The 56,492-nt window shown below is 70.7% G+C and carries 51 protein-coding genes and 1 riboswitch (2 of these 52 only partly in view); of the genes, 37 read left to right on the forward strand and 14 right to left on the reverse strand.

Annotated elements, in window-relative coordinates:
- The 7 genes from ABD287_RS07770 to ABD287_RS07800 all read left to right on the forward strand — a co-directional run.
- On the forward strand, positions 1-270 hold the 3' end of the coding sequence (locus ABD287_RS07770; RefSeq protein ID WP_344170444.1) for an acyl-CoA dehydrogenase family protein. It extends 888 nt beyond the left edge of the window; 270 of the gene's 1,158 nt are visible here — the last part of the coding sequence; its start codon lies beyond the left edge, outside the window; it ends in the stop codon at positions 268-270.
- Positions 264-1,307 (forward strand): type III polyketide synthase, encoded by a 1,044-nt coding sequence (locus ABD287_RS07775; RefSeq protein WP_425565522.1) that lies wholly within the window; start codon positions 264-266, stop codon positions 1,305-1,307. The genes ABD287_RS07770 and ABD287_RS07775 overlap by 7 nt, the downstream gene beginning before the upstream one ends.
- 280 nt (positions 1,308-1,587) lie before the next feature.
- Entirely contained in the window at positions 1,588-2,073 is a 486-nt protein-coding gene (locus ABD287_RS07780; RefSeq protein ID WP_344170450.1) for a CarD family transcriptional regulator, read from the forward strand.
- A 34-nt stretch (positions 2,074-2,107) separates the two neighbouring features.
- Entirely contained in the window at positions 2,108-2,848 is a 741-nt protein-coding gene (gene ispD, locus ABD287_RS07785; RefSeq protein ID WP_344170453.1) for a 2-C-methyl-D-erythritol 4-phosphate cytidylyltransferase, read from the forward strand.
- Between the two features lie 93 nt (positions 2,849-2,941).
- Positions 2,942-3,751 (forward strand): hypothetical protein, encoded by an 810-nt coding sequence (locus tag ABD287_RS07790; protein WP_344170456.1) that lies wholly within the window; start codon positions 2,942-2,944, stop codon positions 3,749-3,751.
- Entirely contained in the window at positions 3,748-4,221 is a 474-nt protein-coding gene (gene ispF / locus ABD287_RS07795; RefSeq protein WP_344170460.1) for a 2-C-methyl-D-erythritol 2,4-cyclodiphosphate synthase, read from the forward strand. The genes ABD287_RS07790 and ispF overlap by 4 nt, the downstream gene beginning before the upstream one ends.
- 69 nt (positions 4,222-4,290) lie before the next feature.
- Positions 4,291-5,343: a tetratricopeptide repeat protein gene (locus ABD287_RS07800; protein WP_344170463.1), complete on the forward strand. Its 1,053-nt coding sequence runs from the start codon at positions 4,291-4,293 to the stop codon at positions 5,341-5,343.
- A 5-nt stretch (positions 5,344-5,348) separates the two neighbouring features.
- On the opposite strand, the gene ABD287_RS07805 is transcribed toward ABD287_RS07800, so the two are convergent.
- Both ABD287_RS07805 and ABD287_RS07810 read right to left on the reverse strand, forming a co-directional pair.
- Complete coding sequence (locus tag ABD287_RS07805) at positions 5,349-5,936, reverse strand: hypothetical protein (RefSeq protein ID WP_344170466.1); 588 nt, start codon at positions 5,934-5,936, stop codon at positions 5,349-5,351.
- A gap of 73 nt (positions 5,937-6,009) precedes the next feature.
- The gene (locus ABD287_RS07810; protein ID WP_344170469.1) at positions 6,010-7,179 is read right to left on the reverse strand and encodes a homogentisate 1,2-dioxygenase; all 1,170 of its coding nucleotides are present in this window, start codon (positions 7,177-7,179) and stop codon (positions 6,010-6,012) included.
- Between the two features lie 194 nt (positions 7,180-7,373).
- Between ABD287_RS07810 and ABD287_RS07815 the strand changes: the two genes are divergently transcribed.
- The 4 genes from ABD287_RS07815 to ABD287_RS07830 all read left to right on the forward strand — a co-directional run bounded on the left by ABD287_RS07815 (position 7,374) and on the right by ABD287_RS07830 (position 12,294).
- Positions 7,374-8,204: a hypothetical protein gene (locus ABD287_RS07815; protein WP_344170998.1), complete on the forward strand. Its 831-nt coding sequence runs from the start codon at positions 7,374-7,376 to the stop codon at positions 8,202-8,204.
- A gap of 20 nt (positions 8,205-8,224) precedes the next feature.
- Entirely contained in the window at positions 8,225-9,421 is a 1,197-nt protein-coding gene (fahA, locus tag ABD287_RS07820) for a fumarylacetoacetase (protein WP_344170472.1), read from the forward strand.
- A gap of 55 nt (positions 9,422-9,476) precedes the next feature.
- Positions 9,477-9,959 (forward strand): SRPBCC family protein, encoded by a 483-nt coding sequence (locus ABD287_RS07825; protein WP_344170475.1) that lies wholly within the window; start codon positions 9,477-9,479, stop codon positions 9,957-9,959.
- A 352-nt stretch (positions 9,960-10,311) separates the two neighbouring features.
- Entirely contained in the window at positions 10,312-12,294 is a 1,983-nt protein-coding gene (locus ABD287_RS07830) for an RICIN domain-containing protein (protein WP_344170478.1), read from the forward strand.
- A 96-nt stretch (positions 12,295-12,390) separates the two neighbouring features.
- On the opposite strand, the gene ABD287_RS07835 is transcribed toward ABD287_RS07830, so the two are convergent.
- The gene (locus ABD287_RS07835; RefSeq protein ID WP_344170481.1) at positions 12,391-14,055 is read right to left on the reverse strand and encodes a fumarate hydratase; all 1,665 of its coding nucleotides are present in this window, start codon (positions 14,053-14,055) and stop codon (positions 12,391-12,393) included.
- An 11-nt stretch (positions 14,056-14,066) separates the two neighbouring features.
- On the reverse strand, positions 14,067-15,386 hold the full coding sequence (locus tag ABD287_RS07840; protein WP_344170484.1) for an outer membrane protein assembly factor BamB family protein: 1,320 nt from the start codon (positions 15,384-15,386) through the stop codon (positions 14,067-14,069).
- Between the two features lie 374 nt (positions 15,387-15,760).
- On the opposite strand from ABD287_RS07840, the gene ABD287_RS07845 reads away from it, so the two are divergent.
- Complete coding sequence (locus tag ABD287_RS07845; RefSeq protein WP_344170487.1) at positions 15,761-16,222, forward strand: hypothetical protein; 462 nt, start codon at positions 15,761-15,763, stop codon at positions 16,220-16,222.
- Positions 16,223-16,338: 116 nt separating this feature from the next.
- Complete coding sequence (locus ABD287_RS07850; RefSeq protein WP_344170490.1) at positions 16,339-16,806, forward strand: hypothetical protein; 468 nt, start codon at positions 16,339-16,341, stop codon at positions 16,804-16,806.
- A 526-nt stretch (positions 16,807-17,332) separates the two neighbouring features.
- Here ABD287_RS07850 and ABD287_RS07855 read toward each other — a convergent pair.
- On the reverse strand, positions 17,333-17,809 hold the full coding sequence (locus ABD287_RS07855; RefSeq protein ID WP_344170493.1) for an Lrp/AsnC family transcriptional regulator: 477 nt from the start codon (positions 17,807-17,809) through the stop codon (positions 17,333-17,335).
- Positions 17,810-17,969: 160 nt separating this feature from the next.
- Here ABD287_RS07855 and hppD point away from each other — a divergent pair, with 160 nt between their 5' ends.
- From hppD to ABD287_RS07895, 8 genes are all read left to right on the forward strand, one after another.
- The gene (gene hppD, locus ABD287_RS07860; RefSeq protein ID WP_344170496.1) at positions 17,970-19,160 is read left to right on the forward strand and encodes a 4-hydroxyphenylpyruvate dioxygenase; all 1,191 of its coding nucleotides are present in this window, start codon (positions 17,970-17,972) and stop codon (positions 19,158-19,160) included.
- An 11-nt stretch (positions 19,161-19,171) separates the two neighbouring features.
- On the forward strand, positions 19,172-19,891 hold the full coding sequence (locus tag ABD287_RS07865) for an RDD family protein (protein WP_344170499.1): 720 nt from the start codon (positions 19,172-19,174) through the stop codon (positions 19,889-19,891).
- Complete coding sequence (locus ABD287_RS07870; protein WP_344170502.1) at positions 19,892-20,803, forward strand: RDD family protein; 912 nt, start codon at positions 19,892-19,894, stop codon at positions 20,801-20,803.
- On the forward strand, positions 20,800-21,873 hold the full coding sequence (gene hisC, locus ABD287_RS07875) for a histidinol-phosphate transaminase (RefSeq protein ID WP_344170504.1): 1,074 nt from the start codon (positions 20,800-20,802) through the stop codon (positions 21,871-21,873). Before ABD287_RS07870 ends, hisC begins: the two co-directional genes overlap by 4 nt.
- A 97-nt stretch (positions 21,874-21,970) precedes the next feature.
- Positions 21,971-22,087: riboswitch (SAM riboswitch) on the forward strand.
- A 97-nt stretch (positions 22,088-22,184) separates the two neighbouring features.
- Positions 22,185-23,195, forward strand: a complete 1,011-nt coding sequence (metX, locus tag ABD287_RS07880; RefSeq protein ID WP_344170507.1) for a homoserine O-succinyltransferase MetX — start codon at positions 22,185-22,187, stop codon at positions 23,193-23,195.
- Positions 23,192-24,445 carry a cystathionine gamma-synthase gene (metB, locus tag ABD287_RS07885; RefSeq protein ID WP_344170509.1) on the forward strand — a complete coding sequence of 418 codons (1,254 nt, stop codon included), beginning with the start codon at positions 23,192-23,194 and terminating at the stop codon, positions 24,443-24,445. Before metX ends, metB begins: the two co-directional genes overlap by 4 nt.
- Positions 24,442-25,506 (forward strand): hypothetical protein, encoded by a 1,065-nt coding sequence (locus tag ABD287_RS07890; RefSeq protein WP_344170511.1) that lies wholly within the window; start codon positions 24,442-24,444, stop codon positions 25,504-25,506. The genes metB and ABD287_RS07890 overlap by 4 nt, the downstream gene beginning before the upstream one ends.
- 138 nt (positions 25,507-25,644) lie before the next feature.
- Positions 25,645-27,480, forward strand: a complete 1,836-nt coding sequence (locus ABD287_RS07895; RefSeq protein WP_344171001.1) for an endonuclease/exonuclease/phosphatase family protein — start codon at positions 25,645-25,647, stop codon at positions 27,478-27,480.
- Between the two features lie 22 nt (positions 27,481-27,502).
- Here the strand turns inward: ABD287_RS07895 and ABD287_RS07900 are convergent, their stop codons facing one another.
- Entirely contained in the window at positions 27,503-28,027 is a 525-nt protein-coding gene (locus ABD287_RS07900; protein WP_344170514.1) for an acyl-CoA thioesterase, read from the reverse strand.
- Between the two features lie 289 nt (positions 28,028-28,316).
- On the opposite strand from ABD287_RS07900, the gene ABD287_RS07905 reads away from it, so the two are divergent.
- The 6 genes from ABD287_RS07905 (at position 28,317) to ABD287_RS07930 (ending at position 37,304) form a co-directional block, all read left to right on the forward strand.
- Entirely contained in the window at positions 28,317-30,302 is a 1,986-nt protein-coding gene (locus tag ABD287_RS07905; protein ID WP_425565544.1) for an MMPL family transporter, read from the forward strand.
- Positions 30,295-31,620, forward strand: a complete 1,326-nt coding sequence (locus ABD287_RS07910; RefSeq protein WP_344170520.1) for a cryptochrome/photolyase family protein — start codon at positions 30,295-30,297, stop codon at positions 31,618-31,620. Before ABD287_RS07905 ends, ABD287_RS07910 begins: the two co-directional genes overlap by 8 nt.
- A 599-nt stretch (positions 31,621-32,219) precedes the next feature.
- Complete coding sequence (locus tag ABD287_RS07915; RefSeq protein WP_344170522.1) at positions 32,220-32,723, forward strand: pyruvoyl-dependent arginine decarboxylase; 504 nt, start codon at positions 32,220-32,222, stop codon at positions 32,721-32,723.
- Positions 32,720-34,042, forward strand: a complete 1,323-nt coding sequence (locus ABD287_RS07920; protein WP_344170524.1) for a hypothetical protein — start codon at positions 32,720-32,722, stop codon at positions 34,040-34,042. The genes ABD287_RS07915 and ABD287_RS07920 overlap by 4 nt, the downstream gene beginning before the upstream one ends.
- 94 nt (positions 34,043-34,136) lie before the next feature.
- A complete protein-coding gene (locus ABD287_RS07925; RefSeq protein WP_344170527.1) occupies positions 34,137-36,518 on the forward strand; it encodes a putative bifunctional diguanylate cyclase/phosphodiesterase in 2,382 nt (793 codons plus the stop codon).
- Positions 36,519-36,614: 96 nt separating this feature from the next.
- Positions 36,615-37,304 (forward strand): RibD family protein, encoded by a 690-nt coding sequence (locus tag ABD287_RS07930; protein WP_344170530.1) that lies wholly within the window; start codon positions 36,615-36,617, stop codon positions 37,302-37,304.
- Between the two features lie 250 nt (positions 37,305-37,554).
- Here the strand turns inward: ABD287_RS07930 and ABD287_RS07935 are convergent, their stop codons facing one another.
- Positions 37,555-38,685: an AI-2E family transporter gene (locus tag ABD287_RS07935; RefSeq protein WP_344170533.1), complete on the reverse strand. Its 1,131-nt coding sequence runs from the start codon at positions 38,683-38,685 to the stop codon at positions 37,555-37,557.
- Between the two features lie 9 nt (positions 38,686-38,694).
- Positions 38,695-40,092, reverse strand: coding sequence for an alkaline phosphatase PhoX (locus ABD287_RS07940; protein ID WP_344170536.1), 1,398 nt, complete (start codon positions 40,090-40,092; stop codon positions 38,695-38,697).
- A gap of 298 nt (positions 40,093-40,390) precedes the next feature.
- Between ABD287_RS07940 and ABD287_RS07945 the strand changes: the two genes are divergently transcribed.
- From ABD287_RS07945 to ABD287_RS07955, 3 genes are all read left to right on the forward strand, one after another.
- Positions 40,391-40,867, forward strand: coding sequence for a DUF2975 domain-containing protein (locus ABD287_RS07945; RefSeq protein ID WP_344170539.1), 477 nt, complete (start codon positions 40,391-40,393; stop codon positions 40,865-40,867).
- Positions 40,867-41,073 (forward strand): helix-turn-helix domain-containing protein, encoded by a 207-nt coding sequence (locus ABD287_RS07950; RefSeq protein ID WP_344170541.1) that lies wholly within the window; start codon positions 40,867-40,869, stop codon positions 41,071-41,073. Before ABD287_RS07945 ends, ABD287_RS07950 begins: the two co-directional genes overlap by 1 nt.
- Before the next feature lie 76 nt (positions 41,074-41,149).
- Positions 41,150-41,302, forward strand: coding sequence for a hypothetical protein (locus ABD287_RS07955; RefSeq protein WP_344170543.1), 153 nt, complete (start codon positions 41,150-41,152; stop codon positions 41,300-41,302).
- 5 nt (positions 41,303-41,307) lie between these two features.
- Here the strand turns inward: ABD287_RS07955 and ABD287_RS07960 are convergent, their stop codons facing one another.
- The 5 genes from ABD287_RS07960 to ABD287_RS07980 all read right to left on the reverse strand — a co-directional run bounded on the left by ABD287_RS07960 (position 41,308) and on the right by ABD287_RS07980 (position 47,243).
- Positions 41,308-42,267, reverse strand: coding sequence for an ABC transporter ATP-binding protein (locus tag ABD287_RS07960; RefSeq protein WP_344171004.1), 960 nt, complete (start codon positions 42,265-42,267; stop codon positions 41,308-41,310).
- A 103-nt stretch (positions 42,268-42,370) separates the two neighbouring features.
- Positions 42,371-43,396, reverse strand: a complete 1,026-nt coding sequence (locus tag ABD287_RS07965) for an ABC transporter ATP-binding protein (protein WP_344170545.1) — start codon at positions 43,394-43,396, stop codon at positions 42,371-42,373.
- Between the two features lie 14 nt (positions 43,397-43,410).
- Positions 43,411-44,394, reverse strand: coding sequence for an ABC transporter permease (locus ABD287_RS07970; protein ID WP_344170548.1), 984 nt, complete (start codon positions 44,392-44,394; stop codon positions 43,411-43,413).
- An 85-nt stretch (positions 44,395-44,479) separates the two neighbouring features.
- Positions 44,480-46,222 carry an ABC transporter substrate-binding protein gene (locus tag ABD287_RS07975; protein ID WP_344170551.1) on the reverse strand — a complete coding sequence of 581 codons (1,743 nt, stop codon included), beginning with the start codon at positions 46,220-46,222 and terminating at the stop codon, positions 44,480-44,482.
- 43 nt (positions 46,223-46,265) lie between these two features.
- Positions 46,266-47,243: an ABC transporter permease gene (locus ABD287_RS07980; protein WP_344170554.1), complete on the reverse strand. Its 978-nt coding sequence runs from the start codon at positions 47,241-47,243 to the stop codon at positions 46,266-46,268.
- A 476-nt stretch (positions 47,244-47,719) separates the two neighbouring features.
- Between ABD287_RS07980 and ABD287_RS07985 the strand changes: the two genes are divergently transcribed.
- On the forward strand, positions 47,720-48,340 hold the full coding sequence (locus ABD287_RS07985; protein ID WP_344170557.1) for a hypothetical protein: 621 nt from the start codon (positions 47,720-47,722) through the stop codon (positions 48,338-48,340).
- Positions 48,341-48,396: 56 nt separating this feature from the next.
- On the opposite strand, the gene ABD287_RS07990 is transcribed toward ABD287_RS07985, so the two are convergent.
- The gene (locus ABD287_RS07990; protein ID WP_344170561.1) at positions 48,397-50,148 is read right to left on the reverse strand and encodes a Xaa-Pro dipeptidyl-peptidase; all 1,752 of its coding nucleotides are present in this window, start codon (positions 50,146-50,148) and stop codon (positions 48,397-48,399) included.
- Between the two features lie 1,442 nt (positions 50,149-51,590).
- Here ABD287_RS07990 and ABD287_RS07995 point away from each other — a divergent pair.
- The 6 genes from ABD287_RS07995 to ABD287_RS08020 all read left to right on the forward strand — a co-directional run.
- Positions 51,591-52,256 carry a sensor histidine kinase gene (locus ABD287_RS07995; RefSeq protein WP_344170564.1) on the forward strand — a complete coding sequence of 222 codons (666 nt, stop codon included), beginning with the start codon at positions 51,591-51,593 and terminating at the stop codon, positions 52,254-52,256.
- Positions 52,249-52,878 carry a response regulator transcription factor gene (locus ABD287_RS08000; protein ID WP_344170567.1) on the forward strand — a complete coding sequence of 210 codons (630 nt, stop codon included), beginning with the start codon at positions 52,249-52,251 and terminating at the stop codon, positions 52,876-52,878. Before ABD287_RS07995 ends, ABD287_RS08000 begins: the two co-directional genes overlap by 8 nt.
- Positions 52,879-52,930: 52 nt before the next feature.
- Positions 52,931-53,185 (forward strand): Smr/MutS family protein, encoded by a 255-nt coding sequence (locus tag ABD287_RS08005; protein WP_344170570.1) that lies wholly within the window; start codon positions 52,931-52,933, stop codon positions 53,183-53,185.
- Between the two features lie 38 nt (positions 53,186-53,223).
- Positions 53,224-53,649: a PPOX class F420-dependent oxidoreductase gene (locus ABD287_RS08010; RefSeq protein WP_344170573.1), complete on the forward strand. Its 426-nt coding sequence runs from the start codon at positions 53,224-53,226 to the stop codon at positions 53,647-53,649.
- Between the two features lie 105 nt (positions 53,650-53,754).
- The gene (locus tag ABD287_RS08015) at positions 53,755-54,939 is read left to right on the forward strand and encodes a PP2C family protein-serine/threonine phosphatase (RefSeq protein WP_344171007.1); all 1,185 of its coding nucleotides are present in this window, start codon (positions 53,755-53,757) and stop codon (positions 54,937-54,939) included.
- Positions 54,936-56,492, forward strand: the 5' portion of a protein-coding gene (locus ABD287_RS08020) for a sensor histidine kinase (RefSeq protein WP_344170576.1). It continues 72 nt past the right edge of the window; only the first 1,557 of its 1,629 coding nucleotides appear in the window; its start codon is at positions 54,936-54,938; its stop codon lies off the right edge, out of view. Before ABD287_RS08015 ends, ABD287_RS08020 begins: the two co-directional genes overlap by 4 nt.

Genomic DNA, 56,492 nt, shown 5'->3' on the forward strand with positions numbered 1-56,492 from the left:
GCCCGCCGGGTCGACGCCGCCCCCGATGATCCGGAGACCCGCCGTTGGGTGTGGCGGGCCAAGCTGCTGGCCGGCGATACCGCGGCCGACGTCGCAGGGTCGATGCTGGCGGCCGCCGGCACGTCCGCGACGCGTCGGGGGAACCCGCTGGAGCGGCTGTTCCGGGACGCCCGGTGCGGGGCGTTGCAGCCAGCCACCTCGGATGTCTGCGCGGACTGGCTCGGGGTGGCGGCCATGGGCGGCGATCCGGACGCGGCGCAGCGATGGTGAGCCGGATCGCCGGCATCGGCGTCGCGCTGCCTCCGGCGGCTAGTCAGGACGATCTGTGGGAGGGCCATTTCAGTCGGCATTTCGGCGGGGCGTCCGGTCCGCTCGCCAAGCGGATCTTCGCCAACGCGGGGGTCCGGCGGCGTCAGGCGGCGGTGAGTCCGCTGTTGGAGGACGTCTCCGGCTGGTCCACCGAGCGACGGATGCGCCGCTACGCCGTGGAGGTCCTGCCGTTGGGGGCGCAGGCGGCGACCCGGGCGATGGCGGCCGCCGCTGTCGCGCCCGCTGACATCGGCTTGTTCGTGGTCTGTTCCTGCACCGGGTACGCCACTCCTGGGCTGGACACCCTGCTCGCCCGCGACCTCGGTATGTCGCCGGCGGCGCAGCGCCTGTTCGTCGGGCACATGGGCTGCTACGCGGCAGTGCCCGGCCTGGGCGCTGCGACCGACTTCGTCACCGCGCGCGGACGACCGGCCCTGCTGCTGTGCGCCGAGCTGACCAGCCTGCACGCCCAACCGGCGACGACCGACACGCAGCAGATCGTGGCCCACGCCCTCTTCTCGGACGCCGCCGCGGCCGCGGTGGTGGCGCCGGGCCCGGGGCCGGGCTACGCGGTGCTGGATGTCGCGGCCGTCACCGACACGGCGACATCTGAGTTGATGACCTGGACGGTGACCGACCTGGGCTTCCGGATGGGCCTTTCGCCACGGGTGCCCGATGTCCTCGCCGCGAACGTCGCTGATCTGGTCACTGACCTGTTGGGCCGTAACGGCCTTGAGGTGGTTGATGTCGACGGCTGGGCGGCGCATCCGGGGGGTCCGCGGATCCTCACCGTGGTCCAGGAGCGACTGGGGTTGTCGGCGGAGCTCCTGGCGGCCTCGCGTGGCGTCCTGAGTGATCACGGCAACTGTTCGTCACCCACCGTGTTGATGATTCTGGAAGCGTTGTGGCGGGGAGAGCGGCCGCCGCGGATCGTGGTGATGTTGGCTTTTGGGCCTGGCCTGACGCTCTATGCGGCGTTGTTGTCCTGGTCAGACTGAGCGGCGCGGGCTGAGCTGGGCGGTTAAGGATGTCGGTTATGTCATGCCCGGCTTTTCCGTCTTGGCAACTTTTATATGTGTCTAGGTGGCATATCCCTCTGGTGCGACGGTCTCGTGTTCGGTTCGTTACATATGGTGACGAGAATGGTCGATGGCCTTCTTGTCAAGGTGGAGCAACGCGGCTCACATGTGCTCTGAGCTGCATATACGGCCTGCGTCTCGGCGGGACACGCGTCTCGGAGCGTGTTACCCTAGACACAGCGAAAGGGGTTTCGAACCTATGGTTTTCAGTGTCGGCGAGACCGTTGTTTACCCCCACCACGGGGCCGCACTCATCGAGGCAATCGAGACCCGGGTCGTCAAGGGCGAGGAAAAGCTGTACCTCGTCCTCAGGGTCGCCCAAGGCGACCTGACGGTGCGGGTGCCCGCCGAGAACGCCGAGATCGTCGGCGTTCGTGAGGTCGTGGGCGAGGAAGGCCTGACCGCGGTCTTCGACGTGTTGCGCGCACCCCACACCGAGGAGCCGACCAACTGGTCGCGTCGGTACAAGGCGAATCTCGAAAAGCTCGCGTCGGGCAATCCGCTCAAGGTCGCCGAGGTCGTTCGCGACCTGTGGCGTCGTGAGCGTGAGCGCGGGCTGTCGGCCGGTGAGAAGCGAATGCTCGCGAAGGCCCGCGACATTCTCGTCGGCGAGGTCGCGCTCGCCGAGAAGAGCACCAAGGACGAGGCCGAGATTCTGCTCGACAAGGTTCTCACCGAGGCCTGAGCGGTCGTTCATCGTCATATCGCGAGACGTTCACATGACCCGCGACGTCACCACGCCGGATAGCGGCGGCGGTGACGTCGCGGTCGTCATTCCGGCGGCGGGCCTCGGTCTGCGGCTGGGCGGCGGCACGCCCAAAGCGCTGCGCGAGATCAACGGGGAGTCGATCCTCCGACGGGCTGTGCGTACGGCAGCCGCCGCGCCGTCAGTCGCCCTCGTCGCCGTCGCGGCGCCGGCGGACCGGGTTGAGGAGGTCGTCGCGCTGGTGGCCGGCGTTTCCGGGGCGCGCATACGGGTCGTGGCGGGCGGCGCCTCGCGCCAGTCGTCGGTGGCGGCGGCGCTCGCCGCGGTCGTCGAGGCCTTGCCGATTGTTCTCGTGCATGACGCCGCCCGCGCGCTGGCGCCGGCATCACTGTTCGAGCGGGTCGCTGCCGCGGTCCGCGACGGCGCGGAGGCGGTCGTTCCGGTCCTCCCGGTCGCCGACACGATCAAGCGGGTGTCGACGCCGGATCGCGTGGCCGGCACCGTCGATCGGGCCGAACTGCGCCGGGTACAGACCCCGCAGGGTTTCGCCGCCTCGCTGTTGCGGACCCTGCACGCCGGTGCGGGCGCCGAACTCACCGACGACGCGGGACTTGTCGAGGCGGCCGGCGGCGCGGTGCGGTGCGTTCCCGGTGATGAGTTGGCCTTCAAAGTCACGACCCCGTTCGACCTGCGGATAGCCCAGGCGCTGGCCGGCGGGACGACACATCCGACGACGGGGCCGCCAGCCGAGTGAAGCTGCCAGCCGGCCAAGGCGCGTTGAACGAAAACCTACTTCTGATCCCTTAACGTTCGATCACTTACGCGATCAACCGTTAAGGGAGTCCTTGTGTCAGGGACGGGTTCACTATTGTCGCCGCGTTGGTCACTCGCGGCGCTGACGACAGCCGTGGTCGGCCTGGCGGCCTGCCCCGCCAGCGCCGCGCAGGTCGCAGCGCCGATCCCGCCTGTGGCCACCGGGCGGCCGGCCGCGACGCCGGTGTCGCCAGCGGCTGCCGGGTCGGTCGACGTGTCGGCGAACACCGTCCAGATCAACGGACGGGTCTGGCACGACGAGGACGGTGACGGGCGCCAGGGCGACGGCGAGCCGGGCGTCGGGCGTGCGCCTGTCGTCGCGGTGAGCATCGTCGGGGTCTTCGAGCTGAGCCGTGGCGATGCCCGGTTGCGCCGCGCCCAGGATCGCGCGCGCGAGGCGTTACTCGGCGGCAGTGTCTCCCCCAGCGGGGACGCCGGCGCCGACGACTTCGGCATGGACCTGGCCTTCGACGTCACCGGCGATGCTGGACGCTACGAGCTTGCGGTGGACCCCGGGCTGACATTTGTCGCCGTTGGCCTGTTCGCCTTCGGCGGCCCGGAGGAGCCGCAGTGGACGTTGACCCGCCCCGGCGCCGGCAGCAACCTGCGCAGCGACTCGGACTTCTACCCGGTCGAGGAAGACGGCCCGCCGCTGCTGGGATTCGCCGCGCCCAGGTTCACCGAGGCTGGGCAGCGCCTTCAGCTCGATGCCGGCTTCCAGCCGCTCCTGGCGGTCACCGGCGGCCGGATCGGTCCGATCCTGCGTTGGGGGTTGGTGTCAGTGTTGGCTGGCGTCGCCTTGCTGCTGATCGGGCGCCAGTGGCGTCGTAGGCTTCCTGGGTGATCGTTCCGAGGGTGGGCCTGGGCACTGATGTGCATGCGTTCGACCCGGGCAGCCCGTGTTGGGTGGCTGGGCTGCTCTGGCCCGGCCAACCGGGTCTGGCCGGGCACTCCGATGGCGACGTCGCCGCCCACGCGGCCTGCGACGCTCTTCTGTCGGCCGCTGGGCTGGGTGACCTGGGCAGCAACTACGGCACCGACCGTCCAGAGTGGGCCGGGGCGGCCGGGGTGGCCCTCCTCGGCGAGACGGCCCGTCGGGTTCGCTCCGCCGGCTACGAGATCGGCAACGTGTCGATCCAGGTCGTCGGTGTGCGACCCAGGATCGGACAGCGGCGCGACGAGGCCCAGCGGGCCCTGAGCGCGGCGGTGGGCGCCCCGGTGGCCGTGTCCGGGACAACGACGGACGGCCTCGGGCTGACGGGTCGGGCCGAGGGGCTGGCGGCGATCGCCGTCGCCATGATCGTGGCTCGGTGAGTGGGCGCCGGGCGTCGCTGTCGGAGTGGGGCGAGCGCCGGCTCCGGTCGGCGCTCTAGGCTGGCGGTGATGTCCAACAGTTCCGCACACGAGCACGACGCCACCCCCGAGCAGCTGGTGCAGCGGGCGGCGCTCTTCGCCGACCTGGGCCGTTACGACGACGCCGTCGTCGAGCTGGGCGAGGCGTTGGCCGGACGGCCAGGTTTCGTCCCGGCGTTGACCCTGCTTGCCAGGGTTCAGCTGGCGGCCGAGCGTCCGGCGGAGGCGCTGACCGCCGCCGAGGACGCGATCGGAGCGTCCGGCGAGCCGCCGGCCGAGCTGGTGGGCGTCCGGGCGATGGCCCTTGTCGACCTGCGGCGTTTCGACGAGGCCGCCGCGGTGGCGGCCGGCCTGCTCAGCCGGGCGCCGGACGACCTGAGCTGCATGATCCTCGGCGCGGCGATCCTGGCCGAGTCCCGTAACGGCCAGGCCGCCTTGGACGCCGCCTGGCGGGCCGTCCAACAGGATCCGGACGCCGCCGACGCGCACCTCGTACTCGGCCTGGTCGCGGCCAGGCTGGGACAGTTCACCCTCGCCGAGCAGGCGTACCGCGAGGCGATCGAGAGGGACCCGCGGTTGGCGCGGGCGCACGAGGACATCGGCGTGATCCGGTTGGAACAACGCCGTTACGTGGTCGCCCTGGCCGATCTCGCGGACAGCGCCGCCGTGGGCGGCCTGGCCAGCTCCCGGGGCGCGGCCCCGGCGGGTTGGGCCGGCGGGCGTCCGCTGGACGCGCTGCGGCGGCTGATCTACCTGGCGGTGGGGTTCGACGTCATCGCGCCCACCCTGGTGGGGTACATGGTCGTCCGAAGCGGCGACACCGCACGGATGCTCGGCGCCGTCCTCGGTGGGCTCGGACTGGTGATCCTGTTCGGCGCCGGGGCGCGTCTGTCGCGGGCGTCCGGCCGGGAGGTGGCCGCCGCGCTTGGCGCCGACCGGCTGCTCCGCGCCGCCGTCGTCGGCGCGGCGCTTGGCCCGGTGGCGCTGCTGGCCTACGCGGCGACCGGGACGCCGTGGGCGCTGGCGGCCGGGCTGGCCGGCGGGTTCCTCGCGCTCGCCGCGGTGGCGGCGCCGAGGCGGTGACGGGCTCAGCCCTGGCCGAAACCCACGACCTTCCCGTCGCGCAGTTCCAGGTTGATCCGGTTCTCCACGTACTCCCTGGTGACCGGGATGCTGACGCCGTCAACCTCCACGACCCGCACGATCTTGTCATCGGCGCGTGCGGCGGCGTCGGCCTGCGTCAGCGTCATCCCGGTGAGGCCCAGCGGGTCCGTTCCAGCGTCGGGCCCGACAGCGGTCACCGGCGTCTCCGTGCCTGGGGCGGGTTTGGTCATACCTACCGTGGTCTCCGGGCCGGGGAGGGGCCCGGCGACGTGCGGGCGGTTGACCGCGACAGACTCGGTGGCGGGCGTCTGGCCGCTGGAGGGCGCCGGCGCGTCGGCCGGGGCGAGCCACAGGGCGCCGGCGGTGGCGAAGGTGACGGCGCCGGCCACGGTGACGAAGCCCCACTGCGCCGGGCGGCCGCGCACCGCCCGCGCCACCGCCCGCGCGATCGCCGTGACCGACGGCGCGCCGGTCGGCTGGCTGACGGTCGGGGGGCCGGCGAGGGCTTGCGGGCCACTTGCCTGGACGGAGACGGTCGGCTGGGTCTGTCTGGTGGTGTCGTCGGCAGTCATGACGGTATGACTGCCGACGACACCGCGCCGTTCCCCATACGGTGGCGTTCGTCGATCGACAGGGCGTTGCCGGCTACTCCGGGCGGCGGTTCCAGGTCCAGGCGTATGCCTCATCTTCGCAGGCCAGCGCGGGTCCGCACAGGTCCAACGGCCGGAACGTGTCGACCATGACGGCCAGCTCGTCGAAGAAGTCCATGCCGATCGAACGCTCTACCGCGCCGGGCTGCGGGCCGTGGGTGAAGCCGGACGGGTGCAGCGAGATCGAGCCCTGCTCGATGCCGGAGCCGCGTCGGGCCTCGTAGTTGCCGCCGGTGTAGAACATCATCTCGTCGGAGTCGACGTTGTGGTGGTTGTACGGCACGGGGATCGCCAGCGGGTGGTAGTCGACCTTGCGGGGAACAAACGAGCAGATGACGAAGTTCGGGCCCTCGAACGTCTGGTGCGCCGGCGGCGGCTGATGGATACGTCCGGTGATCGGCTCGAAATCGTGGATCGAGAACGCCCACGGGTAGAGCATGCCGTCCCAGCCGACGACGTCGAACGGGTGGTTGACGTAGGTGTGTTTCGTCCAGCCGCGGCGGTGCTGGACGAGCACCTCGACGTCGGTCTCGTCGACCTGGATCAGCTCCTGCGGGCCGCGGATGTCGCGCTCGCAGTAGGGGGAGTGCTCCAGGAACTGTCCGCGCTTGGACAGGTACCGCCGGGGCGGCCCGATGTGCCCGGTCGCCTCGATGGCCAGGACGCGGGTGGGCGCGGCGCCGGTGGGGACGACCCGATAGATCACCGAGGTGGGAATGATGACGTAGTCGCCGGCGCCGACGTCCATGACGCCGAAGCTCGACTCGATTCGGGCCGTGCCGGCCTCGATGTAGAGGCACTCGTCGCCGACGGCGTTGCGGTACAGCGGCGAGGCGGTGTCGGCGGTGACGTACGAGATTTGGATGTCGTCGTTGGCGAGCAGGCGCTGGCGGCCCAGAACGGCGTCGACGCCGGTAGCGTCCAGCTTGTGGGTGACCAGGTGGCGCGGCTTGAGCGGCAGGTTCGGTGTGCGGTTCCACGCCGTGGGCTGGAACGCCTCGGCGGCGCTGATGGCGGTGGGCGCGTGGCGGTGGTAGAGCAGGGACTGGTCGGAGGAGAAGCCCTCCTGGCCCATCAGCTCCTCGGCGTACAAGCCGCCTTCGGGTCTGGGGAACTGGACGTGCCGTTTGGACGGCACCTCACCGACGCTGCGGTAGTACGGCATCGCTCGCCTCCGGATCGCGGTACGGGAGTGAGCGGCCCGACGGCGCCGGCCGTCCGGGATGTGTCCGATAATCGGACGTTGTTGTCCGCTCTCTGTAGCGTCTACTAAGTTCTCTGTCTGTGTCAACGTCGCGCACCAACGCCGTCCCGGACGCCGCCGCCACCCCCGCGCCGCCCCGTCGGCCCATCCCCGCCATGCTGGCCGGGCTCGTCGACGACGCCGCGGTGTTCCCGCCCGGGAGCGCCCCGCTGCCCGCCGCCGTCACCGGACACCGCGTCTACCGCGCCGCCTGGTACGCCGACCTCGTCGGCCCGTTGCTGCTGCCCGCCTCGGCGCTCACGGCCGCCGCCGACCTGCTGCAACCCGACGAGACTGTGGAGATCGGCCTCGTCGGCGACACCGGCCTCGGCGCGCTACCTGGCGCTCTCGACAACGCCGATCCCCGGCTGCGGGTGCGTCAGGTCGAGATCCCGGTGGCCAAACGCGGCGAGGACCCACAGCCCGGACTGGCTACCCTGACCGACGCGCTCAGGGCCCGCGCCGGCCTGCTCGGTTACGCCGAGATCCCGCTGGCCACCGGTCTGCTGCGGGCGCTGGACACCGTCGCCGCCGCCCGCGCCGGCGGACTGCCGGTCGCCCCCAAGTTCCGCACCGGGGGCCTTGCCGCCGAACTGTTCCCCACCCCGGTCGAGCTGGCCGCGGTCATCTGCGCCTGCCGCGACCGCGGGCTGCCCTTCAAGCTCACTGCCGGACTGCACAACGCCCTACGGCACACTGACCCCGAGACCGGGTTCACCCACCACGGATTCCTCAACGTCCTGGTGGCCGCCGCGCTGGCCTGTCGCGGTGGGGAGGTCGACGAGATCGCCGAGGTGCTCGCCGGCACGGACCCCGCCCCGTTGGCCGCCGCGATCAACGACCATCTTGGCGGCGAACGTCCGCTGTGGGTGGGCTACGGCTCGTGCAGCGTCATCGAACCGCTGGACGACCTCATCGCGCTCGGACTCATCGAGCGCCCCGCCTGACCCGTACGAGAGGAACACCCATGCTTGACCTGACCGGCCCGTACGGGATCCACCACCTGCCCTACGGCGTCTTCGCCCACGACGACGAGGCGCCCCGGGTCGGGGTGCGCATCGGCGACGACGTGCTCGACCTCGCCGGCGTCGAGGCCGTCGGTCTCATCGACTCCGCCGGGGCGTTCGGCGCCCCCACCCTCAACCCGTTCCTGGCCCAGGGGCGCGCCGCCTGGGCGGCAGCCCGCGCCCGGATCACCGAACTGCTGCGCGACCAGTCCGACCGTCTCGACGGCCTGCTGCACCCGGTCGCCGAGGTGACCCTGTCCATGCCGTTCGCCGTCGGGGACTACGTCGACTTCTACTCCTCCGAGCACCACGCGACGAACCTGGGCAAGCTGTTCCGGCCCGGCGCCGAGCCGCTGCTGCCGAACTGGAAGCACCTGCCGATCGGCTACCACGGCCGCTCCGGCACCGTCGTGGTGACCGGCGCCGACATCGTCCGGCCGTGTGGGCAGCGCAAGGCGCCCACCGACGAAGCCCCGTCGTTCGGGCCGTCGACTCGCCTGGACATCGAGGCCGAGCTGGGCTTCGTCGTCGGCGTGCCGACCGGGCTCGGCCAGCGGGTCAGCGTCGACGACTTCGCCGAGCACGTCTTCGGCGTGGTGCTGGTCAACGACTGGTCCGCCCGGGACATCCAGGGCTGGGAGTACCAGCCGCTCGGCCCGTTCCTGGGCAAGTCGTTCGCCACCTCGGTGGCCGGCTGGGTGACCCCGCTGGACGCGCTCTCCGCCGCCTGGGTCGAGCCGCCGGCCCAGGAGCCGGCCGTCCTGCCGTACCTGACCGGCAGCGTCAACCAGGGCCTGGACATCACCATGACCGTCGAGTGGAACGGCACGGTGGTGTCCCGCCCGCCGTTCGCGCCGATGTACTGGACGCCGGCCCAGCAGCTCGCCCACCTGACGGTCAACGGCGCCTCGGTCCGCACGGGCGACCTCTACGCCTCCGGCACCGTATCCGGACCCGACCGCGACCAGTGGGGCTCGTTCATCGAGCTGACCTGGGGTGGCGCGGAGCCGGTCACGGTCGGCGAGGACAAGGCCGAGCGGACCTTCCTGCGCGACGGGGACACCGTGACCATCACCGCCGCCGCTCCCGGACCGGACGGCACGGTCATCGGTCTCGGTGAGGTGACCGGCACGATCCTGCCCGCGATCGGGGGCTGATCCCGCTAGCGTGGTCCTCGGCCCGGCGCAGCGACCGGGCCGAGGAGGCTGCCCGATGTCGACGACCGTCGTCACCCAGTTCGTGGCCGCGCCCGCAGACCGGGTCTGGGGCCTGCTCGTCGACCTCGGGTCGCGCTCCGCATGGCTGTCGACCGTGGACGCTGTGGAGTTGGTGACCCCGCCGCCGTTCGCCGCCGGGGCGATCTGGCGCGAGACCCACCGGATGCCCGAAGGCGACCCGGTCGCCGAGGAGTTCCATGTCGAGTCCTGCGAGCCCGGGCGCCGGTTCGTGGTCACCTCGCCCGGGCGGGGCGCCGACTACCGCACCACCTACGCCGTCACGCCGGTGACCGCGGGGCGGCACCGGGGCGGGACGCTCGTCGCCGTTGAGCAGGAGGGACACCCCCGTAGCCGGGGCGGTCGGGTGCTTGAGGTGGTCCTCGGGGGGCTTGCGGCGCGTACCGCCGAGGGCGCGATCCGGCAGGAGCTGGCGGACCTCGCGGCCGCCGCCGAGTCCGCCGGAAGCCGGCGCCGTTGACGTGAGGCGGCCTGCCTCTGGTGGCGAACGTCTCATGTATACAGCGATCTTCGTCATTGGCTGTCGGCTATCGGGCACCAAATCCCTCTCATGTCGACTAGCGTTCCTGTTCATCGAGCTGTCGACCATCTTCAATTGTCCGTCCCGCGAGCACGCGCGTCTGACGATGCTCCAGTCCGAACGTCGGGTGTCCGGAGTGATGCGTGGGCGTGGAAGTTCCGAAACGTCGGTCGACGGCGCTACCGGGACAGCCATCCGGATCCCGGTCCGGGCGACATCGACGTGAGAAGGAAGAGCGCAGTTGACTACCCCTCTGAATAGGTTGTTCGCCGCATCGGTCATGTCCGCATCAATGATCACTGGTTTGGCGGTGGCGCCGGGCGTCGCCGCCGCGTCCCCACTCGGCACGGCAGGTGCGCAGCTCGACGCCTCGACCGAGGCGAAGAAGAAGGCCGCGGCTGTCATCGGCTGGACGGTCGACGGCGAGGCTGGGCTGCCCGACAGAGAGTTCCTCACGATCCTGTGGGAGAAGGCTCACGAGAGCTACAACGCCGCCGTCAAGGCCAAGGCGCGCGAGGCGCTCGATGACAAGATCGACCCGGCCGGCGCCGCGGCACGGTTCATCGAGTCCGGGATCCACGCCGCCAACGAGGCGGACGTCGAGCGGCGGACCAGGCGCGTCGAACTGGATCGGCAACGGCTGGGCGCGGCGATGGCGGTGGGCTGGATTCCGGCCAACGACGGCGACCGGCAGACGATGTTGTCCGCCAGCCTCGCCGGTTTCGTCCGTTCTCTCGGGCAACGCGCCGAGGCGGGAAGCTTCGCCCGGGCTGCGGCCGAAGCGGCGCAGGAGGACGGCGCCACCGACAAGGACCTTCTGGCGCTCATCGCCACCGGGTTCGGTGAAGCCGCGGCGAAGGACCGCGAGAAGAAGATCGCGGACGGGAAAGCCGACGAGGTGCAGAAGCAGGAGGCTGAGCGTCTTCGGGACGGTAAGCGGTCCGCGATCGTCGTGGCGCTTCAGCGCGCGGCGACGCCGTACGAGGTGAACGACCTGGCCGTCCGGGAGTTGATCTACAAGATCAAGACTGAGGCAACGGGGCGGTCGGTCAAGGTCGCCGCCAACAACGCCTACCTCGGCGACGGCCCCGCGGAGTGGGAGACCTTCGTCTTCGTCGGAGTGCACCTGGCGCGCGCCGCCGACCTCGACGAACGGGACCGCGCGGACGCGGCGGCCACCGAGCGACAGATCCGCGAACTCCTCACGAACGCCGTCCGCGACCGGTACCAGCCGGCGATGGCGCGGGCGGCCAAGGAGGCGCTCGGCAGCAGCATCAAGGAGCGTGAGCTCTTCCTCATCGACGGTGTCGAGGACGCCGCCGCCCAGGACCGCGTCCAGCCCGGCGGCGGCAAGACGGTCCTGCTCCAACTGGCCGGCGCCGGGCGGTGCGTGCAGGTCATCGGCGCGGTGGACAAGCCGGACGTCGGTGGGAACGCCGCCGGCGCGAGGATGGAGTTGGGCGACTGCGCCGACCCGGAAACCCGCCAGCGCTGGACGCTGGTGGCGGTCGCCGGCAGCAAGTTCAAACTGCGCGCCGCCTCCAACTCGAAGATGTGCGCTGAGGTGCCCCAGGCATCGATCGACACCCGCAACGCCGAGATCGCCCAGGCCGTCTGCGGAGACGCCCCTGCCCAGCAGTGGAAGTTCACACCCCGGGCAGACGGCACGTACGAGCTGGTCAACGTCGCCAGCGGGAAGGTCATCACGCCCAGGGGCGGCAAGTCCGACCGGGGCACCAGGATCGTGCAGGATAACAGCAGCCAGGCGCGCTACCAGCAGTGGCGACTCATCGATCCGACCCACGTCATCGGCGCGATGAGTCCGCCGGAGGGCGTCGTCCGGGTCAAGGCTCAGCAGGCGAGGCGCTGTCTCCAGCCGGTGGGCCCGATCGACAAGCCGAACGCCGGCGGGCTTGCCGTCGGCGCCCCCATGGAGATCCGGGACTGCGGCTCCGGGAAATCGCAGACCTGGGAGGCTGAGTCGATCCAGGGTAACCAGTTCGCGCTGGTCAACCGGGCCTCCAGCCTCTGCCTGAACGTGTCGGGATCACGGATCGACGACGGCATCGTCCCGATCCAGGCCAGGTGCAACACCGCGCCCGCGCAGATGTGGGTGCTCATGGCCACGACCGACGGTTTCCGCCTCCGTAGCGCCCTGCACGGCAAGTACCTCGAAGCCAAGGAGGGCTGGACCGCCAACGGCACTCCGGTGCAACAGTGGGGTTTCAGCACCGAGATGCGGCAGTGGTGGCAGGCCGTTCCGGTGACAGACTGAGTCCACTCGGCGACTGGGTCAGGGACGCGATGATCGTCTGATCGCGGCCCTGACCCAGTTCCTACATGGGCTGCGGCGACCCGTCGGGCCGCCGCCCTATCGGCGGCCGATCGTCAACGTCGGAACGGTGGTCTCGGCGAAGAAGTCGTTGCCCTTGTCGTCCACGACGACGAAGGCGGGGAAGTCCTCGACCTGGATCTTCCAGACCGCCTCCATACCCAGCTCCGGGTATTCGAGCACCTCGACGCTCTTGATGCAGTCCTGGGCCAGCCGCGCCGCCGGGCCGCCGATGGAGCCCAGGTAGAAGCCACCGTGCTCCTGGCACGAGGCCGTCACCTGCGCGGAGCGGTTGCCCTTGGCGAGCATGACGTGCGAGCCGCCGGCCGCCTGGAACCTCTCCACGTAGGAGTCCATCCGGCCGGCGGTGGTGGGGCCGAAGGAGCCGGACGCGTAGCCCTCGGGGGTCTTGGCGGGGCCGGCGTAGTAGACGGCGTGGTCGCGCAGGTACTGCGGCATCGGCTCGCCGGCGTCGAGGCGTTCGGCGATCTTCGCGTGGGCGATGTCGCGGGCGACGACGAGCGGACCGGTGAGCGAGAGCCGGGTCTTGACCGGATACCGGGACAGCTCCGCCCGGATGTCGGCCATCGGCCGGTTGAGGTCGACCCGGACGACGTCGCCGCCGGACAGTGACGCGTCGGTGACGTCGGGCAGGTAGCGGGCCGGATCGGTCGCCAGCTTCTCCAGCCACACACCCGATGGTGTGATCTTGGCGATGGCCTGTCGGTCGGCTGAGCAGGACACGGCGATGGCCACCGGGCAGGACGCTCCGTGCCGGGGCAGCCGGATCACGCGCACGTCGTGGCAGAAGTACCGGCCGCCGAACTGGGCGCCGATGCCGAAGTCGCGGGTGAGCTGGAGAACCTGCGCCTCCAGCTCGATGTCGCGAAAGCCGTGACCGGTCAGGTCGCCGCCGGTGGGCAGACCGTCCAGATACTTCGCCGACGCGTACTTGGCGGTCTTGAGAGCGAACTCGGCGCTGGTGCCGCCGATGACGACGGCCAGGTGGTATGGCGGGCAGGCGGCGGTGCCGATGAGGCGCAGCTTCTCCTCCAGGAACTGCATCATCCGCGTCGGGTTCAGCAGCGCCTTGGTCTCCTGGTACAGGTACGACTTGTTGGCCGAGCCGCCGCCCTTGGCCATGAACAGGAACTTGTACGCGTCGGGGTGCCCGCCCGGATCGTCGGCGTACAGCTCGATCTGGGCAGGCAGGTTGCTGCCGGTGTTGCGCTCGTCCCACATGGTGATCGGAGCGAGCTGCGAGTAGCGCAGGTTGAGCCTGGTGTACGCCTGGTAGACGCCGCGGGCGATGGCCGCTTCGTCGCCGCCGTCGGTGAGGACGTGCCGGCCGCGCCTGCCCATCACGATCGCGGTGCCGGTGTCCTGGCACATCGGCAGCACGCCGCCGGCGGCGATGTTGGCGTTGCGCATCAGGTCGAACGCGACGAACCGGTCGTTCGCCGACGCCAGCGGGTCGTCGATGATCGACCGCAGCTGGGCCAGGTGCGCCGGGCGCAGGTAGTGCGCGATGTCGTGCATCGCCTCGGCGGTGAGCTGGGTGAGCACGGCCGGCTCGACGGTGAGGAACCGCCGACCGCCGGGGCCCTCGACCACGTCGAGGCCCTCGTCGGTGATCAGGCGGTACTCAGTGGTGTCGTCGCCCAGGGGAAGCAGGGGGGCGTACGCGAATTCGCCGGCGCTCATAAGGAGCCAGCTTATTCCCGGTCGGGTCGGGTGGCGAAACGGGCATACCCGAACTCGCGGCCGTCGGTCAGGAACAGGCCGGCGGGCCCGACAGCTGACACTTTCGCCGCGCTGCGGAGCTCCAGCAGGACGGTCCCGGAGCCTGGATCGAGCGCGACGACGGTGTCGCTGTCCGGGTCGACGAGCAGCGCCATGCTCCCCACGAGCGCCGCCTGCGTCGTGGCCGCTACCTCCCGGGACCAGGCTGCTCGGTTCCGACCGAGCGCCACCCCGCTGATCCGGCGGCCGTCGTGGGAGCGGATCAGGGCGTGCCGGTCGCCGGCGGCGGCGACGCGTTCACGGCCGTCCGCGGTCCAGACAGCCCGTCCGTCGTAGGCGTCGATGAGCAGCTCGCGCCCGTCGGGCGAGACCGCCACCAGGACGTTGCCTCCGCCAGCGGGGTCCTCGCGTTGGACACAGCCGCTGGGGGCGGTGCGCAGGTTGAGGGTTTCGTCAGCCCACGCCTCCTGCTCCGTGGCGGGGTCGGTGGCCCGGGTGTGGAAGTAGCAGCCGCCGTCGCGGGAGCGCGCCGCCACCCGGATCAGTCGGCCGCCGGCGAGAAGGACCCGTTCGTCTGGTCCTGCCGGGGTGTCGCGGACGAGCCGACCGTTGGCGGTGTCGACAACCTGAACCCGGTCGTCGAACGGGAAGCCCAGCATGCGGGGCATCGGGGCGGGCCCGCCGGCGTCTGGGGCGACGCGGGGCACGGTGAGTGTGGCCGCCGCCGGCAGCGGCGGATTGTCGGCGAACATGATGAAGTCGACGCTCGGCAGCGGCACCCGCCAGAGCGGGCCGCCGCCCCGGGTGGGCCACGCGGTGAGCGCGCAGCCGGTGTCGCCGTCGACGCAGCCGGCGTCGACCACGGCGTCGCGGAAGGTCCAGACGGCGACGGCGCGGGTGTCCCGGCGCAGTGTGCGACCGTCGCCGGGATGTAGCACCTCATAGCCTTTGACCAGCAGTTTTCCGGTGACGATCGCCGACCTGCGACCGGCGCCGGCCGGGGCGGCCCAGTCGGCCTTGCGTTTCCACAGACGGCGGCCGTCGGCTGTGGACCGGGCCTCGACCGACGTGCGGTGCTCGATCATGACGGCGTCCCCGGTGACGGTCACGCCGCGCGGGGCGCCGCCGAGGCGCTGCTGCCAGACGACCTTCGGGGTGGCCAGCTCCTGGCTGGTGTTGACCCAGCGCCAGGCGGCGGGGAACGGATTCCACACGCCGGTGAGCGCCAGAACGATGACGATGATCGCTGCGAGGGTGAGGTAGCACTTCACACAAGGTCGGCCGCGTGCCACGGCGGCCACAATAGCGGTGGGTGGCACGGTTGCAAGTCAGCCCGATATGCCCGTGTCATTCGGCTCATTAGAGGGGCTTTTGGCCGGACCGGCGTTCAGCCCTTGTCGGGGTAGCGGGCAGGCCGCGTCGCCCGCGTCGGCGGCCACCGGCGGCGGCACCGGGTCGCCGGCGCCGCCTCGACCATGGCCACCTGGCGCCACCGGTAGGGAGGCGATGACTGTTCGGCCACGGCGAGTCCCACGATCCGGGTCCCTAGCTGAAAAAATGATCATCCGCAGCCTTCCCGCGAACCTGTCCCTGGCCGCTGGGTTCGCCGTGGGCGTTGCTGCCGTGGCTGTGGCGACGCCGCCCGAGCGGCACGGTGTAGCGAACCTTGACCGGAGCGACACGCTGCGACGCCGATGCCGAGGGTGCGGCCTCGCTGGCGTCGGCCGACCTGGTGATCGCCCGCGTCTATGACGGGACCAGCTACAGCGGCAGCTCGCTGACGTTCGTCAAGTCGAGCTCGCGCACCGCCGGCTACGACAACGAGGTGCAGTGGGACGACCTGAGGAGCACCTCCGGCGGGAACTGGAACGACCGGATCACCTCGGTGCGCGCCTATGAGCGGTGCGACGTCAAGCTCGTCCAGAACATCCGGTTCGGCGGCTCGTCCCTCCACCTGGATCGGCGGCGCCGCGAACCTCGCTACGATCGGCGACGGCTGGAACAACTGGGCCAGTTCGATCAAGGTTCCCGAAACGGTGGTCGGGGCGGAACGTCAGCCGGGTCCGCCCCGCCCGTCGCGGCGTCGTGGCCCCGAGCGCGGCCGCCCCACGGCACCGCTCTCCGGTAGGCGGGCCGACGAGCCCGGCGTCGAGACCGACAACACCTGCCGTGCTTGTTAAATTGTCGGCAGGCCCGGACTGAATTGTCAGAGTATTTGTCCCGCCGAAAGGGGTTGGGGAGGCCGTGACCCCGTTCGGTCTCAGCCTCCCCAACGATTCGGGACTTTCAGTTGCCGCCCTGGACCACCGTCAGATCGACGTTTCGCAGGTTAACGTCTCCGGCATTGGCGATCGCGGAGTTCCGGCAGGTGTTGACGTCGCCGCGGGTGTAGCTGTTCTGCAGGTAGTTGATGCAGCTGGCGATTGCCGTCGCGTCACCACCGGAGATACGGATGCTGGCGTTGTTGTTGGTGCGGCCGTACCAACTCCCGCCGCCGTGGCCGTAACCGCCGCCGCCGTGGCCGCCGTAACCGCCGCCGCCGTGGCCGCCGTAACCGCCGCCGCCGTGGCCGCCGTAACCGCCGCCGCCGTGGCCGCCCCGACGAACAGGCTCACGTTTCGCAGGTTCACGTCGCCGGCGTTGGCGACTGCGAAGTTGTCACAGGAGTTGGAGCTGGCCCGACGACCGGCGATGATGCTGTTGCGCGCGTAGTTGACGCACTCCGCCAGGGCCGTCGCGTTGCCGCCCGTCAGCCGGATGGATGCGTCATTGAACGACGGTTCCGAGGCGGCCGCCGGCCCCGCGATGGCGGTCAGTCCCATGGCTGCCGCCGAAGCGATGGTGAGGGCGCGCACAGAATTACGCATGATGAGATGCCTCCGAGTTGTCTAGCTCGCGCCAAGCGCGGCTGCGTTCATTCGTGAATCGGGTCCGGGTGGGCCCCGCACGACCCGCGAAAGCATATGCCCGAAGAAGCCACCGGTAGCAAGGCCCGTAACACAGATGGCTACTTTTTGACTCTTACGGATTGCGATAGCCCGCATGTCGTGGGGAATCGACAAGCGCCGGTAGGCTTAATCGACCGCCGGCAGCCGACGAAGAAGAGTAAACGCCGGAATCTGTCGCCTGAGTGTTGTAAGGCAGTTGCCTGGGCGTCGAGCTCGCGGGACGACCGGTAGCGACCGTGACGGTGTCACCGGGGGTGGTCACGCTGTGAGGCTGTTCCGATCCTTCGACGTCATGATTCGGGTGCGGCGGCCGAGCGCACCAGCGGCAGGGTGCGGAAGGGGATCCGTTCGGCCAGCGCGATGAACGTCGACGCCCGGGTGATGCCCTCGTAGCCGACGACCTGGTCGATGACGCGTTGGAGGTCCGAGTTGGATCGGGCGACGATCCGGCACAGCAGGTCCCCGGCGCCGGAGATGGTGTGCGCCTCCAACACCTCGGGGATCTCCCGCAGGTGGTCGGCGACGAGCCGGTGCCCGTACCGCTGCCGGATCTCCAGGGTGACGAACGCGGTGACGGCGAAGCCCAGCGCGGCCGGGTCGATCTGCGGCGCGAAGCCCCGGACCACACCCCGGGCCTGGAGTTTGTCGAGCCGGGCCTGCGCGGTGCCGCGGGCCACGCCGAGCCGTCGGGACAGCTCCAACACGCCCATCCGCGGCTCCTCGGTGAGCAGGCCGACGAGTTCGGCGTCGAGGTGGTCGATCGTCATCGTGCGCGGCTCCAACGGTAGGCAGATTGTCCAGAGGTTCGGTCCGCCAGGCTACCGTTTCGGGCAAGATGACCAGCGGTTCGGGTGAGAGTTGCCCAGGGCTTGTCCGAGCGTCATCCTCGCCTCATCAGCCGGCGGTCAGAAAAGGGGGTCATCGTCGATGACCAGTGCCATCGAGAAGCCCATGGACTCGGACGACGTCAACGTCGACGACCTGGTCGGGGCGGTCGCCCACGACATCTCGCAGGACCCGTTCCCGATCAGGGCGTGGGACCACGTCCGCTTCTACGTGGGCAACGCCAAACAGGCCGCCCACTACTACAGCACCGCGTTCGGCATGACGCTGGTCGCCTACCGCGGCCCGGAGCAGGGTTTCCGTGAGCACGCCGAGTACGTGCTGACCGCCGGCGGCGTGCGGTTCGTCCTCACCGGCGGCGTCAGCGCCGACTCCGAGGCGACCAGGCACTACGCCAGGCACGGCGACGGCGTCATCGAGATCGCTCTCGAGGTCCCGGATGTCGACGCGAACTATGCGTACGCCATGAAACAGGGCGCGACGGGCCTCGTCGAGCCGCATGATGTCACCGACGGCCACGGGACCGTCCGGATCGCCTCGATCGCCACCTATGGCGACACTCGCCACGTCCTGGTCGACCGGTCCCGTTACAACGGCCCCTTCCTGCCCGGTTTCGTGAAACGCGCGCCGCTGGTGGTCAAGCCCGAGGGCTCGCCGAAGCGTTACTTCCAGGCCATCGACCACATCGTCGGCAACGTCGAACTCGGCAGGATGGACCACTGGGTCGATTTCTACAACCGGGTCATGGGCTTCACCAACATGGCGGAGTTCATCGGCGACGACATCGCCACCGACTACTCGGCCCTCATGAGCAAGGTGGTCGCCTCCGGCACCCGGAAGATCAAGTTCCCGTTGAACGAGCCGGCGGTCGCCAAGAAGAAGTCGCAGATCGACGAGTACCTGGAGTTCTACGGCGGCCCCGGCGCCCAGCACATCGCGCTGGCCACGAATGACATTTTGGCCAGCGTCGACCACATGCGGGCCAACGGCGTCGAGTTCCTCGACGTGCCGGACTCGTACTACGACGACGACGAGCTGCGCGAGCGCATCGGCCTGGTCCGGGCGCCGGTCGAGGAGCTCAAGAGCCGCAGGATCCTGGTCGACCGGGACGAGGACGGCTACCTGCTCCAGATCTTCACCAAGCCGCAGCAGGACCGTCCGACGGTCTTCTACGAGTTGATCGAGCGCCACGGCTCGCTCGGTTTCGGCAAGGGCAACTTCAAAGCCCTGTTCGAGGCCATCGAGCGCGAGCAGGAGCTCCGGGGCAACCTGTAAGACTGGACCTTGTGACACAGCCTTCGCATGATCCGTCGAGCGACCCGGCCGGCAACCCGCCGGCCGGGCCTGCGCCGTTCGCGCCCGAGGTCCCTGTCGGCCCGCCCGGGGTTCTCGGACCTCCAGGTCGGCCCAGCTTCCCGGGCCAGCCACCGCAGCGCGGCCACGCCACCCAGCCCGGCCACGCCACCCAGCCAGCCTGGGACGGCTACGCTGGCGCGCCGCTCATGCCGGTGAGTCCCGCCGGGAAGCCGTTGGCGTCGTTCGGCGAACGCCTCGCCGCCGTGATCATCGACGGTGTCGTGTTGACGCTGGCGATCGTGGTCGTCCTGCTACCGCTGACGGTGCTCGGGGCGGCGGGCATCGGGGCCGCCTTCGGGGACGTGGACGGCGGGGTGTTGTCAGGGGCCGAGGTCATTGTCGTGGTCCTGTTCGTCCTGGTGATGGTCACGCTCCTGCTCGGCGTCTCGCACGCCTACTCCGTGGAGTTGCCGCTGCGTCAGGACGGCCAGACGCTGGGCAAGAAACTTCTCAGGATCCAGATTGCGCCGTTGGCGCCGCAGGAGACACGCACCCGGGGGATGCTCGCGAAGCGTTACTGGCTTCAGGTCCTCATGGGTATGGCGCCGTTTCTGCCGTACCTGGACGGGTTGTGGCAGTTGTGGGACAAGCCGTACCAGCAGTGCCTGCACGACAAGGCCGCCAGCACCGTCGTCGTGAAGGTGAGCTAGGTGGCGCAGCTACCCCCCGGTTGGTACAAGGACCCGGCCGATCCGGCCGCCCAGCGGTACTGGGACGGCGAGGGCTGGCTGGGCGGCTCATTGCCGGCGGACGCCGTGCCGCCGGCCGGACCTACACCCCAGCCGCCCGAGCAGGCGTCGCCTCCGGCTCACCAGCCCGTACCGGCCCCGCCTCCGGTTCACGGACCGCCCCCAGCGTACGAACAGCCCGCAGGTTACGGACCGCCCGCGCAGCATGGTCCGCCCCTGCGCTACGGCCCGCCCGGAGCCTATCCGCCGCACCCGCGTTTCGGCCTTCCGCCAGCGCCGCTGGTACACGGACACGCCCTGGCGACGCCGGGCGCGCGACTGGTCGCCCGGCTCATCGACATCGCCGCGATTCTCGGGCTCAACCTCGTCGTCAACGGGTACTTCGTCTGGCGGTACGTGCAGGAGGTCTCGCCGGCGCTCGCGGAGTTGTGGCGCCGCTCGCGGGAGCTTGACCAGACCGACGAGCCGTTGCCGGCGGCGCCGAACGCCCAGCTCTACATGATGATCATTCTGTTGGTGGCGGCCGCTTTGTGGCTGGCGTACGAGGTCCCGGCGCTGGCCAACACTGGCCAGACGCCCGGGAAACGGGCGGTCGGGATCCGGGTGGTGCGGCTCGAAACGCCGGGACCGCTCGGGTTCGGGCGCGCGTTACGGCGCTGGAACACCCTGGGCCTGCCCACCCTGCTATGGGGATGCTGCGGGATCGGGCTGGTCATGCAGGTGATCGACTGCGCCGCGCTGTTGTTCAACCGGCCGCTCGGCCTGGCGCTGCATGACCGCTCGGCGGGAACGGTCGTCGTGGCCGGCTCGTCCGACCCATTCCACCCTGCCGGCGTCGACGCCGGACCGCACAACCCCGGAGGCACCCGATGATCCGTCTCACCCGCGCCGACCTGGAGGCGTTGCCCAACTACGTGCCCGGTCGCAGCCCGGCCGACCTGGCCCGCGAACTGGGGCTGACCGAGGCGATCAAGCTGGCCAGCAATGAGGTCCCGTACGGGCCGTTGCCGGGCGTCGTCGAGGCGGTGACGGAGGCCGCGCGCCAGTCGCACCGGTACCCGGACATGGGCGTGCTGGCCCTGCGCGCGGCATTGGCCGAGCGGTACGGGGTCGCGGCGGACCGGATCGCCACCGGCTGCGGGTCGGTCGGTCTGGCCGAGGCGCTGGTGCGCGCGACCTGCCTGCCCGGGGACGAGGTCGTCTTCTCCTGGCGTTCCTTCGAGGCTTACCCGATCATCGCCGCGACCAGCGGCGCGACCGCCGTCCGGGTGCCGAACACCGCCGGGCACGGTCACGACCTGCCGGCGATGGCCGCCGCGATCACCGACGACACCCGGCTGGTTCTGGTGTGCAACCCGAACAACCCGACCGGCACGGCGCTGCGCCGGGCCGAGTTGGGGCGGTTCCTCGACGCCGTGCCCACCCGCGTGCTCGTCGTCATCGACGAGGCGTACCGCGAGTTCGTCACCGACGAGGACGTGCCGGACGGCCTCGCCTTCGCCGACCGGTCCAACGTCGTCGTCCTGCGGACCTTCTCGAAGGCGTGGGGGCTGGCCGGGCTGCGAATGGGTTTCCTGGTCGCGCAGCCTGAGGTGGCGTCGGCCATCCGTAAGGTGATCACGCCGTTCTCGTCGAGCCTGCCCGCGCAGGCGGCGGCGCTCGCCGCGCTCGGCCAGGAGGACGAGGTCCGGCGCCGCTGCGCGCTGGTGGTCAGCGAGCGGGAGCGGCTGTTGGAGCGGGTCCGCAAACTCGTGCCGGACGCCCCGGAGACGCAGGCGAACTTCGTCTGGCTGCCGTTGGCCGACGAGGCGGTTCCGTTCGCCAAAGCGTGTGAGGCCAAGGGCGTCATCGTGCGCCCGTTCGCCGGGGACGGCGTGCGGGTGACGGTCGGCACGCCGGAGGAGAACGACGCGTTCGTCGCCGTCGCCGAGACCGCGCTGTAGATCCACAAGGTCGGCGCACAGTCGACAGTCACACGGCTATTGACGCCCGTCGCTATGCCGTTGACAGAGGGTCGCCATCCGCATACGCTCGCCGAGACATCCATCAAGACCGGCTGAGGGACAGGCCCGAAGACGCCGGGGCAGCCGCCCGTGAGGTAACTCGCGGGTATGGTGCCAAATCCTGCGGGGGCCCGTGCCTTCCGGAAGATGGATCGCTGGAGACGGCGGCTGTCAGGCCCCCGCCCCCCGCGATTGCTCATCACGTCCGCCGCAGGAGTTGGCTACGCCACGAACCCTGCGGAGTGCGACGAATGAACGCAACGATCACCGCGGCCGACGCGCGATGTCGCGTCCCCGCGCCCTCCCCAACCGGCCAGATCACGTTCACCCACCGCATGACCACCCGCCACGCGGGCGAGCGCGATGTCACCGTCCACGCCGAATGGCAGGGCCGACCCGACGGCCCGGTGGTCATCGTCGCCGGGGGCATCTCCGCCGGCCGGCACGCCGCCGCGTCCACCCGGAACCCGGCGCCAGGCTGGTGGGACGCCCAGATCGGCGCCGGCAAGCCGATCGATCCCGACCGACGCCTCGTCCTGGCCATCGACTGGATCGGCGCCGACGGCGCCGTGGACCACCCAGTCGACGCCGCCGACCAGGCCGACGCCCTGGCCGCCACCCTGGACCGACTGAACCTCGACCGGGTTGCGGCGTTCGTCGGCGCCTCCTACGGCGCGATGACCGGCCTTCAGTTCGCGGCCCGGCACGGGCGCCGGCTCGACCAGCTGGTCGCGATCAGCGGCGCCCACCGACCCCACCCCTACGCCAGCGCGCTGCGCGGCGTCCAACGTGGCATGGTCACCGCCGCCGGGGCCGACCCGCGGGCCCGCCGACAGGCGCTCGCGCTGGCCCGCCAACTGGCGATGCTCACCTACCGCACCCCGGCCGAGTTCGCCGCCCGGTTCGCCGCCGGGCCGACGCTCACCGACGACGGCGCCGTGCTCCCGGCATCGGCCGGATACCTGGCGCGCTGCGGCGAGCGGTACGCGGCCAGCACCGCGCCGGCCGCCTTCCTGTGCCTGTCCGCATCGATCGATCTGCATCTGGTCGACCCTGCCGCGATCGCCGTCCCGGTGTCGCTGGTGGCGGTCGAGGAGGACCAGATCGTGCCGCCCGCCCTCGTCGCCGAGTTGGCGAGCCAGCTCGGCGGGCCAGCGCAGTTGACCACGATCAGCTCGCTGACCGGCCACGACGCGTTCCTGACCGAACCGACACTCATCGGCGACGCGCTTCGCGCCGTCCTTAACGGAGGTAACGAATGACCGCCCAGTCCCCGATCACGCGCGGCGTGCGCGCCGGCATCGACAGCGACCCGACTCACGGCGCCGTCGTCCCGCCGATCGTGCTGTCGACCAACTTCTCCTTCGCCGGCTTCGACGACAAGCGCCGCTACGACTACACCCGCAGCGGCAACCCGACCCGGGACGTGCTCGGCGAGGCCCTCACCACGCTGGAGGGCGGCGCCGGCGCCGTCGTCACCGCCACCGGCCTGGCCGCGATCACGGTGACGCTGCACGCGCTGCTGTCGCCGACGGACACGCTCGTCGTCCCGCACGACTGTTACGGCGGCAGCTGGCGGCTCTTCGACGCGCTCGCCCGCAAAGAGCAGTTCCGCCTGGTCACGGTCGACTTCACGGACCCGGCGGCGGTCGGGGCGGCGTTGCAGGACGCCCCGACCGTCGTCTGGCTGGAGACGCCGTCGAACCCGCTGCTGCGCATCACCGACATCGCCGCCGTGGCCGAGGCCGCGCACGCCGTCGGGGCGGTCGTGGTCGCCGACAACACATTCCTGTCGCCGGTGCTACAGCGCCCCCTGGAGTTGGGCGCGGACATCGTCGTGCACTCCACGACCAAGTACATCAACGGACACAGCGACGTCGTCGGCGGCGCGGTCGTGGCGGCTGACCAGGACGTGGCCGACAAGCTGGCCTGGTGGGCGAACGCCCTCGGCCTCACCGGCAGCCCGTTCGACAGTTTCCTCACCCTGCGCGGCCTGCGCACCCTCAACGCCCGGATGCGAGCGCACCTGGAGAACACCGAGGCGATCGTCGAGTCGGTCGTCGGGCATCCGGCGCTCGCCGCGGTGCACTACCCCGGGCTCCGCAGCCATCCCGGGCACCAGGTCGCCGCCCGCCAGCAGTCCGGCTTCGGGGCGATCGTCAGCCTGGACCTGGCCGGCGGCGCGCCGGCGGTGAAGGCGTTCCTGGACGGCCTGACCTGCTTCACCCTGGCCGAGTCGCTCGGCGGGGTGGAGAGCCTGGTGGCGCACCCCGCGACAATGACGCACGCGGCGATGTCAGCGGACGCCCGCGCGGTCGCCGGCATCAGCGACGGCCTGCTCCGGTTGTCGGTGGGCATCGAGGCGGCTGAGGACCTGGTGACCGACCTGCTGTCGGCGCTGCGCCGGGCGGCCGCGGTGACCCCGCCTTCGTCCGCCGGCGCGGCGCCGGTCGGGGCCGGCACGGCCGTCGCCGTGGACGGGTCGGCGGCGTTGGCCGGCGCCGCCCGGTGAGCGCGCTGCTGGACATTCCGCTGACGGTGGTCCGTCCCGCGGTGGCGGTGGCGCTGCTGGGGACCGGGGTGGTGGGCGGCGCGTTCCTGGACCGGTGGTCCCGGCTGTCCGGGCTCGGTCTGCTCGGCGAGCTGCGGCTGGTCCATGTGGCCAACTCCCGACACGAGGTCGGTCACGCCGCCGGGCTGGACCCGGGCGGCGTCCGCGACGAGCTGCCCGCGGGCCGGGCGCCGATGCTCGGCGAGGTCGGCGTCGGGCTGCCCGAAGGGTCGGTGGTGGTGGACGCCACGGCCAGCGACGACGTCGCCCGGTGGCACCCACTGTGGCTTGAGGCGGGGCTGCGGGTCGTCACCGCCAACAAGGCGGGGGTGGGCGGTGACCTGGCCCGGTACCGGGCGATCGACGCGCACCGTGCCCACTACGGCGACTCGGCCACCGTCGGCGCGGGTCTGCCGCTGCTGCGGTCGCTGCGGTCGTTGCGCGCCGGCGGGGACCGGGTCCACGCCATCGCCGGGGTGCTGTCCGGGTCGCTGGCGTGGCTGTTGGACGCCTACGACGGGTCGACGCCGTTCTCGGAGCTGGTGCGTCAGGCGCGGCGGCGCGGGCTCACCGAGCCGGACCCCCGCCAGGATCTGTCCGGGGCGGACGTGCTGCGCAAGCTGCTCATCCTGGCCCGCGCCGCCGGCCGTGACATCACCACGGCCGATGTCGTGGTGACGCCGTTGGCCCCGGCCGCGCTCGCGACGGCGCCGCTGGCCGGGCTCGACGCGGCGCTGTCGGCCCTGGACGAGCCGCTGCGCCGGGCGCTGGCCGCAGCCGCCGCCGACGGTCGACGGCTGCGGTTCGTGGCCCGGCTGGACGCCGACGGCGGGGCCCGGGTCGGGTTGGAGGCGCTGGCCCCGGACGACCCGTTGGCCGGCGGGGGCGGTTGTGACAACCGGGTGTCCGTGTGGAGCGACCGGTACGCGGATAGCCCGCTGGTGATCCAGGGGCCGGGAGCGGGGGCCGAGGTGACCGCCGCGGCTCTCATCGACGACATCCTTCGCGTCGGCGGCGGCTGACCGCCGGCGCCCGCCGGCCGTGCGGCCTTCACCGGCCGTTGACGCCGCGTCTCCGCGGCGTAACACTCCACGCAGGACGATCGCCTGGTCACGCCTGCCGAGGAGGACGCCGTGCGCCGTGTCGGTTCGCAAGTGGGAATGGTCGCTTGGTCGGCTGGCGCCGCGGCCCGGAGACTGGGCGCGGTGGCGCTGGTCGTCGTGACCGTGGCCGGGTCGCAGGCGTCGGCGGGGGCGCCGCCGACGCCTGCGGGGACGGACTGCGCCGATTACCCGGCGACCCGAATCCGGGCGATCCAGGGCGCGTCGCACCGTTCGCCGTTGTCGGGACAGCAGAGCACCCGGGGCGTCGTCGCCGCCGTGGGCAGGACCGGGCTGTGGTTGCAGGACCCCTGCCCTGACCGCTCGCCGGCCACCGCCGAGGGCCTCTACGTCCACCTGGGCGCGGCGCCGACTGTCGCGATCGGGGACGAGGTGACGGTCGTCGGCACGGTCGCCGAGCGCCGACCCGGCGGGGCGAACACCGGCAACCTCACGCTCACCGAGCTGACGGCCGCGACGGTGACCCGGCTCGGGGCGCGGGCGCTGCCGGCCCCGGTGGTCGTCGGCAAGGGCGGCCGGGTGCCGCCGGCGATGGTCATCGACGACGACGCGACGGGCAGCGTGGAGACCTCGGGGGCGTTCGAGCCGACGGAGGACGGCATCGACTTCTGGGAGTCGCTGGAAGGAATGCGGGTCCAGATCGCCGGGGCGGTCGCGGTGGGGCCGCGCACCGCGCGTGGCGAGATCGCGGTGGTCCCGGCCGGCGCCGGTCTGCGGACGCCCCGGGGCGGCATCGTGGCGCGCGCTGACGACTTCAACCCCGAACGCGTCATCATCGACGACCGGCTCGCGCCGACGCCGACGGCGAACACCGGCGACACGTTCGCCGTCGACCCGGTCGGGGTCCTTGACTACGACTTCGGCGCGTTCAAGCTGCTGCCCACGACCAGTCCGACGGTCACCGATCGCGGGCTGACGGGGGAGAAAGCCAGCGCGGCGGCGTCCGGGCAGCTCGCGGTGGCCACGTTCAACGTCGAGAACCTCGATCCGGGGGACCCGCCGACGAGGTTCCAGCGGCTGGCCCGGACGGTCGTCGAGGGCCTGGCCGCCCCGGATCTGGTCATCCTGGAGGAGGTCCAGGACGACGACGGGCCCTCGAACACCGCGGTCGTGTCGGCCGGCCGCACCGTGGCCGCGCTGACCGCTGCCATCTCAGCGGCCGGCGGCCCCCGCTACGCGTTCCGGCAGGTCGACCCGGTCGACGACGCCGACGGGGGGGAGCCCGGCGGCAACATCCGCAACGTCTTCCTCTACCGCGCCGACCGTGGGCTGTCGTTCGTGGACCGCCCCGGGGGCGCGGCGACCGTCGACAGCGGCGTCGTGGCCGAGAACGGTCGGCCCCGGTTGGCGCACTCGCCGGGACGGATCGCGCCGGGCGCCGCCGCCTGGGCCGCCAGCCGTAAGCCGCTGGTCGGCGAGTTCCGGTGGAACGGCCGCACGGTGTTCGTGGTGGCCAACCACTTCGGCTCCAAAGGCGGCGACGATCCGCTGGTGGGCCACCGGCAGCCGCCGGTCCGCTCGTCGGAGGTCAAGCGTCACCAGCAGGCGACGATCGTCAACGGGTTCGTCCGGCGGGTGCTGGCCGTCGACCCGGACGCGGCGGTGGTCGTCGCCGGGGACATCAACGACTTCGAGTTCTCCACGACGACGGATCTGCTCGTCGCCGGGGGCGCCCTGGTGGACCTGCCGCGGACACTGCCGGCGGCCGAGCGCTACACCTACGTGTACGAGGGGAACTCGCAGGTGCTCGACCACATTCTGCTCTCGCCCTGGCTGGCGGCCAGGAAACCGGCGTACGACATCGTGCACGTCAACGCGGAGTTCGCCGACCAGGTCAGCGACCATGACCCGCAGGTGGTCCGGCTCGCTTTCTGACGCTGCGGCGGGGCGTGGCCGGTCAGTCGCGGGCGCGGGCGGCGCGTAGCTCCTCGCGCAGCGACAGGCGGTGCCGGCGGCGGATCTCGGCCTCCTCGTAGGCTCGTCGTTCCTCGCCGGTCTCCGGGTTGAGCGTCGGCACGGCCCGCGGCCGGCCGTTGTCGTCTACGGCCACCATGACCAGGTGCGCGGTGACGACGGTGGTGGCCGGCACGGTGGCGTCCCACCGGTCGGCCCGGACGGTGACGGTGACCTCCATCGACGTCCGGCCGGCCCAGGTGACCTCGGCGTCGAGGTGGACGACGTCGCCGACGCGGACGGCGACCAGGAACGCCACCTCGTCCATGGAGGCGGTGACGGCCGGGCCTTCGGAGTGCCGGGCGGCGGCGACGCCGGCGACGGAGTCGATGAGTTTGAGGATCTCGCCGCCGTGGACGGTGCCGAGCAGGTTCGTCTCGTGCGGGGTCATGATCTGCGAGAGGGTGAGCCGGGAGGCGGAGGGGACTTTGCTCGCGGCGGCGGATACCTGCCAGGCGGGTGTCCTCATGCTGTGCTCCCTGCTGGTTCGCTGGCGCGGTGAGCGCGGGAGGCGACGATATCTGACCACCGGGTTTACGGTCGCGCTTCTTGGGTCAGACGTGTCCAGCGCCACCGGTTCACCGACGAGGTGGGGCAGCTTGCATCGATTCTTGCGTCGATTTAGGCTGCGAGGTGTGACTCGGCCGGCGTTGTCGGCCGAGAGTCGATCAAGGGGGCCGGCTGTGCGCCGATGGGGCTTACTGATCTCCGGCGCGGTGGTGCTGGCCTGGCTGGCCATCAGCGGCGTAGCCGGGCCGATGTCCGGCAAGCTCGCCGAGGTCGCCACCAACGACAACGCCTCGTTCCTGCCGGCCGATGCCGAGGCCACCCGCGCCCAGCGCCTCGCGGGTGGGTTCGTCGACCAACCGTCCACGCCGGCGGTCATCATCTACGAACGCCCGGGTGGCCTGACCCCCGCTGACCTGGCCCGGGTCAACGCCGACATCGCCAGGATCATCGAGGTCGAAGGAGTCCTCAGCCCGCTGCCGCCACCGGCCCGCAGCCCGGACGGGCAGGCGGTCCGGGCGATCGTCCCGGTCGCCGACACCGCCGAGGGCAACACCCCGGAGGTGGTCGCCGAGCTGCGCGCGATCGCTACCTCGGCGCAGGGACTGGAGGCGCACGTCGCCGGGCCGGCCGGACTGCTCGCCGACCTCGTCACCGTCTTCGAGAGCATCGACGGGACATTGCTGCTGGTCACCGCGTCCGTCGTCGTGTTCATTCTGCTGCTGGTCTACCGCAGCCCGGTGCTGTGGATCGTCCCGATGATCTGCAACGCGGTGGCGTTCTCGGTCTCCGCCGCCGCCGTCTACTACCTGGCCAAGGCCGACATCATCGTGCTCAACGGGCAGGCCCAGGGCATCCTCACCGTCCTCGTCTTCGGCGCCGGCACCGACTACGCCCTGCTGCTGGTAGCCCGCTACCGCGAGGAGCTCACCCGACACCAACAGCCCGTCGACGCGATGCGGGTGGCGCTGCGCGGGGCGTTCCCAGCGATCCTGGCCTCCGGCGGCACCGTCATCGCCGGCCTGCTCTGCCTGCTGCTGTCGGCGCTCAACTCCAACCGGGCGCTCGGCCCGGTCTCCGCCGTCGGCATTGCCGCCACCCTGCTGGTCATGCTCACGTTGCTGCCCGCGCTGCTGGTGCTCGGCGGCCGACGGGTCTTCTGGCCGCGCACCCCCCAACCCGGCGGAAACCTGGGCGCCAACCGGCTGTGGCGGCGGGTCGCGGTGTTCGTCGCCCGGCGGGCCAGAGTCATCTGGGTGGCCACCACGCTCGCGCTGCTGGCGCTCGCCGGCGGGCTCGTCGCCCTCGACACCCGGGGCCTGAGCAGCGACGAGATCTTCACGACCCGTACCGAGTCCGTGATCGGGCAGGAGGCGTTGGCCCGGCACTTCCCGGCCGGCACCGGCAGCCCCGCCCAGGTGTTCACCAAGGTCGAGGCGTTGGCGCAGACGACCGCCGCAGTCCGCGCCACCGAGGGCGTCTCCGACGTGCGCGTCGTGCCCGACGCCGGCGGTCCGGCCCCCAAGGTGGTGGACGGCTGGGCCCAGGTGCAGGCCACCCTCACCGCCGCGCTGGACAGCGACGCCGCCGAACAGACCGTCGAGCGGCTGCGGACCGCGACGCATGCCGTGCCAGGAGCGGACGCCCTGGTCGGCGGCTTCACCGCCGTCAGCCTGGACACCCGCACCGCCGCCGAACGCGACCAGCGGGTCATCATCCCGGTGATCCTGCTCGTCATCGCGGTGATCCTGGCCCTGCTGCTGCGCTCGCTCATGGCCCCGGCGCTGCTCATCGCGACCGTGGTGCTGTCGTTCGCGGCGACCCTGGGCATCTGCGCGCTGCTGTTCGAGTACGTCTTCGGCTTCGCCGGCTCCGATCCGTCGTTCCCGCTCTTCGCGTTCGTGTTCCTGGTGGCTCTCGGGATCGACTACAACATCTTCCTCATGAGCCGGGTCCGCGAGGAGGCGCTCGTGCACGGGGCCCGGGCCGGCCTGCGGCGAGGGCTGGCCGTCACCGGCGGGGTCATCACGTCCGCGGGAGTGGTGCTGGCCGCGACGTTCGTGGCGCTCGCGGTGCTGCCGCTGGTGGTGCTCGTCGAGCTGGGCGTCGCGGTAGCCCTGGGCGTGCTCCTCGACGCGGTGATCGTCCGGTCGTTGCTGGTGCCGGCGCTCGCCTACGACCTCGGGGCGAAGATCTGGTGGCCCAGCCGCGCGATCGGGGACGGTCGCCGTGGCTGACCCGGCGGTCCTGCTGCTCACCCGTGATCTGCGGGTGCACGACAATCCGGCGCTGGTCGAGGCGGCCCGCGGCGGGCGGGCGGTGGCGCCGTTGTTCGTGGTCGACCCGGCGATCACGGTCAGCGAGCCGCGGCGCCGGTTCCTGGCCGAATCGCTGGCTGATCTGCAAACCTCCCTGCGACGACTGGGCGCCGACCTCGTCATGCGGGTGGGGGACCCGGTCGTGGAGGCGGTCCGGTTGGCCGGCCAGCTCGACGCCCGGACGATCCTGTGCGCCGAGGACGTGAGCCGGTACGCCCGCAACCGGCAGCGCCGCCTGGCGCGCGCCTGCGAACGGGAGCGCATCGACCTGTGGTGGGGGCCGGGTCCGACGGTCGTGCCGGCGGGTGAAGCGCTGCCGGCGGGCGGCGGCGACCACTACAAGATCTTCACTCCGTACCACCGGGCGTGGTCGGGTCGGCGGTGGCGGGCCGTCGCCGAGCGTCCGGAGGTGTTGCGGCTGCCGTCCGGGCTCGACGGGGACGATCCGCTGAGGTTCTTCGACGACCCGTCCGGCCGGCCGGCGGCGGTGGCCGCGGGCGGCGAGAGCGAGGGCCGCCGCAGAGTGCGGCGGTGGCGTGGGCACGCCGCCGGTTACGGCGACGGCCACGACGACATGGCCGGCGACCGGACCTCACGGTTGAGTCCCTACCTGCATTTCGGCTGCGTGTCGGCGCGCGAGGTGGTCGCCGAGTTCGCCGGCAACGAGGCGTTCGTCCGGCAGATGTGCTGGCGGGACTTCTATCACCAGCTGTTGGCGGCGTTCCCGGATCTGGCGACGCGGGTCTACCGGGCGACGGCAGCCGATGACTGGGCGGACGATCCACAGGCGCTGGACGCCTGGCGGCAGGGCCGGACTGGTGTGCCGATCGTCGACGCCGGCATGCGCCAGCTCGCCGCCGAGGGGTGGATGCACAACCGGGCCCGGCTCATCACGGCCGGTTTCCTCGTCAAGAAGCTGGGCCTGGACTGGCGGGCCGGCCTTGCCTGGTTCGGCGAGCGGCTGCTCGACGCCGACGTGGCCAACAACGCCGGAAACTGGCAGTGGGTCGCCGGCACCGGCACGGACGCCCGTCCGCATCGTGGTTTCAATCCGATCCGGCAGGCCCGGCGGTACGACCCGGACGGCGACTTCGTCCGCCAGCACGTTCCTGAGCTGGCACATATCGAGGGTCCGGCGGTGCACGAGCCGTGGTTGCTTCCGCGCCGCCCGTCGGGTTACCGGATCTCGCCGGTGGATGGTGGGTCAGCGGTCGAGGATGTGTTTGAGGGCCGTTGAGTCGGTTTCTCAGCGAGTGTGGGGCGTGCCAGGGGTTCTCCTGGTACGCCCCATACGTCGTTCTGGGCCGGTTACGTGGGTTGTCCGGTTCGGCTGTCGCCCTTACCCGGGGTGATCGCCGCCGTCGGTCCACGCAGGGTGGAGAAACGAGGGATTACGGAGAGTTGCCCGATTCGCCAGTATTGAGTAGGTAAGCGCAAAGCTGCACGGGGCGCCCGGGACAGCCCGGGGAAGCCCCGCCGCCTACTGGCAATCGGAAGGACAGACAGGTGCATGACACGGGGGAACACCTGAGATGCCACGCCGGCACATGTGCCGAAGGTCGTAATTGGCTCTACGTAGTGACGCAATTTCGCAGCGTCACCGACATGCCAATGATGGACACGTAGACCGAAACTTCTTCACTCTCCGGCCGCGCGCCCCGGCCAACTCTGCGCCGTCACGCGCGCCAGGGGCGAGCCCCGACGCCGCCACCCGCACTGCCCCGCCCGGCCGACGCTTGCCCTGGCGTCCGGCCCACGCCCCCACCCGCAACGACGCCCAGCGTGCCGCCCCCACCCCGGCGCGCCGGACCGTCACGCCCTGAAACGGAGCACACCATGGCCAACTCCGCTGTCTACAACGCCATCCCGGTCGTCCGGGCCACCGGCATCGGCGGCACCACGCTGTCCGCCTTCCACGAGGCGCTCGTCGCCGTCGACCTGGGCCACTACAACCTGGTCCGCCTCTCCAGCGTCATCCCCCCGCGGACCGGCGTGGACACCGAAGGCAGGGTCGACGTGCCCGTCGGCCAGTGGGGCGACAAGATGTACTGCGTCTACGCGGTCCAGACCGCCACCGAGCCCGGCGAGCAGGCATGGGCCGGGATCGGCTGGGTGCAGCGCCTCGACGGCAAGGGCGGCCTGTTCGTCGAGCACGAGGGCACCAGCGAGAACTTCGTCCGCACCGCGATCCTCACCAGCCTCGCCGACCTGGTCGCCGGCAGGGAGGACGAGTACGCCGCCCCGGAGTTCGTCATGCACGGCGCCGAGTGCGTCGACAAGCCGGTCTGCTCGCTGGTCATCGCCCCGTACGAGGCCGCCACCTGGGCCGGCGCCCGATGAAGCGGCTCACGGTCGAGAAGACCCTCCCCGCTGCGGCCATCGACGCCCTCTACGAGCTGTACCGGGCGGCGTTCACACCGCTCCAGGCCAAGGCCGCGGCCCGACACATGCTCGACGCCGACGAGTTCGCCGCGGAGATGGTCGACGAGCGGATCGAGAAGCACGTCGTCTGGGACGGCGAGCGCCCGATCGCGCTCAACACCCTCACCACCGACCTGGCCGCCGTGCCGTGGGTCAGCCCGGAGTTCTACGCCCAGCGGTACCCCGACCGGGCCGAGCGTGGCGCGCTGTTCTACCTCGGCTACACCCTGGTCCACCCCGACTACGAGGGCCAGGCCATCTACGCCCGGCTCATCGCCCGGCTGGCCCGCCGGGCCAACGACGCGCGGGCCGTCGTCGCCTTCGACGTGTGCGGGTACAACGACCAGACCCGCAACCTGGCCGCCGGCATCGCCGGGCTGTCCCGCACCCTGGACATGACCCTGGAGACCATCGACGTCCAGACCTACTACGCCGCCGTCCTCAACGGCCCCCGGACCGCCCCCGCGGAGCCGGCGCAGTCCCCGCAGCCGCAGACCACGGTCCGGACGGTCACCCTGGCCGAGCGGCCCGACCTGGCCGAACGCATCCCGGCGGTGTTGGAGAGCCGGTGGCCGGCGTTCATGCTCGGCGGCGTTCCCGGGCACGGCGTCGACCTCACCGTCCTGCTCAGCCACGCGCCACAGCACCAGATCCTGCTCCTGGACGCCGACGACGAGGTGCTCGGCGTCGGGCTGTCGACCCCGTTGAGCTGGGACGGGACCGTCGCGGGCCTCCCTGACGGCTGGGACGCCACCGTCGCCGCCGGCGTCCGGCTGCTCCTGGACGGCGCAACCCCCAACGCCGTCAGCGCGCTGTCGGCCACCATCACCCCGAAGGCGACCGGCCGTGACCTCGCCGACCGGCTCCTCGGCGCGATGAAGGACGCCGCCCGGGCCGTCGGCGCGACCGAGATGATCGCGCCGGTGCGCCCGGTGTGGAAGTCGAGATACCCGCTGGTCGATATGCAGGAGTACGTCGACTGGCGCGCCGAGGACGATCGCGCGTTCGATCCGTGGCTGCGCAGGCACCTTGACGCCGGCGGCCAGGTCCTCAAGATCGCGTCCCGGTCGATGACGATCACCGGTAACGTCCGCGAATGGGAGAGCTGGACCGGGCTCGCCATGCCCGCCTCGGGCGAGTACCTCATCCCGGGCGGGCTGGCGGCGCTGCGCCTGGACCGGGACAGCGACCGTGGCGTGTACGAGGAGCCGAATGTGTGGGTCACGCATCGCCTGTGACTCCGTCGCCCGATTCCCTCAACTCGGTTCCGCATAGTCCGAGTTGAGGGATGAGGGGTCGTCCGATCGGCGACCGCAGCGGAGGAGGGCGACCATGTCCGTAGCGGCGGCGCCCCACCGGCGGCGAGCCTCCGACGCCATGCTCCCGGCTCTGGTGAGCTGGGCCTTCCTGGCCGTCGGCGTCATCGCGCTGGCCGGTTACGCGCTGGCTCCGCCCGCGGCGTCCGAGTCGGTGTTCGCGTTCTTCGCGGTGGGCTCCGTGGCGGCGATCGGCTACGGCGCCGTGCGCAACCAGCGCCCCGGTCGGCGCGGGCCCTGGTGGGCCATCGCCGCCGCCATGACGCTCTTCCTCGGCGGTGGGGTCCTGCGCCAGCTTGTGCCCGGCGCCGACAGCAGCGCGCCCGGGCCGGCTGCCTTCATTCCCGACCTGCTCATCGTCCCCGGTTACATCCTCATCGCCGCCGGCTTCATCGAGATGCTGCGGCAGCGGCGCTCCGCCGACGAGGACCCGGCCCGGGCCGACGCTGTCCTGCTCGGTATCGGCGCGGCGCTGGCTGCCTGGTCCTTCCTCATCGCCCCGGTCATCGGCCAGGACGGTGGCGTCGACCCGGTCCAGGCGTCGGCCACGTTCTTCCCGCTCGTCGACGCGATCCTGCTCATCGTCGTCGCCCAGCTCCTGCTCGGCGGGGGTGTCCGCGAACCCGTCCTCTGGATGATCGGCGGCGCCACCACCGCCATGCTGGCCGGCGATCTGCTCTTCGCGCTCAACGCCGCCGGCGCCGACGGGCCCCGACTGAGCCAGGCCGGCCTCGACCTCGTGTTCCTGGCCGGATTCGTTCTCGTCGGGGCGGCCGCGCTACACCCGGGCATGAGGAAGCTGACCGAGGCGAACCCGGTGCCCCTGCACGATCTGGGCATTCTGCGGACTGTCGCGATCGGGTCGGTGATGCTCGCGCCGACCGTCGCCGCCGCGCTGGTGCCGCCGGTGGTCGTCTGGGACGCGGCGGTGCGGGTCGCGCTCACCGCGTTGCTGACCGCCGCGATCGTCGTCCGGATCGTCCGCGCCCACCACGCCCGCGCTCAGGCGCAGGACGCCGCGCGCGCCGCCGAGCTGGCCGAACGCCGCCGCGCCACCCACGACAGCCTCACCGACCTGCCGAACCGGGAGCTGCTCACCGAGACGATCACCCACTGGGGCGAGCTGGCGAACCGCGACGGCTGCGAGATCAGCCTGCTGTTCATCGACCTCGACCGGTTCAAGATGGTCAACGACAACTGGGGCCACCACGTCGGCGACGAGCTGCTGTGCGCCGTCGGCGACCGGCTGGCCTCGATGATCCGCGCTGAGGACATCGTCTGCCGGATCGGCGGCGACGAGTTTGTCGTCGCCCTGGCCACCGAGGAGCCGTCGGCGCTCGATGAGTCGCTGGCGCGGCGGGTGGTGGCCGCGTTCGCCCAGCCGTTCCAGCTCTCCGTCGGCGAGGTCATCGTGACGCCGTCGATCGGGGTCGCGCGGGCCAGCGGCCCGACCGACGCGCTGGAGCTGATCCGCGACGCCGACACCGCCATGTACCAGGCCAAAGAGTCCGGGCGCAACGCGTTCGCCCTCTACGACAGCGCCACGCGCAAGGACACCCGTCGCCGGGTCGACCTCGAACAGGCGCTGCGTGGAGCGCTCGAACGCGGTGAGCTGTCACTGCACTACCAGCCGATCATCGACCTCGCGGCCGCCGAGCTGTCCGGGTTCGAGGCGTTGCTGCGTTGGGACCACCCGCAGCACGGCCGGGTGTCCCCGTTGGACTTCGTCCCGATCGCCGAGGAGACCGGACTGATCATTCCCATCGGTCGGTGGCTGCTCGGCGAGGCAGTCGCCCAGCTTGCCCGGTGGCGCGCCGCCCGTCCCGCCGAGGCGCCGCAGCTGCACATGTCGGTGAACATCGCCGTCCGGCAGCTACGGGGCGCGGACCTCGTCGAAGACGTCCGGCAGGTGCTTGGCGAGCACGACCTCCCCGCGTCCGCGCTCTGGTTGGAGATCACCGAATCGGGCGCGATGCAGGACCTGGAACGTTCGCTGGCCACCCTGAACGATTTGAACGCGCTCGGGGTCACCCTGTGCATCGACGACTTCGGCACCGGCTACTCCTCGCTGAGCTACCTGCGCCAACTGCCCGCCCAGATCGTCAAGATCGACCGTTCGTTCGTCAACGGCGTCGGGGAGGGCCACGGCAACGAGGCGATCGTCCGGGCCGTGTTGGCGATGTCCCACGCCCTCGGCCGGCAGGTCGTCGCCGAGGGTGTGGAGACCGCCAGCCAGCAGGAGTGGCTACGCGGGCAGGGCTGTGACCTCGCCCAGGGTTACCTGTACGGCGCGCCGCGGCCCGCCGACGCCAGAACGGATTGGCTGACCTGGCCGTTGGCGGACCCGGCCGCGGCGACGTTGACCGGCGGGGGGGCGTCCGCGCACACTGCCGGGTGAACCCGTCGCGGGCCGGGGCCGGGCGCCGAACCGCCGCCGATCTGGCATCGTGTCGCTCGGACCCGACGTGAGAGCGCCGAACTGGAGCGACAGGAATTGGCTGAACGTCCGTACGTCCTGCTGTCGTGCGCCGTGTCGATCGACGGCTACCTCGACGACGCCGCCGACGGGCGCCTGCCGCTCTCCAACGACGAGGACTTCGACCGGGTTGACGCGGTCCGTGCCACCTGCGACGCCATCCTCGTGGGCGCGAACACGATCCGGCGGGACAACCCGCGGCTGCTCGTGCGCTCGCCGGAACGTCGTGAACGACGGATCAGCGAGGGCCGCAGCTCCTCGCCGCTGAAAGTTTCTGTCACCGGGCGTGGCGCGCTGAAACCCGACGCCGCGTTCTTCACCTCAGGCGACGACAGCAAGGTGGTCTACACCTCGGGACGCGCGTACGGCGAGGTGGTCGCGAACCTCGGCCGGGTCGCCGAAGTGGTCGCGGCAGGCGACCCGATCTCGTTGGCGCGCGTCCTCGATGACCTGGCCGGTCGGGGCGTGCGGCGGCTCATGGTGGAGGGCGGCAGCGCCATGCACACCCAGTTCCTCGCCCTCGGCCTCGCGGACGAGCTGCACCTGGTCATCGCGCCGTTCTTCGTCGGCGACTCCGCGGCGCCGCGGTTCGTGACCGACGGCAGGTTCCCGAACGACAGCGGCAACCGCGCCAGCCTGCTGGAGAACCGGACGATCGGCGACTGCGTCCTACTCCGCTACGGACTGTCAGACCGAGCCACGAGTTGACTACAGCCAATGGCGCAGAGCGGACCAGTCCGCGTCAACCGGAGCCCGGACACAGCGCAGTACGCTGTCCGTAGGCGTACAACCCCAGCAAGGCACTCCGTTTCGGGGTCCGTTTGAGACGGGACAGTGCCAGCGCGCCGCGCCGCCGAGCCGAACCGCCGGGAGCAGGCCGATGGTCAGGGCAACGCAGCCGGACGGAAATGCGAGCAGCGATAACGGCATGGCGCAGAGCAGACCGGTCCGCAGCGCATCACTGACCGGCGTCGTCTGTGGGTGAGCCCGTCGGGGTCGGCTCGGCGTCCGTCAACGCCCCTTGCGATGCCGCGGCCATGGTGCCCGGTTTGGCGGCCCGCGCCGCCCATACCTCGGTGGCGATCACCTTCACCATGCCGGCGACCGGGATGGCCAGCAGCGCGCCCAGGATGCCGGCCAGCTCGACGGCGATGAGGATCGCGACCAGCACCGCCAACGGGCTCAGTTGGACGGTCCGGGCGAAGATGACCGGCTGGAGCAGGTGGTTCTCCACCTGCTGGTAAGCGACGAAGAAGACGAGCACCACGATGCCGGCCACCATTGACTGTGAGAACGCGGCGAGCCCGGCCACCACCGCGCCCAAGGTGGCGCCGACGAGCGGGATGAGGTCGGCGACGGCCACGAACAGGGCGATCAGCCCCGCGTACGGCACGTTCAGGATCGCGAGGACGGCGTAGGTCAGGACGCCGCAGATAAGGCTGATGAGCAGGTTCCCGCTCAGGTAGCCGGTGACGGCGCCCGCGCACCTGGCGCCGACCCGGCGCGCCCGCTCGCCCTGCCCGACCGGCAGCAGACGTTGCAGCCCGTCGAGGATTCCCGGTGACTGCAACACCATTACGTAGGCGAGGACGAAGATGGTGACGGCGGCGACTACGGTCGTGGCCGCCCCGCGCAGGAAGCCCAGCGTCGGGGCGGCCAGACTGCTGAGGTAGGACTGGATCTGGTCGCCGTGCTCGGCCAGGTACTCGCGCACCCGTAGGCGTTCCATCGGCCGGGCCAGCGGGCCGCGACCGGCCCAGGTGTCGCGGACGAGGTCCGGCAGCGTCTGAGCGAGCTGCGCCGCCTCCTTCGAGAGCGGGATGACGAACAACGCCAGGAGCCCGGCGAGCAGCACGAAGACCAGCAGGAAGACCAGCAGCGTCGCCAGCCAGCGTCGGCACCAGCGGACCCGCCGTTCGAGCAGGTTCGCCAACGGGTTGAGCGCGGTGGCGAAGAACGCCGCTACCACCATCCAGACGATCACCTGGTGGGCGGCGTACAGCAGGCCCAGGCCCAGCAGGGTGGCGAGCACCAGCCCGATGACGGTGAGCGTCACCTGGGCGGTGGTCCGGGCAGCGGCCGGCGGCATCGGGTCCATTCAGCGGCGGGGGCTGCGACGCCAGGGACCGGTGATCGCCAGCACGTGCCCGGGATTCTGGACGGACACGTACAGGGTCGTGCCGTCGGCGCCGAACACTGGTCCGGCGAACTCGGCGTTGTTGAGCTGGTTGCGCGCCAGCGGGTACGCCTTGCCGCCCTCGGTGACCCCGATGAGGTGGGAGAGCCCGCCGCCGTCCTCGGCCAGGATCACCCCGCCGTCCGGGGAGACGGTGATGTTGTCCGGGCCGTCCAGGCCGCCCCGTCGGTCCGGCGCCGGGTTGACGCCGAAGATCGTCTTGAGGGTGACGGTCGACCGCCGCGGGTCGTAGAACCACACCTGCCCGTCGTGTTCAGCGGCGCTGCCGTCGGCGGTCCGGGCGAAACTCGACACGAAGTACGCCCCGCCGTCGCCCCACCAGGCGCCTTCCAGCTTGCGGGCGCGGGTCACCTTTCTCGTGCCGACCTGCTTGCGGACCGATTCCGATGAGGCGTCCCGGTCCGGGACCGCCACCCAGGTCACCTGGTACGTCGTTCCCGGTTTGGTGGCCTGGGACAGGTCGACGACGACCGCGCCGCGACTCACGCAGCGCATCGCCTCCAGCGTGCCGGCCTCGTCGCCGTCCGCGGATTCGGCCAGCGCCCGCAGCCGGCCCTTGCCGCCCCGGAACCCGGGCGGGGGGGTCCACCGGTAGTAGAGGCCGTTGGGGTTGGCGGCGTCCTCAGTCTGGTAGATGGCATGCGTGAGCGGGTCGACCACCACCGCCTCGTGCGCGAAGCGGCCCAGGAACGTCAACGGAACCGGCCGACGGTTTGCGGCAGCGTCGTGCGGGTCGACCTCGAAGGCGTATCCGTGGGTCTTCTGGAACGGTCCCACCGCCCGCTGTTCGGACTCCTCACACGACAGCCACGTCCCCCACGGGGTGACCCCGCCCGCGCAGTTGTTGTGCGTCCCGGCCAGCGAGACGCGCTCGCCACGGCGCCGGCCGTCGCGGTCGACGGTGATCGTCGTGGCGCCGCCCCGGGCGCCCGGGTCGTAGGTCAGGCCGCTCAGGGCCGGAACCCCGTACGTCTCGGTGGCGCCGATCTCGTGGTTGCAGACCAGCGTCGAGCCGCCGTTCGGGGCGGGGAAGAGTCCCATGCCGTCGGGGTCGCTGGGGGTGGGCTCGCCGCTTTCCAGCCGCGTCACCCCGGTCTGGGCGATCACCCGGTAGCGGAACCCGGCGGGCAGGGCCAGCAGCCCGGCGGGGTCGGGCCGCAACGGCCCGTATCCGGTTGGCGGGCGTAGCGCGGCCTGGGCGGCCGGCGCCCCGGCGACGCTCGACAGCGACCCGGCGACGACGATGCCCAGTCCCCCGCCGGCGCTGACGCGAAGCACTTCACGGCGTGACAGCGACACGGCGATCCCTCCTGACGCGCGGGGCGGCCCCCACGGTGCCCCGAAGGGCGCCCGACCGGACGCAAACGCGTAGCCAGGCCCGCCGGGGTCGCCGACTTCCCGGAGATTATCGGACAAACCGTCCGGACGAAGGCCGATGTGCCTGGTTGGTTCCGGTCCACCCCGAACGGGTGTCAGCGATGGGGCGCGACGCCTCCTCCGGTGCCCGACGGCGCTGGCGACTGGGTCGGCGCATTGAGTGGGACTGTGGGCTGAGCCTATTGACTTTCGATAGTTTTCAGTTGAAACTCAATGGGTGATGGCAGAACGTCGTGCGGTGGTCCCGCTCAAGATCTTCCTGGCCCTGCTGTTCGGGGTCCTGGTCATGCTCCAGGCATTTTCGCTGCCAGGGCAGTTCGCCCACATGGCCGAGGAGTCCCCCCACCTGGCCCACCTCAGGTGGCCGATGACGGCCGTGTCGGTGTACTGGGTGCTCTGCGTCCAGGTGGTCATCTTCTGCACCTGGCGGCTGCTGGACCTGGTCCGCGACGACCGCATCTTCAGCGACGCCGCCATGGGCTGGGTACGAGGAATCCTGTGGGCCATCGGCGCGGCGTGGGCGGTGCTGCTGGGCGTGTTCCTCTACGTCGGCTTCACCGCCGACGATCCCGGGCTGCCACTGCTGCTGTTCCTCATGGTAGTGGCGGTCGCGGTCCTCGGGCTGCTCATGATCGTGATGCGCGCCCTGCTGCGGCAGGCCACTACCTTGCGCAGCGACATGGAATCGGTCATCTGATGCCGATCGTCGTGCGTATCGATGTCGAACTGGCCAGACGCAAGATGAGCGTCGCCGAGTTCGCCGAGCAGGTGGGGCTCACGCCCGCGAACGTGGCGGTGCTGAAGAACGGTCGGGCCAAGGCGGTCCGGTTCAGCACCTTGGCGGCGATGTGCCGGGTGCTCGACTGCCAGCCCGGCGACCTGCTCGAATGGGTCGACGAATGACCCGGCGACCCGGCCCGGGCCGGTCAGGCCCGTGCGCCCCCGTTCGGCCGGCTACACCGGCCGGGAAGGACATCTCATGAAGCTCGCCCTCGCCCTGGGCGGTGTCGCCATCGGCGTCGCCGCCGTCGTGTACGGCGGCGCCGACGACTCGCCGGGCCTGCAACTGCTGGGCGTCCTGCTCGTCGTCGGCGCGGCGACGTTCGGCATCCGCGCCGCCCGCCGCAGGTAGCGGCGTCACCGCGGCGCCGGCGGTTCGGGGAAGTGACAGGCCGTGTACTGGGTTCTGGTAGTGGGCCGCAGCGGTGGCCGGGTCGTCGCGCACACCTCCTTGGCCTTCCAGCACCGGGTCCGGAACCGGCACCCCGACGGCGGGTCGACCGGGCTGGGCACGTCGCCGACCAGCCTGATCCGCCCCTGGGGCGCCGCCCCCCGCACCACGGCCAGGTCCGGGGCCGCCGACAACAACGCCTGGGCGTACGGGTGGTGCGGCTGTCCGTACAGCTCGTCCCGGTTTCCCTCCTCGACGACCTTGCCGAGGTACATGACGGCGACCCGGTCGCAGAAGTGGCGCACGATTCCCAGGTCGTGGGCGATGAACACAAACGCGATGCCAAACTCCCGCCGTAGCTTCTCCAGCAGGTTCACCACCTGAGCCTGGATGGAGACATCCAACGCCGACAGCGGCTCGTCCGCGATGATGACCTTCGGCCGGACGGCGAGCGCCCGGGCGATGCCGATCCGCTGACGCTGCCCGCCGGAGAACTCGTGCGGGTACCGGTTGTAGTGCTCGGGGTTGAGTCCGACGACCTCGAGCAGCTCCTGTACCCGGATCAGCTCTCGGCGGCGCGGCACGATCCGGTGGGTGCGCAGCGCGGTCGCGATGATCGTGCCGACGGTGTGGCGCGGGTTCAGCGACGAGTACGGGTCCTGGAAGATGAGCTGGATCTCGCGCCGGTACGGGCGCAGCTCGCGTTGGCTCAGGTGGGCGATGTCCGCGCCCTGGTAGAGGATCTCGCCGGCGGTGGGTTCCAGCAGTCGGGCGATGAGCCGCGCGGTGGTCGACTTGCCGCAGCCGGACTCGCCGACCAACCCGAGCGTCTGACCTTCGCGCAGGGTCAGCGACACCCCGTCGACGGCTTTGACGGTGTTGCCGCCGCCGCGCAGGCGTCCGCCGCCGCCGGTGGCGAAGTGCATGGAGACGTCGTTCAGTTCCAGCAGCGGGATGCCGCGGCGGCGGGGGATCTCGGTGCGCCTGCGGTGGCTGGGGGCGAAGATACCGCTGTTCATGGTGTGTCCTTCACGGCAGCCGGGGCAGGATCTCCAGGTGGAACCTCACGTCGGGGTCGGGCAGGTGGCACCGGGACAGCCGGGCGTCCTCGGCGGTGCGCGCCGCCAACAGCGGCAGCTCGCGTCGGCACAGGTCGTCGGGGACGCGGTCGCGGAACTCACAGCGCGGGCTGAACGAGCATCCGGGCGGCATGTCCAGCAGGCTCGGCGGCAGCCCGGGGATCGGGTGCAGCGGCGCTGGCTCGCCGGACAGCGCGGGGATGCTCTCCAGCAGACCCCACGCGTACGGGTGCAGCGGGCGGGCCAGGATCTGCTCGGTGGAGCCGTACTCGACGGCCCGGCCCGCGTACATGACCAGCACGTCGTCGGCGATCTCGGCGACGACCCCGAGGTCGTGGGTGATGAACACGACCGCCGACCCGAATTCCTGTTGCAGGTCGGCGATGAGGTCGAGGATCTGCGCCTGCACGGTGACGTCCAGGGCGGTGGTGGGCTCGTCGGCGATGAGCAGCTTCGGGTCGTTCACCAACGCCATTGCGATCATGACGCGTTGCCGCATGCCGCCGGAGAACTGGTGCGGGTAGTCGTCGAGCCGCGCGGCCGGGTTGGGGATGCCGACCCGGGCCAGCATCTCGGCGGCACGTTTACGGGCGGCCCGCTTTCGGGCGCCGCTGTGCGCCCGGTACGCCTCGCCGATCTGGTCGCCGATGGTGAAGAACGGGTGCAGCGACGACAACGGGTCCTGGAAGATCATCGCCGTGGACGCGCCACGGTGTCGGCGCAGCTTCCGCTGCGACATTCCCACGATCTCGTCCCCGCCGATCTGGATCGAGCCGGAGATGGCGGTCCGCTTCGGATCGTGCAGGCCCATGAGCGCCAGGCTGGACACGCTCTTGCCGGAGCCGGACTCGCCGACGATCGCCAGGGTCCGCCCCAGCGGCACCGAGTAGCTCAACCCCTGAACCGCGGTGACGACCCCGTCGGCCGTCGGGAAGCTGACCTTGAGATCGCTGACCACCAGGTACGGCTCGCGCATGCTCTCTCCGTTCGTCACCCGAGCCGGACCCGCGGGTCGAGGAAGGTGTAGAGGATGTCGACCATGAGGTTCAGGGTGACCAGCAGCACCGAGCCGAGCAGGATGCCGCCCATCATCACCGGCAGGTCGTCGGTTTTGAACGCCTCCAGCGTCACCACGCCCAACCCCGGCAGCCCGAAGATCCGTTCGGTGAACAGGGCGCCGGTGAGCTGCCCGGCCAGGTCCAGGCCGAAGATCGTCGCGACGGGTGTGAGCGCGGAGCGCAGACCGTGCCGGTAGACGACGCGGCGCTCGCTGATGCCCTTGGCCCGGGCGGTGCGGATGTAGTCCTCGCCCAGCGCCTCGATCATGGAGGCGCGCGAGTAGCGGGCGTATGCGGCGGCGTTGACGACACCGAGGGTCAGCCACGCGGCGGTGAGCCCGCTGGCCCAGCTCAGCGGCCCGTCCAGGAACGGACTGTACTGCGAGGGCGGCAGGAACGTGCCCGCCGTGTAGAGCACCACCAGCAGCGCGACGATGAAGTAGGGGACGGAGCTGAGCCCGAGCGTGCCGGCGACGATCGACTTGTCGAAACTGGTGCCCCGCCGACGTGCGGCGAGGATGCCGCTGAGGATGCCGATGGTCAGGTACACGACGGCCGCGCCGACGACGATCGAGACGGTGATCGGCATGGCCTGCATGAGCAGTTTGGTCACCGGCTGGCCGAGCCGGAACGAGTAGCCCAGGCACGGCGCGGGGCAGTCGACGGTGGCGCCGCCGCTGGTGATGGTGTGTCCGGCGACGATCCCCTTGACGTACTGGGCGAACTGGAGCGTGACGGGGTCGTCCAGATGCAGGCTCTGGCTGATCTCGGCGGCTCGTTCCGGGGTGCAGCGCGGTCCGCAGATCGCCCCGATCGGGTCCTTGGGGGCGAGGAAGAACATGGCGAAGCTGAGCAGCAGGGTCACCAGGACGACCAGCAGGGCGCTCACGCCGCGCTTGAGGATGTAGCCGGCCACTGTGGCATCTCCTGGGATGAACGCTCGGGGACGGGGGAGGGGCCGGCGCCGGCCGGGCGTCTGTGCCCGGCCGGCGCCGCGAGCGTCAGCTCTTGAGGTAGACGTTCGGGAGGAACGGCAGGCCCATCGTCGGGTCGCCCTCGGCCCCGCCGACGTTCGTGCCGACGACGTCGGCCATCTTGGAGTAGGTGCTGGGCAGGAAGACGTACTTCTCCATGATTTCCCGGTCCAGGTCCGCCCACTTCGCGGTGGCCTGCTCCGCCGGCAGCTCGTTGATCTCGTTGATCTTGGCGTCCAGGACGGAGTCGCTGAGCATTCCCCAGGTCGTCCCCTCCTCGATGCTCTGCGAGCGGAAGAGGACCGGGAACCAACTGCCGCCGGTCGGCCAGTCCGAGCACCAGCCGGCGGGCGACTGGCCCATGTTGACGGACGCGTCGTAGTCGCTCTTCTTCTCGCGCAGCTTCGCGCTGGCCACGCCGAGCGGCTTGACCGCGAACCCGGCCTTCTTCAGCGCGTCGGCGCGTACCTGGGAGACCTGCTGCGGTACCGGTTGGGTGTTGTCGTAGTACCAGCTCAGCTCGAAGTTGAGCTTGCCGGCGGCCTCCAGCAGCTTCTTCGCGCCCTCCGGGTCGCCGGTGCCCTGGCCGTCCAGGTCCTCGACCGGGGTGTATTTCTTGTGCCCGGGAACGCTCGGCGGCAGGACGGTGCTGGCCGGCTCGGCGCTCAGCTCGGTGGTGCCGGCGGCCTTCCAGATCTGGTCGTACGGGTACGCCTTGGCGATCGCCTTGCGGACCTCCAGCGGGATCTTGCGGCTGTCGAGCTGGATGCCGGACGTGCACGGCGACTCGCCCTTGAGTAACTGGCTCGACTTGGCTCCGGTGACCTCGCCTAGGAGCGAGGCGTCGACCCCGTTGTAGTCGATCGCGTTGGCGTCCGGGCCGTTGCTGTTGAGGACCTGCTGCTGGGTCTTGATGTGGTCCTGGCCCCATTTGAAGGTCCAGGCGTCCGGGTAGTCGTGCCGGACGGCGTCGCTGTTGGCGTCCCACTTGTCGTTGCGGGCCAGCTTCAGCTCGGTGCCCGGGGTGTACTTGTCGAACCGGTACGGGCCGGTGGCCAGCGGCTTGTTCTTGTACTCCTGCTTGGTGTCCTTGCCCTGGGGGATCGGGGTGAACATCGGGAAGGACATGTAGAACGGCAGGTCGGAGAACGGCTGCGCCAGTTTGATGATCAGCTTGTCGTCGCCTGAGGTCGTGACGCCCTTGAAGTCGGCGTCCTTGTCCTTGTACGGGCCCTTGTACTTCTTGCCGCCCTTGAAGTACGTGTTCTGGTAGGCGGGGCCGTTGGGATACACGTCCCGGGCGAACGAACGTAGGATCGCGTACTCCAGATCCTCGACCTTGACCTCGTCGCCGTTCTCGTACCTGATGCCCTTCTTCATGGTGAAGGTCCAGGTGAGCTTGTCGTCGGAGACCTCGCCGACGTCGGTGAGGTCCGGCACGAGCGTCGGCTTGCCGTTGCGCAGCGCGAAGGTCGTCGGGGTACGGAACAGCAGCTTGCCGATCTCGTTCGAGTCGGTGAAGTAGATGTCGGTCGGGTCGAACGTGGACGGCGGGCTGGTGGCGTAGACGGTCACCTCGCCGCCCTTGCGGGCGCCCGGGACGGCGGGGGCTGGACCCTTGGCGGCCGGGTCGATGGCGTTGGCCTGGACCGAGATACTCGATCCCGACCCGGACCCGTTTCCGCTGTTGCTGGGTTTGGGCGCGCCACAGGCGGCCGCGCCGAGGGTGACCACGGCGCCGACCGCGACGGCCGATCTGAGTCGCCTCACGACTACTCCTTCTCTGGGGGTGGGGTGGTGCCCCGTCGCCGGCTCAGCGTCGGGTCTTCGGGTCGAAGGCGTCGCGGACCGCGTCGCCGAGCAGGCTCAGGGCGAGGACCAGGACGGTGACGCTGAGCACCGGAATCCACAGGTAGTGCGGCAGCGCCTTGTACGAGGTGACGGCGGAAGCGATGGTGACGCCCCAGGAGGGGGCGGGTTCGACGAGGCCGACGCCCAGGAAGGTCAATCCGGCCTCGGCGACGATGTAGCCGGGCAGCGACATCGACATCGAGATGACGATCGGGGCGACGAGGTTCGGCAGCAGTTCCTTGCGCAGCACCCGGTGGGTGGGCACGCCGAGCACCCGGGCGGCGGCTACGAACTCGCGTTCGCGCAGCGACAGCACCTCGCCGCGGATGAGCCTGGCCAGGCCGGCCCAGCCGAAGACCGTCAGCGCGGCGATGAGGGACCAGAACCGGACGTCGGCGACGACCTCCGGCGGGGCGTCGTCGCTGAGGCCCATCGCCGCCATGATCACCGCGGGGATGGCCATCGCGAAGAGCAGGTACGGCAGGCTGAGGACGAGATCGATGACCCAGGAGATGGCGCTGTCGACCCAGCCACGGGCGAAGCCGGCGATCATGCCGACGGTGACGCCGACGATCGTCGTGGTGAGCGTGGCGATGATGGCGATCATCAGCGACGGGCGGGCGCCGTAGGCCCAGCGGGCGAACAGGTCCCGGCCCAGTCGCGGCTCGACGCCGAACCAGTGGTCGCCGGTCATGCCGATGATCGGCTGCCCGTTGCGGTCGATGAGGTCCTGGTTCTGGGTGAACGGGTCCTGGCCTTCGAGCGCGACGAGAGCCGGGGCGAAGACGGCGACCAGCAGGAAGAAGGCAAAAACTCCGAAACAGACCATCGCCACCCGGTCCTGGCGGATCCGGGTGAGCGCGATGCGCGTCGGGGATTTGCTGTTGGCCTTGACGGTCACAGGGCGGACCCGTTGACCGTCGATGGCCGCTGAATCCACGCCGCACACCTCCCGGTCAAGGGTTGAGCCGATGCCGTTTCCGATACGGCGTGAGAGCTGTTCATGTCTTACGGATGTAGACAAGTTAATGGTTTGTGGAAGAACTTCGATATAGCCCGACGGCTACGGTCCCGTAACGCCTTGGCCGCCCGTCGAGCGATGAGGGAAGGCCTCCAAGCTGGACGATGACCCCGACTCGACCTGTGGGTTCGTGTCAAGGTCGATGGGACGAGGGTCGATGTTCCCGAAGTCAAGCATCGCCCCGGCATTGACCGAGCGGCTCATCCATATAGACAGTTATCACTGGCAATGAGGGCCAGGGATGGCGCATTCCCGGTGCGGGAGACCCCTGATGTGACTGGTGTGATTAAGCGGGCGACAACCCCGCCGGGGGAATTCGGGCGTAGCGTGTCCCCTGGGTCATTGACGGAAATTCGCCCGCTATTGGCGCCGACCGAAACGAAAGGTGGGTCCTCATGTTCCTGCAAGCGATCATCGGCGAAGTCGCCGACCTCGACGACCTCCGCGCCTCGCTACGCCGCTGGATGACAGACCTCGCCCCGCACGCCACCGGCTGGCAGGGCGGCACCGCCGGGGTCACCGCCGACGGCACGTTCGTGGGCCTCGTCCGGTTCGACACCGTGGCGGCGGCCCGCCGTAACAGCGACCGCCCCGAACAACACCAGTGGTGGATGGAGACCGCGAAGGCGTTCGCCGCCGAACCGCGCTTCCTCGACTGCGACCGGGTCGCCGAGTATCTCGGCGGGCCGAGCCAGCAGGCCGGATTCGTCCAGGTCATCCTCAGCCACGGGGCCAACTTCGAGCGGCTCAACAGCCTCATGGCGCCCTACAGCGGCATGATGCGGGAGCAGCGGCCGGACATCCTCGGCGGCATCAGCGGCGCCACCGCCGACAACCAGTTCGTCGACACGGTCTACTTCACCTCAGAAGCCGCGGCGCGCGCCGGCGAAGCCAAACCGGCGCTGCCCGAGCTGGCCGACGTGATGGCCGAGTACGACCAGCTCATGACCATCGATCGCTACCTGGACATCGCCGACCCGTGGCACTTCAGCCCCGGAACGCCTGTTCCGAGCTGACATTGGGGCGCCCACCGTTTCCGGTGGACGCCCCAAACCTCAGAGCCAGCGCCAGGTCAGGGGCGCGCTGAGTACCCCGCGAGCGGCAGCGTCACCGAGCTGGCGCCCGGGGCCACCCGCAGCTTCGTGCCCGCGGCCGGCCGGAGCGTGAAGTCGTAGTCCGTGGAGATGATGACCACGCCGATCCGGCTGCCCTTAGCGAACACGTAGTCCTTGGGCTCAAGGTTGAACGACAGGTCGTACGCCTTGCCGGGCGTCAGCGGCGTGCCCTGGATACCGGCGTGGTTCTGCGGGTCCATCCAACCGCGGGTGACGATCGTCGGCGTCCCGGACGACGTGTAGTCGACCACCAGGACGGTGAGGTTCGCCGCGGTCTTGTTCTCCACCGCCAGTCGCAGCTTCACCTTCGGCGTGCCGCTGAGGCTGGCCTGGCCGGCCAGCGCCGCGGCGCGGTAGACGAGCCGGTTCCCGTTCGCCTGGTCAGGGTTGGCGACGAGGACGCCCGCGCCCTTGGTCTTCCCCTCGTCGGTGAATGACTGCTCCGAAGCCGACGGGTTCGCCGATCCGGTCAGCGTGCCCGGCGCGGTGGCTGAGGTGGCGCCCAGGTGCAGCTCGACATCCTTGGCTGCCGGGTCCGGCCATTCGGCGAGCTTGCGCCAGTTGCCGTCGGGGCCCTGGACCTCGGCCTTCGGCTCGTTGGTGACGCCGTTGTCCACGCCCTTGAGGAAGTGGTCGAACCAACGCTGGACCTCTTTCGCGTAGTCCGATCGGTGGCTCCGGGGATCGTCGTGCTTGCCGCGGTGCCACCAGATCCGGCGCGGGACGTCGTTCTTCCTCAGCGCCTCGTACCAGGTCGCGGCGTTCTTGCCCTTGACGTTCCAGTCGTTCAGGCCGTGGACGACGAACACCCCGGCCTTGACCTTGTCGGCCTTGTTGACGTAGTCCCGCGCGGCCCAGAACGCCGAGTGGTCGCCGGTCACCCGGTCCTGGGCCTTGTTCAGTTTGCTGAACTGGGCCGTGCAGCCCGGTCGCTTGTTCCGGACCGCCCGGGCCAGGATGTCGGCGTCCTCACCCTGGTAGCCGCCGGGCGCGACGACGAGGCCGTTGGCCCGGTAGTAGTCGTACCAGTCGCCGATGGCGGCGACCGGCACGATGGCCTTGAGCCCGGGGACGCCGGTCGTCGCGGCCATGTTCGGCAGGGTCCCGTTGTAGGAGATGCCGGTCATGCCGACGTTCCCGGTGCTCCAGGTGGCCTTGACTTCGGCGCCCGAGGAGCTGAAGCCCTTCGCCCGCCCGTTGAGCCAGTCGATCACCGCCACCGCGCCAGCGGTCTCGCCCATGTCGCCGGTGGTGGGGCAGCCGTCGGAGGCGCCGGTGCCGACGCTCTGGCCGGAGATCGCGGCATAACCCAACGGAGCGAAGTGGTCGTCCAGCCACCCGCTCAGTTGGGGTTCGGGAACGACCCGCCGCGGAACCGGCCCGTTGGCGATTCCGGGGCGGCGGCCCGTCTCCTGGGGCAGCTTCGCCAGGTCGACACCGTGATTGGGGACATCCCCGAGGCCGGTCTTGTACGGGGTGTGCTCGAAGATCACCGGCACCTTGTCGCTGCCGTTGGGCCGGGAGATGTCGATGGCGACCCGGTCGCGTTTGCCGTCGCCGTCGGTGTCGACGGTCGTCTCGACATAAACCCGCTCCTCGACGAACGCCGCGCTGGCGGCGGTGTCGGCGAACGCGGACTGGGGCAGCATCGCGGCGGCGACGGCGCCGACAGCGGTCACGCTGACCGCGGCGCGTCGTAGACCGGACATGGGGGTCCCTTCACGGTGCTCAGGGGGGTGAGTACGCACGAGGATGCGACGAGGGCCTGACGCACGTCAATGCGTCAGGCCCTCGTTGTGGTGCTTTGCCGCAATATTCAGCGACGTTCCTCGGATCAGGGACGTGGTCAGCGACGGGCGCCCAGGTCAATGCCCCAGCGCCGGCGGACGGCACCAGCTTGGCCGACTCGCCGGCGGTGACCGTCTCCGGGTGGAACTCGGCGGTGGCGCCGGCCGGCAGGCCGCTGGCGGACATCGTCACCTGCTGGGGACCGCCCGAGACGACGGCCGTGGCGACCTCGACTCTCAACGGCTGGCCGGGGTCGACTGAGCCGGTGGCTGGGTCCACCCGCACCGAGAACTGGCCGTCACCTCGGTAGTAGTCGCGTAGGCGCAGTTTCCGACGTGCTGTCGACCGGGTCGCCGGCGTCCGGCAGGCTGAGTCGCTCGTTGCTGGTGGCGGAGCAGTTTTGCGGGCCCGGTCTGGGTCGGGGCTGGCGTGGTGGGCGCGGGAGTGGTCGCCGCCGGGTCCGGGGTCAGCGTGAACGTCGCCCGATTCGATGACGCAGCGTTGACCTGGTTCGTCTCAGCGGGCGGGGTGACCGGTCCGGCGAAGGCGGCGCCAGCGGTGACCGCGCTCGCCACGGCCACGGCGACGACGGCGCCGGCCAACGCCGCGGGCCGCCTCGCTGTGCTTGGGATTCCCATCTATCCAGTTCCTCCCCATAGGACCGACCACCTGGGGTCAGCTGGTCGCGACGTTAGGGCCAATCTCCAGGCCGCACCAGCTGGAGCAGATCCAGCAGGCTTCTGCCTGACACCGGGGCCGTTTCAGGAATGTGGCGCCAGAAGTATTTGTTCGGTGACGTTCGGTTTACCCAATCTTATTGATACCTAAAGATGGTCACTTTCTGCTGTGGAATGATGACGCAAAGTGCCTTTCGCCGGTTGGCGATTTAGCTCCTGGGTCACCTCGGGTTCTCGGCTGATGGCGTCGTATTCGGACGGCTGTTCCGCATCCGCTGACCGGCGCCCTGATCCCACCGCGAACGTGACGGTGGCTGGGCTGAGCGGGGGATCGGGCCGGCGCTCCTGTTGTCGACAGGCATACGGAAACGTCGATGTGCGAGACCTGGATGGTGGTGAAGGGTGTTCGCCACCGGAGAGTGGCTATGCGTCGGAAATCTGACAGTTCGATTTCGGATCGGGGCGGTTTACTGTTATCCACATCACAGAAGACTCAACTTTCGGCGGAGGTGGCGCACGGTGTCCTTAGCGGACAGTAGGCAAGGGGACACGCAGTGACGCGATGCTCGGTGGCGATTGCCGAGACGGTCGCTGGCGGGACCGGGGCACGAGCCGGGCGCGTGCGCCATCACCGGAGGCATCCAGGCAGTCCCCGGCGCAGCGCGCCACGGGGAGAACGAAGACCTATGGGTGACACCAGCGCCGATCCATTTGATCGGCTGCACCGCGCCCACCTGGACGAACGTCGCCGGATCGCCCGCGAGCTGCACGACCGCGTCGCCCCGCTGCTGGTCATCGTCATGCACGACCTGGAGTTGGCCCGCCACTTCCACGCCACCGACCAGGCCCGAGCCCTCGCCAAACTGGACATCGCCGGCGAGCACCTGCGGTCCGCCCTCGACCAGCTCCGCGCCGTCACCGAGGGCCTACGGCACGAACCAGCCGACCTGAGCCTCCTCGAGGCGCTCGGCGCCTACGTGAGCGTCGCCGGTTTCGCCCGGCCGACCCGGATCAGCGTCGACGGCGACGACGGCCGGCTCTGCCCGTCCGTGCGGGGCGAGCTGTTCCTGATCCTGCGGGAAGCCATCCGCAACGCGCACCACCACGCCTCGCCCAGCTTCGTCGAGGTACGGGTTCGGGTGACGCCGTCGGGCGTTCGCGCGCAGGTTCGCGACGACGGCGTCGGGTTCGGCGCCCATTCCACCGGCCGACCCGGCATCGGCCTGGCCTCGATGCGTGAGCGGGTGCACGCCTTCGGCGGCGTGGTCCTCGTGTGTCCCGGACCGGTCCGCGGCACCGAGGTGGTGGTGGAGCTTCCTCTCGCCGGCGACGTAGGCGCTCTCGTTGACTGAGCCGCTGCGGCTGATCCTGGCCGACGACCACACGCTCTTCCGGGAGGGCCTGGCGGAGCTGTTAAGGGTCGAGTCCGATCTGACGGTGGTCGCTCAGGCCGGCGACACCGAGTCCGCTGTCCGGCTCGCCGGGGCGGTCCGGCCGCACGCGGTGCTGCTCGACGTCGAGATGCCGTACACGCCTGTCCACGCGACCATCGGGCGGCTGCTCGCCATCTGTCCGGGCATCCGGGTCCTGGTGCTCACGATGTACGACGATCCTGAGCTTGCGCACCGGGTCGTCGGCGCCGGCGCCTATGGGATGGTCACCAAGACGATCAGCCGGCTGGGCCTGGTCGACGCCGTCCGCGCTGTCGGGTACCGGGCCGAGTTCGTGCCGCCGCCGCCGCGCCGCGTGGTCGAGCCGCCACTGCCCTCGCTGCTCAGCCCACGAGAGCGGGAGGTCCTGGAGTTGGCCGCGATGGCGCTCAGCAATGCCCAGATCGGGTCTCGCCTCTTCATCACCGAGGGCACGGTGAAGCGCCATCTCACCAACATCTACGCCAAGCTCGACGCCGTGTCGCGGCTCGACGCGGTGAACAAGGCGGTCGCGTCGCACCTCATCCGGACCCCCATCCGCTGATCGCCGCTCGGTAGCCTCGACGGGGACAGGTGGTGGAGAGTCGGGAGCGTCAATGAAGATCAAACTTGACCTGCACGACGTCTTCAACCGCGGCGGCGAGATCGACCGTGCGCTGCGGTCGGCGATCGACGAGGCGGTGACGAAGAAGGCGACGCTTGTCGAGATCATCCCAGGAAAGGGCTCCGGCGCGCTGAAGAAGCGGGTGCTGCGATTCCTGGAACAGAAGGAGATCAAGGCGCTGTACCACCGGGTGGAGAAGGACTCGAAGAACTTCGGTCGGGTGTTCGTCCACTTCCGATGGAAGTGACCTGCCGGTCCGGCCCGCCTGGCACGTAGCGTTGGCTCATGCCTGAGCCCATGCCGCTGGCGGCGAGCCCGTACGTGTCGTTGACGACCTTCCGGCGTAGCGGCGTGGGCGTCCCGACGCCGGTCTGGGTGGTGCGGCTTCCTGGTGGGTCCCTTGGCGTCTGGACGGTCGCCGAGTCCTGGAAGGTGCGCCGGATCAGGGCGAATCCGGCGGTCACCGTCGCGCTGTGCGACGTGCGTGGTCGGCACCGCGGGCCCGAAATCCCCGGGAAAGCCACAATTCTGGACGATTCGGGAACCGCTGAGGTGCGGCGCGCGTTGGCCGCCAAGTACGGTATGCGCGCGGTTCTGCTGCTGTGGGCCAGCCGTCTCCGCAGGGGGCGATCCGGGACGGTGGGCCTGCGCATCGCATTGAGTAACGTGGTCTCGCCGCCCGACACCGGGCGGGAGACAGACGGGCGGTAGACAGATAGGTGGTCGGCGGTCACTCGGGTCGTCGGGCCACCGGAGAGGACGCCGGTGACGAGCGTTCAGTTCCCGGCGGCGTCCGGACCGGCGCGGCCCGGACCACTGGGCTTCGGGGCGCGCGGCCCGGCGGACGTCGGGGTCCCTGAGCGTCGGCTGACCGTCCTGCTGGTCGAGGACGACGCCAGCGACGCGTTCCTGGTCACCGAGCTGCTCTCCGAGGTCAACGCCCCGGTCGATGTCGCCGTCGCGGCGACTCTGGCCGAGGCGCGTACCCGGGTGAACACCGTCGACTGCGTCCTGTTGGACCTCGGCCTGCCCGACGCCCGTGGCCTCGACGGACTGCGTGCGGTGCTCGCCCTGGCCAGCCAGGCCGCCGTCTGCGTGCTCACCGGCCTGCACGACGAGCACCTGGGCGTCGCGGCGGTCGCCGAGGGGGCGCAGGACTATCTGGTCAAGGGGCAGGTCGACGGCGTGCTGCTGAGCCGGGCGCTGCGGTACGCCGTCGAGCGGAAACGCGCCGACGACAACGCCCGCCGACTGCGCGAGGCCGACCTGCGGCAGGCTGAGTCGGCCCGCCTGGAACGGGGCCTGCTCCCACAGCCGCTCATGCAGACCGACCAGGCCCGGGTACACAGCTTCTACCGGTCCGGACGCCAGCGGGGGCTCATCGGCGGCGATTTCTACGACGTCGTGCAGACCGGCCCGGACCGGTTGCACTTCATGGTCGGCGATGTCTGTGGCCACAGCGTCGAGGAAGCCGCGCTGGGGGTGGAGCTTCGGGTCGCCTGGCGGGCTCTGATCCTCGGGGGCGTGCCCGACGAGGCGGTGCTGCCCGCCCTGGAGCAGGTGCTCATGAGCGAGCGCCGCGCCCCGGAGATCTTCGCCACCGTCGCCACCGTCGCGGTCGACCTTCTCTCCGGGGCGGCGACGATCCGGTTGGCCGGACACCCGCCGCCGCTGCTCCTGTCGGCCGGCGCCGCCACGCCCGTGGCCGCGCCGCCCGGGCGGCTGCTGGGGGTGGCGCCGAAACCGCCCACGCCACACTCGATGACGTTTGACCCTGGAGCAGCCCTGTTGATGTACACCGATGGCCTTATCGAGGGTCGGAGCGGCGCCGAGCGGTTGGACGTCTCCGGTCTGTGCGACCTGATTAACGGGCCCGAGGCGGCCCGGGTCAGCCCGTCGGCGTTGCCGGCGTGGTTGGTCGGCAACGCCGAGCGGCTCAACGGCGGCCCGCTCGCCGACGATGTGGCGATCCTGCTGGTGACCGTGGGCGCCGCCGCATGAGCATCAGGTGGACCTTGCGGGCGCGGGTGGTGTCGTTGGTGGCGGCGGTGGCGGCCGCGCTGATCCTGCTCACCGGGCTGTCGTTCTATCTGGCCAAGGACGGCCAGGCGGACAACGACCTTTTGATCGAGACGGTCCAGCCGGCCCGGATCGACGCCGAGACGCTGACGGCGGCGATGCTGGACCAGGAGACGGGCGTACGGGGTTACGCTCTCACCGCCGACCGCGCCGACCTGCGCCCCTATCTCGCCGGGCGGGCGCAGGAGGCCAGGCTGCTGACCGGCCTGCGGCGGAACCTGTCCGGTTTCCCCGGCGCCGGGGAGACGGTGGGGAGGATCGCCAGCGCGGCGGCCGGCTGGCGGGCGGCGGTCGCCGAGCCGCTCATCGTCTCGGTCGGCGCCGGCGACCAGGCGGCTGGACAGCGGCTGGTCAACGACAGCAGCCGGCAGCAGTTCGACGGGATCCGGGCTCTCATCCGGGAGCTGCAGAGCGAGCTGATCAGGATCCGGACCGAGCTGACCGGGCGCCTGCAGGAGGCCAGGGAGGCGCTGCTGCTGCTGCTCATCGTCGCCGGGGCCGTGATCGTGACCGCCGGCGTCGCGCTGTTGACCCTGATGAGCCGCCTGGTCACCCGTCCGGTGGTCGACCTGTGTGGGCAGATCCGTCAGGTGGCGGCCGGCGACTTCATCAGGGAGATCCACGAGACCGGACCGCCGGAGCTGGCCCGGCTCGCCGCCGACGTCAACGGCATGCGCCGCCGCATCGTCCATGACCTGGCGCAGGTGCGGGCGGCCCGCGGCGAGGTCGAGCAGACCGGCGCGAAGCTCGCCGAGCTCAACGAGCAGCTGACGGCGCAGGCTGAGGAGCTGGCCAGATCCAACCGTGATCTGGAGCAGTTCGCCTACGTCGCCTCGCACGATCTTCAGGAGCCGCTGCGGAAGGTGGCCAGTTTCTGTCAGCTCCTCCAGCGCCGGTACGCGGGACAGCTCGACGACAAGGCTGACCAGTACATCGCGTTCGCGGTCGACGGCGCCCAGCGGATGCAGCGTCTCATCAATGATCTGCTGGCGTTCTCCCGGATCGGGCGGGCCAGCAACGCCTTCGTCGATGTGGATCTCGATCTGGTGATGGGGCAGGTCAACGAGCAGGTCGACGAGGCGCGATCGGCCAACGGCGCGGCGTTGGTCTGGTCGGGTCTGCCAACGGTGCGGGGCGAGGACTCGCTGTTGGTGACCCTGTTCGCGAATCTGGTCGGTAACGCGCTCAAGTTCCGCGACCCGGAGCGGCCGCCGCGCATCGAGGTGACGGCGCGGCGGGACGGCGATGACTGGGAGATCGCCGTCGCCGACAACGGCATCGGCATCGGCGCGGAGTACGCCGATAAGGTGTTCGTGATCTTCCAACGTCTTCATGGACGTGACGCGTACCCTGGTACGGGCATCGGCCTGGCGATGGTAAAGAAGATCGTCGAGTATCACGGCGGACGGATCTGGTTGGACACCGATGTGGAGTCCGGCGCCACCTTCCGGCTGACCATGCCCGCCGTTCCCGAT

Origin of the sequence: Pilimelia columellifera subsp. columellifera (genome assembly GCF_039532605.1) — a bacterium.
In the GTDB taxonomy this organism is placed as follows: Bacteria; Actinomycetota; Actinomycetes; order Mycobacteriales; family Micromonosporaceae; genus Pilimelia; species Pilimelia columellifera.

Excerpts from the sequence above, each read along its gene's own strand:
- ABD287_RS07775 (WP_425565522.1), top strand. The coding sequence starts at position 264 with ATGGTGAGCCGGATCGCCGGCATCGGCGTCGCGCTGCCTCCGGCGGCT.
- ABD287_RS07780 (WP_344170450.1), top strand. The coding sequence starts at position 1,588 with ATGGTTTTCAGTGTCGGCGAGACCGTTGTTTACCCCCACCACGGGGCC.
- ispD (WP_344170453.1), top strand. The coding sequence starts at position 2,108 with ATGACCCGCGACGTCACCACGCCGGATAGCGGCGGCGGTGACGTCGCG.
- ABD287_RS07800 (WP_344170463.1), top strand. The coding sequence starts at position 4,291 with ATGTCCAACAGTTCCGCACACGAGCACGACGCCACCCCCGAGCAGCTG.
- ABD287_RS07805 (WP_344170466.1), bottom strand. The coding sequence starts at position 5,936 with ATGACTGCCGACGACACCACCAGACAGACCCAGCCGACCGTCTCCGTC.
- ABD287_RS07810 (WP_344170469.1), bottom strand. The coding sequence starts at position 7,179 with ATGCCGTACTACCGCAGCGTCGGTGAGGTGCCGTCCAAACGGCACGTC.
- ABD287_RS07815 (WP_344170998.1), top strand. The coding sequence starts at position 7,374 with ATGCTGGCCGGGCTCGTCGACGACGCCGCGGTGTTCCCGCCCGGGAGC.
- fahA (WP_344170472.1), top strand. The coding sequence starts at position 8,225 with ATGCTTGACCTGACCGGCCCGTACGGGATCCACCACCTGCCCTACGGC.
- ABD287_RS07825 (WP_344170475.1), top strand. The coding sequence starts at position 9,477 with ATGTCGACGACCGTCGTCACCCAGTTCGTGGCCGCGCCCGCAGACCGG.
- ABD287_RS07830 (WP_344170478.1), top strand. The coding sequence starts at position 10,312 with ATGATCACTGGTTTGGCGGTGGCGCCGGGCGTCGCCGCCGCGTCCCCA.
- ABD287_RS07835 (WP_344170481.1), bottom strand. The coding sequence starts at position 14,055 with ATGAGCGCCGGCGAATTCGCGTACGCCCCCCTGCTTCCCCTGGGCGAC.
- ABD287_RS07855 (WP_344170493.1), bottom strand. The coding sequence starts at position 17,809 with ATGACGATCGACCACCTCGACGCCGAACTCGTCGGCCTGCTCACCGAG.
- hppD (WP_344170496.1), top strand. The coding sequence starts at position 17,970 with ATGACCAGTGCCATCGAGAAGCCCATGGACTCGGACGACGTCAACGTC.
- hisC (WP_344170504.1), top strand. The coding sequence starts at position 20,800 with ATGATCCGTCTCACCCGCGCCGACCTGGAGGCGTTGCCCAACTACGTG.
- metX (WP_344170507.1), top strand. The coding sequence starts at position 22,185 with ATGAACGCAACGATCACCGCGGCCGACGCGCGATGTCGCGTCCCCGCG.
- metB (WP_344170509.1), top strand. The coding sequence starts at position 23,192 with ATGACCGCCCAGTCCCCGATCACGCGCGGCGTGCGCGCCGGCATCGAC.
- ABD287_RS07895 (WP_344171001.1), top strand. The coding sequence starts at position 25,645 with ATGGTCGCTTGGTCGGCTGGCGCCGCGGCCCGGAGACTGGGCGCGGTG.
- ABD287_RS07900 (WP_344170514.1), bottom strand. The coding sequence starts at position 28,027 with ATGAGGACACCCGCCTGGCAGGTATCCGCCGCCGCGAGCAAAGTCCCC.
- ABD287_RS07905 (WP_425565544.1), top strand. The coding sequence starts at position 28,317 with ATGTCCGGCAAGCTCGCCGAGGTCGCCACCAACGACAACGCCTCGTTC.
- ABD287_RS07915 (WP_344170522.1), top strand. The coding sequence starts at position 32,220 with ATGGCCAACTCCGCTGTCTACAACGCCATCCCGGTCGTCCGGGCCACC.
- ABD287_RS07920 (WP_344170524.1), top strand. The coding sequence starts at position 32,720 with ATGAAGCGGCTCACGGTCGAGAAGACCCTCCCCGCTGCGGCCATCGAC.
- ABD287_RS07925 (WP_344170527.1), top strand. The coding sequence starts at position 34,137 with ATGTCCGTAGCGGCGGCGCCCCACCGGCGGCGAGCCTCCGACGCCATG.
- ABD287_RS07935 (WP_344170533.1), bottom strand. The coding sequence starts at position 38,685 with ATGCCGCCGGCCGCTGCCCGGACCACCGCCCAGGTGACGCTCACCGTC.
- ABD287_RS07945 (WP_344170539.1), top strand. The coding sequence starts at position 40,391 with ATGGCAGAACGTCGTGCGGTGGTCCCGCTCAAGATCTTCCTGGCCCTG.
- ABD287_RS07950 (WP_344170541.1), top strand. The coding sequence starts at position 40,867 with ATGCCGATCGTCGTGCGTATCGATGTCGAACTGGCCAGACGCAAGATG.
- ABD287_RS07955 (WP_344170543.1), top strand. The coding sequence starts at position 41,150 with ATGAAGCTCGCCCTCGCCCTGGGCGGTGTCGCCATCGGCGTCGCCGCC.
- ABD287_RS07960 (WP_344171004.1), bottom strand. The coding sequence starts at position 42,267 with ATGCACTTCGCCACCGGCGGCGGCGGACGCCTGCGCGGCGGCGGCAAC.
- ABD287_RS07965 (WP_344170545.1), bottom strand. The coding sequence starts at position 43,396 with ATGCGCGAGCCGTACCTGGTGGTCAGCGATCTCAAGGTCAGCTTCCCG.
- ABD287_RS07985 (WP_344170557.1), top strand. The coding sequence starts at position 47,720 with ATGTTCCTGCAAGCGATCATCGGCGAAGTCGCCGACCTCGACGACCTC.
- ABD287_RS07990 (WP_344170561.1), bottom strand. The coding sequence starts at position 50,148 with ATGTCCGGTCTACGACGCGCCGCGGTCAGCGTGACCGCTGTCGGCGCC.
- ABD287_RS07995 (WP_344170564.1), top strand. The coding sequence starts at position 51,591 with ATGGGTGACACCAGCGCCGATCCATTTGATCGGCTGCACCGCGCCCAC.
- ABD287_RS08005 (WP_344170570.1), top strand. The coding sequence starts at position 52,931 with ATGAAGATCAAACTTGACCTGCACGACGTCTTCAACCGCGGCGGCGAG.
- ABD287_RS08010 (WP_344170573.1), top strand. The coding sequence starts at position 53,224 with ATGCCTGAGCCCATGCCGCTGGCGGCGAGCCCGTACGTGTCGTTGACG.